The sequence below is a fragment of the Natrialba chahannaoensis JCM 10990 genome (genome assembly GCF_000337135.1).
Classification (GTDB): Archaea; Halobacteriota; Halobacteria; order Halobacteriales; family Natrialbaceae; genus Natrialba; species Natrialba chahannaoensis.
Genome location: NZ_AOIN01000077.1, coordinates 1 through 48313, shown reverse-complemented (window position 1 = coordinate 48313; position 48313 = coordinate 1). Strand labels below are relative to the sequence as shown.

The 48313-nt window shown below is 60.9% G+C and carries 42 protein-coding genes and 1 pseudogene; 17 read left to right on the top strand and 26 right to left on the bottom strand.

What is annotated here, in order from left to right:
• Positions 1-703, top strand: a 703-nt coding sequence (locus C482_RS13885) for a hypothetical protein (protein WP_206537134.1), incomplete at its 5' end; no start/stop codon positions are given.
• Between the two features lie 239 nt (positions 704-942).
• On the opposite strand, the gene C482_RS13880 is transcribed toward C482_RS13885, so the two are convergent.
• The 7 genes from C482_RS13880 to C482_RS13850 form a co-directional block, all read right to left on the bottom strand.
• Entirely contained in the window at positions 943-1995 is a 1053-nt protein-coding gene (locus C482_RS13880) for a tyrosine-type recombinase/integrase (RefSeq protein WP_006168317.1), read from the bottom strand.
• Entirely contained in the window at positions 1985-2377 is a 393-nt protein-coding gene (locus tag C482_RS13875; RefSeq protein WP_006168316.1) for a DUF5805 domain-containing protein, read from the bottom strand. Before C482_RS13875 ends, C482_RS13880 begins: the two co-directional genes overlap by 11 nt.
• 1940 nt (positions 2378-4317) lie before the next feature.
• Positions 4318-4551 (bottom strand): hypothetical protein, encoded by a 234-nt coding sequence (locus C482_RS13870; protein WP_006168315.1) that lies wholly within the window; start codon positions 4549-4551, stop codon positions 4318-4320.
• 246 nt (positions 4552-4797) lie between these two features.
• A complete protein-coding gene (locus C482_RS13865) occupies positions 4798-6240 on the bottom strand; it encodes a class II fumarate hydratase (RefSeq protein WP_006168314.1) in 1443 nt (480 codons plus the stop codon).
• Positions 6241-6260: 20 nt separating this feature from the next.
• Positions 6261-8180 carry a PH domain-containing protein gene (locus tag C482_RS13860; RefSeq protein WP_006168313.1) on the bottom strand — a complete coding sequence of 640 codons (1920 nt, stop codon included), beginning with the start codon at positions 8178-8180 and terminating at the stop codon, positions 6261-6263.
• Between the two features lie 5 nt (positions 8181-8185).
• Entirely contained in the window at positions 8186-8647 is a 462-nt protein-coding gene (locus C482_RS13855) for a PH domain-containing protein (RefSeq protein ID WP_006168312.1), read from the bottom strand.
• A 76-nt stretch (positions 8648-8723) separates the two neighbouring features.
• A complete protein-coding gene (locus tag C482_RS13850) occupies positions 8724-8990 on the bottom strand; it encodes a BolA/IbaG family iron-sulfur metabolism protein (RefSeq protein ID WP_006168311.1) in 267 nt (88 codons plus the stop codon).
• 136 nt (positions 8991-9126) lie between these two features.
• Here C482_RS13850 and C482_RS13845 point away from each other — a divergent pair, with 136 nt between their 5' ends.
• The 3 genes from C482_RS13845 (at position 9127) to C482_RS13835 (ending at position 12170) form a co-directional block, all read left to right on the top strand.
• A complete protein-coding gene (locus tag C482_RS13845) occupies positions 9127-9675 on the top strand; it encodes a DUF7523 family protein (protein WP_006168310.1) in 549 nt (182 codons plus the stop codon).
• Positions 9676-9868: 193 nt separating this feature from the next.
• Complete coding sequence (cysS, locus tag C482_RS13840; protein ID WP_006168309.1) at positions 9869-11365, top strand: cysteine--tRNA ligase; 1497 nt, start codon at positions 9869-9871, stop codon at positions 11363-11365.
• Positions 11366-11468: 103 nt separating this feature from the next.
• A complete protein-coding gene (locus C482_RS13835) occupies positions 11469-12170 on the top strand; it encodes a DUF6517 family protein (protein WP_006168308.1) in 702 nt (233 codons plus the stop codon).
• Positions 12171-12226: 56 nt separating this feature from the next.
• On the opposite strand, the gene C482_RS13830 is transcribed toward C482_RS13835, so the two are convergent.
• The 4 genes from C482_RS13830 to C482_RS13815 form a co-directional block, all read right to left on the bottom strand.
• Entirely contained in the window at positions 12227-13264 is a 1038-nt protein-coding gene (locus C482_RS13830) for a presenilin family intramembrane aspartyl protease PSH (protein ID WP_006168307.1), read from the bottom strand.
• Positions 13265-13371: 107 nt separating this feature from the next.
• A complete protein-coding gene (locus C482_RS13825) occupies positions 13372-13620 on the bottom strand; it encodes an H/ACA ribonucleoprotein complex subunit GAR1 (RefSeq protein WP_006168306.1) in 249 nt (82 codons plus the stop codon).
• 37 nt (positions 13621-13657) lie between these two features.
• Complete coding sequence (gene srp19 / locus C482_RS13820; RefSeq protein ID WP_006168305.1) at positions 13658-13939, bottom strand: signal recognition particle subunit SRP19; 282 nt, start codon at positions 13937-13939, stop codon at positions 13658-13660.
• Between the two features lie 138 nt (positions 13940-14077).
• A complete protein-coding gene (locus tag C482_RS13815; RefSeq protein WP_006168304.1) occupies positions 14078-15274 on the bottom strand; it encodes a PGF-CTERM-anchored ABC transporter substrate-binding protein in 1197 nt (398 codons plus the stop codon).
• A 60-nt stretch (positions 15275-15334) separates the two neighbouring features.
• On the opposite strand from C482_RS13815, the gene btuC reads away from it, so the two are divergent.
• The 3 genes from btuC to gatE all read left to right on the top strand — a co-directional run bounded on the left by btuC (position 15335) and on the right by gatE (position 20079).
• A complete protein-coding gene (gene btuC, locus C482_RS13810) occupies positions 15335-16438 on the top strand; it encodes a vitamin B12 ABC transporter permease BtuC (RefSeq protein WP_006168303.1) in 1104 nt (367 codons plus the stop codon).
• Entirely contained in the window at positions 16435-18021 is a 1587-nt protein-coding gene (locus C482_RS13805; RefSeq protein ID WP_006168302.1) for an ATP-binding cassette domain-containing protein, read from the top strand. Before btuC ends, C482_RS13805 begins: the two co-directional genes overlap by 4 nt.
• A gap of 153 nt (positions 18022-18174) precedes the next feature.
• Entirely contained in the window at positions 18175-20079 is a 1905-nt protein-coding gene (gene gatE, locus C482_RS13800) for a Glu-tRNA(Gln) amidotransferase subunit GatE (protein WP_006168301.1), read from the top strand.
• A gap of 58 nt (positions 20080-20137) precedes the next feature.
• On the opposite strand, the gene C482_RS13795 is transcribed toward gatE, so the two are convergent.
• The gene (locus C482_RS13795) at positions 20138-20929 is read right to left on the bottom strand and encodes an RNA methyltransferase (RefSeq protein WP_006168300.1); all 792 of its coding nucleotides are present in this window, start codon (positions 20927-20929) and stop codon (positions 20138-20140) included.
• A gap of 810 nt (positions 20930-21739) precedes the next feature.
• On the opposite strand from C482_RS13795, the gene C482_RS13790 reads away from it, so the two are divergent.
• The 3 genes from C482_RS13790 (at position 21740) to C482_RS13780 (ending at position 25991) form a co-directional block, all read left to right on the top strand.
• Complete coding sequence (locus tag C482_RS13790) at positions 21740-23218, top strand: Cdc6/Cdc18 family protein (RefSeq protein WP_006168299.1); 1479 nt, start codon at positions 21740-21742, stop codon at positions 23216-23218.
• A 387-nt stretch (positions 23219-23605) separates the two neighbouring features.
• Positions 23606-24889 (top strand): dihydropteroate synthase, encoded by a 1284-nt coding sequence (gene folP, locus C482_RS13785; RefSeq protein WP_006168298.1) that lies wholly within the window; start codon positions 23606-23608, stop codon positions 24887-24889.
• Positions 24890-25280: 391 nt separating this feature from the next.
• Positions 25281-25991, top strand: a complete 711-nt coding sequence (locus C482_RS13780; protein WP_006168297.1) for a 6-hydroxymethylpterin diphosphokinase MptE-like protein — start codon at positions 25281-25283, stop codon at positions 25989-25991.
• 663 nt (positions 25992-26654) lie between these two features.
• Here C482_RS13780 and C482_RS13775 read toward each other — a convergent pair.
• Complete coding sequence (locus C482_RS13775) at positions 26655-27839, bottom strand: tubulin/FtsZ family protein (RefSeq protein ID WP_006168295.1); 1185 nt, start codon at positions 27837-27839, stop codon at positions 26655-26657.
• Positions 27840-28173: 334 nt separating this feature from the next.
• On the opposite strand from C482_RS13775, the gene C482_RS13770 reads away from it, so the two are divergent.
• From C482_RS13770 to C482_RS13760, 3 genes are all read left to right on the top strand, one after another.
• Positions 28174-29961: an ABC transporter substrate-binding protein gene (locus C482_RS13770; protein ID WP_006168294.1), complete on the top strand. Its 1788-nt coding sequence runs from the start codon at positions 28174-28176 to the stop codon at positions 29959-29961.
• Between the two features lie 114 nt (positions 29962-30075).
• Entirely contained in the window at positions 30076-30951 is an 876-nt protein-coding gene (locus C482_RS13765) for a phosphatase PAP2 family protein (protein WP_006168293.1), read from the top strand.
• 141 nt (positions 30952-31092) lie between these two features.
• Positions 31093-31545, top strand: a complete 453-nt coding sequence (locus tag C482_RS13760; protein WP_006168292.1) for a HalOD1 output domain-containing protein — start codon at positions 31093-31095, stop codon at positions 31543-31545.
• Between the two features lie 74 nt (positions 31546-31619).
• On the opposite strand, the gene C482_RS13755 is transcribed toward C482_RS13760, so the two are convergent.
• The 7 genes and pseudogenes from C482_RS13755 to trmB all read right to left on the bottom strand — a co-directional run bounded on the left by C482_RS13755 (position 31620) and on the right by trmB (position 40276).
• On the bottom strand, positions 31620-32588 hold the full coding sequence (locus C482_RS13755) for a sugar phosphate isomerase/epimerase family protein (protein WP_006168286.1): 969 nt from the start codon (positions 32586-32588) through the stop codon (positions 31620-31622).
• Positions 32589-32712: 124 nt separating this feature from the next.
• Positions 32713-33803, bottom strand: a pseudogene (locus tag C482_RS13750) (Gfo/Idh/MocA family protein).
• A gap of 96 nt (positions 33804-33899) precedes the next feature.
• Positions 33900-35087: an ABC transporter ATP-binding protein gene (locus C482_RS13745; protein ID WP_006168284.1), complete on the bottom strand. Its 1188-nt coding sequence runs from the start codon at positions 35085-35087 to the stop codon at positions 33900-33902.
• A gap of 20 nt (positions 35088-35107) precedes the next feature.
• Entirely contained in the window at positions 35108-36295 is a 1188-nt protein-coding gene (locus tag C482_RS13740; protein ID WP_006168283.1) for a carbohydrate ABC transporter permease, read from the bottom strand.
• The gene (locus tag C482_RS13735; protein ID WP_006168282.1) at positions 36295-37359 is read right to left on the bottom strand and encodes a carbohydrate ABC transporter permease; all 1065 of its coding nucleotides are present in this window, start codon (positions 37357-37359) and stop codon (positions 36295-36297) included. Before C482_RS13735 ends, C482_RS13740 begins: the two co-directional genes overlap by 1 nt.
• On the bottom strand, positions 37349-38878 hold the full coding sequence (locus C482_RS13730; protein ID WP_241431930.1) for an extracellular solute-binding protein: 1530 nt from the start codon (positions 38876-38878) through the stop codon (positions 37349-37351). The genes C482_RS13735 and C482_RS13730 overlap by 11 nt, the downstream gene beginning before the upstream one ends.
• 333 nt (positions 38879-39211) lie before the next feature.
• Positions 39212-40276, bottom strand: a complete 1065-nt coding sequence (trmB, locus tag C482_RS13725) for an HTH-type sugar sensing transcriptional regulator TrmB (protein ID WP_006168278.1) — start codon at positions 40274-40276, stop codon at positions 39212-39214.
• A 253-nt stretch (positions 40277-40529) separates the two neighbouring features.
• Here trmB and C482_RS13720 point away from each other — a divergent pair, with 253 nt between their 5' ends.
• Positions 40530-41546 (top strand): mechanosensitive ion channel family protein, encoded by a 1017-nt coding sequence (locus C482_RS13720; protein WP_049896746.1) that lies wholly within the window; start codon positions 40530-40532, stop codon positions 41544-41546.
• Between the two features lie 60 nt (positions 41547-41606).
• On the opposite strand, the gene C482_RS13715 is transcribed toward C482_RS13720, so the two are convergent.
• Positions 41607-42017: a universal stress protein gene (locus C482_RS13715; RefSeq protein WP_006168274.1), complete on the bottom strand. Its 411-nt coding sequence runs from the start codon at positions 42015-42017 to the stop codon at positions 41607-41609.
• Between the two features lie 149 nt (positions 42018-42166).
• Between C482_RS13715 and C482_RS13710 the strand changes: the two genes are divergently transcribed.
• Together C482_RS13710 and C482_RS13705 are read left to right on the top strand one after the other, a co-directional pair.
• Positions 42167-42406 carry a DUF5816 domain-containing protein gene (locus tag C482_RS13710; RefSeq protein ID WP_006168271.1) on the top strand — a complete coding sequence of 80 codons (240 nt, stop codon included), beginning with the start codon at positions 42167-42169 and terminating at the stop codon, positions 42404-42406.
• A 223-nt stretch (positions 42407-42629) separates the two neighbouring features.
• Positions 42630-42938 carry a DUF7116 family protein gene (locus C482_RS13705; RefSeq protein WP_006168269.1) on the top strand — a complete coding sequence of 103 codons (309 nt, stop codon included), beginning with the start codon at positions 42630-42632 and terminating at the stop codon, positions 42936-42938.
• Between the two features lie 313 nt (positions 42939-43251).
• On the opposite strand, the gene C482_RS13700 is transcribed toward C482_RS13705, so the two are convergent.
• Positions 43252-44466, bottom strand: a complete 1215-nt coding sequence (locus tag C482_RS13700) for a pyridoxal-phosphate-dependent aminotransferase family protein (protein ID WP_006168268.1) — start codon at positions 44464-44466, stop codon at positions 43252-43254.
• A gap of 152 nt (positions 44467-44618) precedes the next feature.
• On the opposite strand from C482_RS13700, the gene C482_RS13695 reads away from it, so the two are divergent.
• Entirely contained in the window at positions 44619-44819 is a 201-nt protein-coding gene (locus tag C482_RS13695; protein WP_006168267.1) for a dodecin, read from the top strand.
• Between the two features lie 273 nt (positions 44820-45092).
• Here the strand turns inward: C482_RS13695 and C482_RS13690 are convergent, their stop codons facing one another.
• The 4 genes from C482_RS13690 to C482_RS13675 form a co-directional block, all read right to left on the bottom strand.
• A complete protein-coding gene (locus tag C482_RS13690) occupies positions 45093-45467 on the bottom strand; it encodes a HesB/IscA family protein (RefSeq protein WP_006168266.1) in 375 nt (124 codons plus the stop codon).
• Between the two features lie 162 nt (positions 45468-45629).
• Positions 45630-45848, bottom strand: a complete 219-nt coding sequence (locus C482_RS13685) for a hypothetical protein (protein ID WP_049896748.1) — start codon at positions 45846-45848, stop codon at positions 45630-45632.
• A 229-nt stretch (positions 45849-46077) separates the two neighbouring features.
• Positions 46078-47385, bottom strand: coding sequence for a histidinol dehydrogenase (gene hisD / locus C482_RS13680; protein ID WP_006168262.1), 1308 nt, complete (start codon positions 47383-47385; stop codon positions 46078-46080).
• Positions 47386-47448: 63 nt separating this feature from the next.
• The gene (locus tag C482_RS13675) at positions 47449-47682 is read right to left on the bottom strand and encodes a hypothetical protein (RefSeq protein WP_006168260.1); all 234 of its coding nucleotides are present in this window, start codon (positions 47680-47682) and stop codon (positions 47449-47451) included.
• Positions 47683-48313 lie beyond the last annotated feature (631 nt).

Sequence of the window (48313 nt, the reverse complement as noted above, 5' to 3'; positions counted from 1 at the left end):
GACGCAAGCTACTGCGGAAACCAGGGAGAGAAGCGCTCAAACACGCTATCAAAGCCACACTGTGAAATCAACAAAGTGCTACACAAGAGCGATGAGATACAAACTAACGACAATCGCGATTGCTGCATTGCTTATAATCAGTGTAGGAACCGCCCTGGCAGCGGCAACAACGACGACTTCAGCAGATGAGTCGCTTCAAAACGAAGTGATACCGGAAAATCATGACGTTTCGGTCGTTGACCCGCATGAGGCACTAACTGCAGCGGACGTTAACGCAGCCGTTGAAACGGCTTGGAGCAGTGATGAAATGATGAACTACTTCGATGACGATGAGGCAATTCACTTCGAAGTGTGGGCACCACAGTCAGATGAACAGCGGGCTATTGTCTCGCTTGCACCGGCCGAGGAATCTGACCAAACTCAGGTCCTCGCAAACGTCCATTTTGAGTCAGAGCATATCATTGATATCAAAGAACCACACACACTGAACGAATCAACTATGCAGTCAATCGAACAAACGGACGACGATCACACCACGGACGGCGGACCCCAACACGAACAAATTGAAAGTCAGCAAGGAACGTTGTCTGAATCAACAGATCACAACACGACTGCTATCAAAATAGAAACAGAGACTGTGGACACCCCAGAGATAGCACTTCAGGAGGATGATCAAAAGCAAATTGTTGCCACAGACAATTGAGAGGTCCTAATATATACTTGCATTTATGTCCGTAAAGATGGTGGATGAGAAATTCGAAGGGCCGGTAGGGTAGTGAATTCTCGTAAAAAAGAGCGTACTTCTTTTTTGTGGTGTAACCAGACTCACTGAGAGAGAATTTGCACACCCGTATTCGATATAGCCATATTCAGTTCATCAGACGAATCTAAGACATACAAAATAGCCATAGTTATATAATTTCCAAGAAGTGGGAGAGGTATCTATTCTAGCAGTGATATTGAGTAAATATGGTCCAGATACGTCTCTCGAACCCGATCTCCCCAGTTGTGAGTGTACGTATCGATCACGTCACCTGCGACGTCACCCCGGAGGTACTGTACAGTCCCCCGATCACCCGTTCGGTCCCGGAGATGAGTGGTGAAGAAGTGCCGGAAGTAGTGTGGTGTGACGTTCTCGGTCGTCCCCCCACCAGTCCGGTACCAGCCGTGCTCACGGGCGTGTTTTTCGACGATATAACGAACGTCTGAGGGCGTAAGGCGTTCACCCCACGAGTCTCTGGTGTCGAGAAACAACGGCTCTGCGGGCGAAACTGCATCCGGCCGAATCGCGAGCCAGGACTCGAGTTCCGTTCGCAACTCGTCGTCAACGGGAATCACCGTCTCACGCTTTCGCTTGTTCGACGCCGTCCGCACCTCCCCGTTCGTGACCGCGCCGCGGGAGGGTTCATCGGAGACGTACACCGACGAGGGTCGGCGGTCGAGTTCGACGCGCGGCGTCCACTCGAGTGCAACGGCCTCAACGTCAGCGTTGAGATCCCGCAAGTCGAGATTACAGAGCTCACCGACACGCATCCCGGTCTTTAGCAGTGTGACGACGACAGCGCGCTCTAGCGGGTGGGAGATCGAGGCGACGAACGACCGCATTTCGTCGATAGAGAGCTCTCGTCTGGTCGGGTTTGTGTCGATGGATTCGGACAGTTCCTCCATGACGAGCGCCATCGGGTTCTCCTCGAACGCGCCGACGCGGTTCATATAGTCGTAGAATCGGTTGAGATAGGAGGCGTAGGTAGCAATCGTGCTCGATTCGAACTCGCCGCGCAGGGAGTGAATCCAGGCCATGCAGGCCCGTCGATCCGCGTCGGAAATCGCCTCCACGGAGCCAAACTCCTGGCCGAGGAAGGCCTCAAACTGTCGAAGAACTCGCTCGTAGGCTTCGAGCGTCCGTTCGCTCTTGCCGTGATAGCGCTGGTCGTCGAGAAAGTAGGCGATCGGGTCGTCGATGTCCTCGACCTGTCCGGTCGCGTCAGTTGCCATCGCTATCACCAGTCGTCGTGTATCCGCCATGGCGACCACTGTATCGAATTCGGTTGTCAGACTGAAGCTGCTCGAGTGTGTCATCAAGTCGCGATTCTATATCTTCGCTGACCGCGTCCAGGAGCTCGTCCCACGAATACGTGTCAGACGAGAGTAAATTAAGGACCTGTGTTTCGAGGGCGTTACCCCCAGGGTCTGACCCCTGAGAAGTGGGTTCCTCTGAGATGGGTTCGAACCCCTTTCGGCCGGCTTGTACCATCGTCCGAACAAACTCGCTCTGGCTCATGTCGAGTTCGTCGGCGTGTGATTGCCATTCTGCTTTCTGATACGCCGGGACGTACGCTTTGACAGACTTCCGAGAGGTGTCCGCAGAGTCGCTCATACAGCACCCCTCAATCGCCGTGATATTCAAGGTTCCCATTAGTAGAGCTAAGTGAGTTTATCTCCATCTCTGTCACCCATAATGCGGCGGTTACAGAGACATTAGTTGAGATAAGCGTCCCCAAACACCTACAAATTGAGATACAGTATGTCCCAATGTGGGTCCGTCAGTTCACATATCTGTTCAGAAATAAAGCGGAGTATAGCAGGTTACCGGGGCCTGAAGAATACGCGCTTTCTGATAGATATGCGGAAAACTCACCCGAGTACGGGAGCCAAACGCAGCGAGAGTCGGCACGAATTCGCGGCTGTACTCGAGTTCAATCTGGCACCCATTCCTCGTGCATTCATACTGCCGGACAGAACTATTCGAAGATTGGGCGCGCTACTGCGGCCGTCACCTTCGGGAACGGCCGCGACTTTTCGACCGACTTCTCACTGACTTCTGTCCGACAGTATCAGATGCGAAGTGATCACGACGGAGGCGACCTCGATCGCGCTGACTGAGTGGATTGCGGGTAGTGGAGGCTGGGTATCGAAGGGTGAACTCGAGTACGTCCCCAAGTAAGCAGTCGAGTGATCGTCACGGCTGGCGTTGGGGGTGGGGTGGGTGGTGGGGAATGGGACGGACAGCCCATTGTCTGAGCGAGCACCAGCAATCGATCAAACAGGACAGAAGGGAGTCTGAACGCCAGACCCGTCCGTCGAACGGGTGGCGGGTGGGACGAAAGTCACACAGCAACGGTGTGAAACACCAGTGAGCAGCTCCCGGCGGCGACTAGAGTAGCCACTGAAAGCCAGGACACACCTGGTCGCAAGACAGCTACGTGATCAGTGTGTGAATCGTTTCAGTTGTTCCTATAGCGGGTCCAGTACCGAGAGACACAGACAAATCAGCACCCAGTAGCCCAGGACGGCGAAGAAATGTGCGGAGACAGCGGACACCGTGAGTTTATCGACCGCTGGCACAGCAAAACGGTGTTGACAGATGACAGCAGTAGCGGGGTGGCCTTAACAGACGGACCGCCATCGGAGAGATCGTGAGGGAGGGGCCGCCACACTCGCGCCTCAAGAGGATCTTCGGACCAGTCTCAGACGGTACGTTGCGTAGAATGGAGCTCTTCCTTCGGTAGTCAGTAGGGGCGTGTCAGAACGCTCTGAGAGTGGCGCAGAGCGGGTTTCGATGGTGTGGCGTTTCCCGGGCCAGGTGATTCATTCAACCGCTCTGAAACCATTTCTCGAGTGGAATTGGGGAACGATGTGCGGTTATTGGCGGTGATGTCGCAAGCAGCCGTTCGTGGATTCGGCAACTGTGTCTCGCGAGACTGTTTGGTCGTGGTGTACTCGAGTACACTGCCAGGGAGAGGGTCAGCTGCTGAAGCGAGAGGGCCAGTGCAGACTCGGTGTGTCTGTGTTACCGAGGGGGGGCTGTGGAAGCGATTCGTCGACGGTACAGAGTGCGAAGAGGCTGAGTGGTGGCACTCAAGGGGCTCCACTCTCAGTCTCGGAGTGATAGTACCAACTGAAACGGAACATACTGATCGAAGCGTCCACGGTTCTCACTCGCCGTTCTCGCTCCGAACCGCGCTTCCCACGTGCGATCTGGTACGTACTGACCGTCAGCGGCTACGATGGAGCGACCGCGATAGTTCTGGTTCCGACCCCGAACGGCAGGGCTGCAGGACTGATTGTGGCGGAGTAGATAAATCGGGAGTGGCGGCGATACAGGGGTTGAATATAATGTTATTAGACAACATGCAACATCATATGGCGACATATTCCAGTCAAATAAATCTCATAGTGCTATACCTAATTCCGAGTGCACTGGCTGCGGTGACGAGAACTCGAAAAACAGGCCCTTAGTCGTGACAGGCCCCGAAACCAGTTGAATGCGGCTAGTAGTTAGGCGTCAACCAAATCGAAAATCGCCTGCAAACCCAGTCAGTGTGTCGCCGTTCGAACGTCGTCGACGTGATAGAGATCCTGTTGAATCCCTTCACCGTCGCACTCCTCGCTCGGACATTCGTAGTGCCATCCATCCTGTGTCGCAGCCGCTTCACGGAAGCGGTCGCCACAGACTTGACAGAACAGTTGTCCCTTCTGACAAGTGTCTCGGTGAAGTTCGAGCGCGAGTTCGGTCTGGAACGACTGGTTGCAGTCTCGACAGGTGTGCATATTATGTCTGACGCGAGCATTCCCCAAAACTGCTTGGGTATTTTTATTCCGCCCATATCGGACGTGATACGGCACCATGGCGTCGATTTGGTCGTGAACACTGCGGAAGAAAAACAGACGCAGAACGGAGAACTCCTGATTTCGATGGCATTGTTCGCTGTCAAGATGTGTGCTGACAGCAACCGAAAACAGCCGACGGGGAAAGCAGTCAACGGAGTGGTAAACAGAAACTCGGAACGGAGTAGTTTAGTCGTCCTGACCGAGGATGCCGCGCTGAGTCATCGCAGCAGGGTCGAGCACTTCGTCGGCTTCTTCCTCTGAGAGGTAGCCCTTCTCGAGTACGACCTCGCGAACGGTCTTCCCCTCTTTGAGCGCAGTCTTTGCGACCTCGCTGGCCTTGTCGTAGCCGATGTGGACGTTGAGCGACGTTGCCATCGCCATCGACTGTTCGACCTGGTTTTCACAGAATTCCTCGTTGGCCTCAAGTGGGTCGATAAACCGGGTGGCGAAGACCTGACTCGCGTTCGAGATGAGTTCGGCGGACTCGAGGAAGTTGTGCGCGAGGACGGGCTTGTAGAGGTTGAGGTCGATCTGGCCCTCGGCAGCGCCGGCGGAAACGGCGGCGTCGTTGCCGACAACCTGCTTGTGGACCTGGTTGACTGCCTCGGCGACAACCGGGTTGATCTTACCGGGCATGATCGAGGAGCCGGGCTGGTTCTTGGGCTGCTCGAGTTCGCCGAGGCTGTTACGTGGGCCGGAAGCGAGCAGGCGAAGGTCGTTTGCGATCTTGTTCAGCGAGCCGGCGACGACGCGGAGTGCGCCGTGAGCTTCAGACATTGCGTCGTGGGCCGCCTGTGCCTCGAAGTGGTTGTCCGCTTCGCGGAACTGAACCCCGGTCTCCTTCGTGATGTACTCGGCGGCGCGGCCGGGGAACTCCTCGTGTGTGTTGAGCCCAGTGCCGGTCGCGGTGCCGCCGAGTGCGAGTTCTGCGAGGTGCTCACGGGCCTTGTCGACGCGGGAGAGTCCCTTCTCGACCTGCGTGCGGTAACCGCCAAACTCCTGGCCGAGCGTGACGGGTGTCGCGTCCTGCAGGTGGGTTCGGCCCGTTTTGATGACGTCGTCGAACTCTTCTTCCTTCGCTTCGAGCGACTCACGGAGTGTATCGAGCGCGGGGATGATGTCCTTCTCGACGGCTTCGAGGCTTGCGACGTGCATCGCGGTCGGGATGACATCGTTACTCGACTGACCGTAGTTGACGTGGTCGTTCGGATGGACGACCCGGTCGCCGATCTCCGCACCCATAATCTCGGCGGCGCGGTTGGCAATGACCTCATTTACGTTCATGTTCGAGGACGTGCCGGAGCCGGTCTGGAAGACATCGACCGGGAATTGGTCGTCGTGTTCGCCGGCGGTGACCTCGTCTGCGGCCTCAATGATCGCTTCTGCAACGTCGTCTTCGACCAGTCCGAGGTCACGGTTTGCCTGCGCGGCGGCCTTCTTGACGACGCCGAGTCCGCGGATGAATCGGCGACTGAAGGAAATTCCCGAGATTGGGAAGTTCTGGATCGCGCGCTGGGTCTGTGCGCCCCAGTAGGCGTCGGCCGGAACCTCCATCTCGCCGAGGCTGTCCTCCTCGATTCGGAACTCGCCGCCGTCACTGCTGTCGTCGGTACCGTCAGGTAATCCCATACGCTGAGCCTTGCGTCCGGTCAGGTAAAATCCACCGAAACGCCGAGGTCGTCGGACTCCGCCCGCTTACGGAGTGCCGTCTGGAGCCGCTCACGACACTCGCCGTGGACATCTCGGGCATCCCCGAGTTCCTCGTCGTAAATCGTCGGCGTGCCGCGAACCATCGTCCGCGAACTCGCCGTGTCGATCACGAGCGAAGCGAGACCGAGTCGACGCTGGAAGATCGACCGGCGCGTCGACACCGTCTGAATTCGGTAGTACGGGATCACGGTTGTCTGTCGCTTCCAGAAGCCGCGCCGAACCACGAGATGGTCCTCACCGACGTAGTAGCCGAGGTTGACGTACCGCAGGTGTGCCGCCGGCGGCACCGCGGCGAAGACGATGGCCGCGAGATACCAGCGCTCGAGGACGGTCACCTGCGTGATCCCGAACGCGATGGCGACGATGACGCCAGCGATGATGGAGTATCGCGCGAGATAGCGCCGGCGTGCGAGCTTGGGGAGTTGTTCGAACTTCGGCGTCTCGACGCCGGTCAGGTTCTCGGTGAACGTGTAGACGCGCGCTTTCTCGGCCAGCGGGACGGCAGACTGACTGCCGCCGTTGCTCTCGGGGCCGTAGCCGGCGGTCTCGACCCAGAGACCGGCGTAGCCGATCAAGCGCTGGAGTGGGTTGTCCGTGACCGTCACGGACTGGACCTTCTCTGCCGGGATCGAGCCGCTGTAGCGCTGGAGCAGCCCGCGCTCGTAGACGAAGTCCTCGTCGACGCGACCGAGGCGGAAGTCGTAGTACGTCGCGAACGTGTAGGCCACGCTCAAGACGTAGGTGATGACAATACCGTTGAGCAACGAGACAATCGTCAGGATGCCGTAATTCGTCGGTGTCCCGGTTCCGAGGTCCTCCGGCCCACCGACCGGTTGTGCGACCGTCAGCAGGTAGTCGAAGACCAGATCGGTTCCCAGGAAGAAGACGAAAAGCACACCCGCAACCGCCGCTGCTCGGATCGACGTGAACGAGTAGAGCAGCAACTCGCGGGCCTGCAGGTCGAACAGCGGCTGTTTCTGCGGGTGGCCGAATTCATCGAACTCGTTGCGGTCGTCGCGGTCAGCATGCTCGTCAAATCCGTCACCGTCGTCGAATTCATCGAACGTATCGTACTCATCGTCATCGACTGCATCGACTGGTTGCGGCCCGAGCCGGTCGTGATCGGTCTCTAGTCCAGCTTCGGCCGCTGGCTCTGCATCCGGCTCATCAGCTGGATCCGGACCGGACTCGAGTGGATGATCCCAGAGGTCGTGTTGGTCACGGCGCTCACGCGAGTCTGGCTGTCGAGAGGCGTCGGTTGGTGCTGAAGAGGTGTCTGCGTCGGCATCGCTCGCAGCGTCATCGACCTCGTTCTCGGTCTCGGTCTCGGTCTCGGTCTCAGCCTCAGTGTCAGTGTCGACCCCACCCGTCGTACCCTTTTTCTCCGCTCTACGGCGCTCGCGCGCAGCAGCCGTTCGCCGACGGATCTCGCGCTGGAGGCGGGTTGCTTCGGCTTCGCTGACGAAGTTCAGTGTCGCTTCGCTAGCGCCACCGCCGGCGGTCTCGATCGAGACGATTGCGAGATTGAGCAGCCGCTGGAGGACGCCCTGTCTGATGTCGACGTTCTGGATGCGGCCGTAGGGAATCTCACGGGAGCGGCGGGCAAACACGCCCGACGAGACGTCGACGGTGTCAGATGTGATCTCGTAGCCAAAGCGGTAGTAGTAGGCGATCCCGTAGGCGACGCCCGCAAGAAAACCAAACGGCGCGGCGAACGGCACCCAGGCACCGCTGATCGGGTCGAACGCCCCTGCGAGCACGAGCAGGAGGACGACCGGAATCCAGAGCCAGAGAAAGCCATACTGGAGGGCATATGTGACCGCACTAAGCGGATGGAGTCGATTCATAGTCGGAGCCATAGCGATCAGACCGCGTCGTCGGCCTCGCTCTCGACGGCGAGGTCGCGGAGGGTATCCTGTAGCTCACGCGCTCGATCCGGCGTCAACCCCGGAATCCGAACGTCGGCGTTGCGCGACCCTGCCGTGTAGACGACGACACTCGAGAGGCCGAGTGCGCGCTCGATCGGGCCAAACTGGGTGTCGACGTGCTGGACGCGCACGAACGGGACGGCGGTTTCGACGAACGTGATGACGCCACGTTCTAAGTAGAGCGCGTCGGGCTGGAGTTCAAACTGCCAGACCTGGTAGAGCCGAACGGCGTAGGCGAGCCCGAGGGCGATTCCGACAATGACGACGCCAACCTGGGCGACGGTCGGAATCTCGAGGAGCCACGGGTCGATGGCGGCGAGAACGATCCCGAGGATGATTGCCAGAATCGCAGCTTGGGCGATCCAGAGCAGTCTGATCCGGGGGTGTAGTGATTCCATAGCAGTATCCTATCAGGCGAGCAGGAGAATCCTACGGTTCTGTTTCGATCGGTGAGTGTTCACTCGGGAGGAAATTTTACTCGTCCTCCTCTCCACCGTGTTCCTCGTACTCCTCCGGCGTGTACGTCGAGAGCTCGAGCGCGTGAATGTCCGTCGTCATGTGGCCATCGAGGGCGTCGTAGACCTGCTGGTGTTGCTGGACCAGCGATTGGCCCTCGAAGGCCGGCGAGATGACCGTCGCCGCGAGATGGTCCTCGTCGTGTTTGTCCCGGGCAGGTCGCACCGTTGCGTCGGCGTCCTCGAGTTCCGATTCGATCAGGTCCGCGACGTCTGCTGGGTTCATAGGTGACAGATTGGGCGCTCGCGGCAAAAGCGCCCCGGTCGGCACTGCGTCTGGAAGCGACTCGCGGCCACCACTATTGACTCGCGGGCACCAGTCGGCGACTTTATGCTGTCCGCGTGCCAGCACTGTGACGAACATGTCACTGGCAGCCGAGACGCGCCGCGCGGTCGAGGCCCACCCGTTCCTCGTGACGGCGCTTCGCGCGGGCATCGTGAACTACACTGCCGCCGCTCGGTTTCTCTCGGGCGACGAGCGGGAGACAGCGACTGGCGAGAGCAGCGACGAAATCGGTGAAATCAACGGCGACATCGACGCCATCGCCACCGCGCTCCGACGCTACGCCGAGGAACTCCCCGCCGCAACCCACGACGCTCGCGACGTCAGCGTTCGCATGGAGAGCAGCATCGGCACCGTCGACGACCCCGGCTCAGCGCTCGTCACCGTCGGCGGCACCGCCTTCGGCTCCAACGGCGGCGACCTGACTGCAATCTACGCCACCGGCGCGGTCGACGCTGCCGCGCTGGCGACCACACTCGAGTCCCTCGCCGTTAGGGAGATCGAACCGGTTGCGGCCGCCGTTGGAAACGAGACGCTGATTGTGATCGTCGAGCGCCGGGAGGGGGCGAACGCGGTGCGAACGGTGGAGGGGGCGCTGGAGCGGGTTCCCAGCGATTCGGATCAGTGACAGCAAGTGTATGATCGGTGATTTGTGATGTGCTGAGTACTGTGCTCATTCCGTGTGCTCGAGCAACGCCATTGGTGGGTTCAAAGGAGTGAAACCGCTATAGTAATCACAATGGGCCTCACGAAGCAACAAAAACCGCTATTGCGTAGCTATTGATAAGCGCTTAACTACGGCCCACGGGTATACCTTCGCAATGACCCTGCACGTGACGAACACGTTGACGGGCGAAAAGGAGCCGTTCGAGCCACAGGACCCCGAGAACGTCTTGCTCTACTACTGTGGCCTGACGGTCTCCGACCCGCCCCACCTGGGCCACGCGCGGTCGTGGGTCCACGTCGACGTCATGCACCGCTGGCTCGAGTACCGCGGCTACGACGTGCGCCACGTCGAGAACTTCACCGATATCAACGAGAAAATCGTCGCCCGCGTCGGCGAGGACAACCTCGGAGAGGGCGAAGCCGCTGTCGCGGAAACGTACATCGAGCGCACCCTCGCGGACATGCGCTCGCTGAACCTCCTCCGGGCGGAGGTCTACCCGCGCGTTTCCGAGCACATTCCCGAAATCATCGACCTCGTCGAGACGCTCGTCGAGAAGGGCTACGCCTACGAATCTAACGGCTCGGTCTACTTCGACGTAACCAGCTTCGAAGAGTACGGCAAACTCTCGAACCAGGAGCTCGACGAGATCGAATCCCAGGGCGACCCCGACGAACGCTCGGAGAAGCGCAACTCTGCTGACTTCGCGCTTTGGAAGGCCGACGGCGTCGAACCCGGAGATATAGAGGAACACCGCCACGAGGGCGCTGCACCCGCCGAACACGCCTGCGAGACCGCTCTCACGTGGGATTCACCGTGGGGCGAGGGTCGCCCCGGCTGGCACATCGAGTGCTCCGCGATGAGCACGACCCACCTGGGCGAGACGCTCGACATCCACGTCGGCGGCCGCGACCTCGTCTTCCCACACCACGAAAACGAAGTCGCACAGTCCGAAGCCGCGACTGACCAGCAGTTCGCGAACTACTGGCTCCACTGCGAACTGTTCCAGATGGCCGACGAGAAGATGTCCTCAAGTCTGGGCAACTTCGTCACCGTCGACGAGGCGGTCGACCAGTGGGGAACGAACGTCATGCGAACGTTCCTGACGGCCGGTTCGTACAACAGCCAGCAGCTCTACTCGGACGACACCATCGCCGAGGCCGAGGAGCGCTGGGAGCAACTCGAGCGGGCCCACGAGAGAGCCGTCGAGGCTGTCGACTCGCCGGCGGCACGAACGAAAGTCGAGGACGAAGACCTTCGAACGGCCGTCGACGACGCCCACGAAGAGTTTGCCGCGGCGATGGACGACGACTTCAACACGCGTGAAGCACAGTCCGCGCTGCTGTCAGTCGCCTCGGCGATCAACGCCCATCTCGAGGGACGAACGGAGTACGACTACCGCGGCCTCCGCCGCACCGTCGACACACTCGAGGAGCTCGGGGACGTGCTGGGCCTCTCCTTTACCGGCGACACCACCGGCAGCGCCGCTCTCGCGGGCGATGTCGTCGATCTCGTTCTCGACGTACGCGAGCAGGAACGAACGGACGGTAACTACGAACGCGCCGACGATCTGCGCGACGAACTCGAGTCGCTCGGCGTCGAAGTGCAGGATACGGACGAGGGGCCGACGTACCGATTACCGTCGGGCGAGTAGTTGGCCTTCGGACAGCGACACCAAACCGGCGGACGGCGATTTCGCGGGCCGGCCACGGGATGGCAAGGTCTGCTCTTTTGCGACTGGTCGTGGTCGAGTTCGTATGAACAGACGCGAGTTCGTCGCCGCAGGGGCAGTCTGCGGGCTCGGCCTTATGGCTGGCTGTCTCGACGACGCGCTCGCAGACATCACCTCGTTTTCCGCCACACCCGTGGTCGTCTCAGCGGCTGCACTCGAGGAGACCGGCTACGCCTATCAGGGGACCGAGAAGGTCGTGGAGACGCGGACGGTTGCCCGCCAGACCGTCGAGGCGACGAACTACGCGAGTGAGTACACACGGACGATGGGGATGCTGTCGGCCGTGCTGGGCGACGGGCCAGCGGAGGCGGACGCGGGGCTGTTCGGCGTCGCGACGACGCCACAGGTGGAGATGCTCGGCGAGGAGTGCAACCCGGTCGCCGACATGTCGACCGCCGAAATCGCACAGCGGGTGCAAGAACAGTTCGACGAGATTTCGCTCGACAACGAGATGGTCGTCGACGAACGAAGTGTCGAATCGCTCGGCGAGACAGTCGTACTTGAGACGTTTGAGGGCGAGGCGTCGATGTACGGTGCGGACGGGATTCCGGTTCGTGCCGATATCTCGACGTTTACCCACGACAGCGATCTCTTCATCGTCGTCGGTGCGTATCCGGACGCAGCGGAGGTGGAGCAGTTTCAAGACGAACCGGAGACGGAACGGGTCGACGCGCTCGTGGGTGGACTCGAGTACGGCTCGGATGCGACTGTGGAGATGGTTGAGTGAGGAGGGTGAGTGAGAACAGGGTGTCTGAGGGAGTACAAGGGGCAGCTAGAGTCCGGCTACAGCCCGAGTGCTGTCGCAATCGAGAGCCCGCTTGCGAGTGCGCCGAGGAGGTAACCACCGATTGCACCGCCGTTGAGCAGCGGGAGCCCGGCGTGTGCGCGTCCGCGAACGACCATCGCCATGAGCACGACGAGGCCGACGATCGTGCCGACGATCGCACCCAGTGCGGGGAGGTTGAGCGCGAGTCCAGGGACGTCGAGCGTGCCCGCGTCGAGGAAGTAGGCCGCGCTGACGACGAGGATGGTTGGGATCACGGCGTCGCCGAGGCCGATGAACAGCGCGTCGCGCTGTGGTTCTGGCGTGGGTTCGTCGGTTGGGTCCGTATTCTCAGTTACCTCGGTTGCAGCAGACTCGGACGACTCGACGGCGTCGACGGAGTCGGCAGAGTCGTTGGATGTAGCAGGCTGTCCAGACTCGTCAGGCGAGGACAGGTAGGAGTACGACAGCGTCAGGGGAATCACGAGTACGACTGGGATTTTGAGATCCATGACGCCCTCCGCGAGATCGAGCATGTGTTCGGTGCCGTAGACACTGATGGCGTCGTAGATGGCAAGCACCGCGAGCAAGAGCAGGGCAGGGAGGAGCCCGAAGCTAATCCCGAAGAGCGCGGCCGCGCCAGCGCCCATCAGGACGCCGGCAGTGTCGATGACGTACCACTCCGGATGAAATAGGAGCGCAGCACCAACACCGAAGGCGGCGAGCACCGCGAGGACGTTGACACCTGCATCGCCGACTGTGACGACTGGTGGGACGAGTTCAGCGAAGACGAACCAGGCAATCATCACGCTCACGCCGATGATCAGCGCGCGGATGAGTCCCTGCAGGTCGTACTTGAAGGCGGCGAGCATGAGGGCAGTTGCGACGAGGATGATGGCAACGTAGACGACGCTGTTAGTGGGGTCTTCCGGGTTCTCGACGGCCTGGTGGCCGGACTCGTAGAACGGCTCGGTGAGCGCCAGCGCGCCGAGCTGGACGCCGAGAAACAGCAAGACCGTCACTCCGACGGCGGCGAAGACCCGAATCCGGTCGTTCATGGCGCGGGGTTTGGCGCGCGCTCGTATGGGTGTTTTCTTCTCTGTTTCTTGGTTCCCTACCTGCTACCTTTCGGGCCTCTCGAGTCGAGTGGTATCTCCGCCGCTCGTCAGCGCGCGTACAGCGTCGATCCCACGAGCGCCGGCAGGTGGACACCAGCGTCCGGCGTCACCGCCAGATAGGGCTGATCGACCGGTCCAAAGACATCGACGACGCGTCCCACTTCGTCGAGCGAGTCGTCCAGCACGATCGTCCCGATTTCGTTGCTATGTGCGTCGGTTGCATCCTCGTCGGTAGCGTCCGCTCGCAACACCGCGAGTCCCTGTGCCGTTCGGACGACTGTTCCAATTCGTTTCATTGGCAGTGTGGTTGGTTGTCAGCAGCGCAGCGCCCCATCACTCGCGTATCGCCACGACATACGCCGCGACGGCTTGTACGAGATCGTTCTTCGTCGAGTCCTCCGCACCGCGGACGACGACTCGGCCGCGCTGGGCCCAGGGCTCTCGCGAGTAGGCCTTATCGCGCTCGATCGTCGCGTCGTAGCCGATCTGCTGGACGGCCTTCGCGATTTCGTCGACTGATGGCTCATCGACTGCCAACTCCTCCGACACACGCCGTCCGTCGGCCCGCGAGAGCGAGGCATCGAGATAGGCGGGCCAGATAACGTTCTCGACCATGCTCATTCCTGAGCGGGGAGGTGAGTAAACCTTTTTCAACTTCGTTCGTCGTCGGCTCACAGAATCAAACGGAACCAGCTGGGAAAACAGTAGTCGGCAGAACCGTAGATACTACTACTGAGACAGTCACTGAGATCGTCAGCGCAGTCGCGCGCCAATACCGAGTGTCGCGAGTACAGCAGCAAGGGCCCCAGCAACGCCGAAGCCAGGGATCGAGTCGTCGCCGGCATCTCCGTCATCAGTTGTCGGCTCGCCGTCCTCATCGTCGCCCGCACCATCGTCATCGCTCGCCGTCGATCCTTCGAGTTCGGCGCTCGCCTCGTCGTAGGCTTCAGGGTGGATCTCCTCGACGATCGACGTGACCGCCAGCACGACCTGCGGTGCCGGCTGGTTCAGTTGGTTCGCGTCGACGGCAATCACGTTATCCTCCTCGACGGCCGTGATCTCGGTCGCTGCGTCGGGAATCGGTGGTTGCTCTCTGTCATCCGAGTAGACGACCCACTCCGGGTCCGCGTCGACGACCGTCTCGGCGTTGATCGGCTCATACCCCGTAATGCCCGCTTCCCCGGCGACGTTCTCGAGTCCGGCCGTGGACAGAATCTCGTCGATGAACGTCTCCGTGCCCGCGGTCATGCCGTCCTCACCCATCGTGTAGTAGACGAGCGGGCGGTCGGCGTCCTCGAGTGTAGTCTCGACGATCTCGAGTTGGTCGTCCATCCAGTCGATCGTCTCCTCAGCGCCGGCGCACTCGTCGACGAGCGCACCGGTCGTTTGGACGTTCTCGCGCACGTCATCGATCGACTCGGCCTCCGAGAAGTGGTAGACGGTGAAGCCAGCCTCGTCGCGCAGCGTCTCGATGTCCGCGGCATCTGTTATGTTTGCCGCCAGCACGAGGTCGGGATCGGTCGCGATGACCTGTTCGTGGTTGACCTCCCAACCATCACTGATATCCGCGCGGTCACCGCGGTCGAGTCCGCTCGTCGCATCGGTGTAGGGCATGCCGTCGAGGCGGTCCTCAGCACCGATCTCGTACATCGTCTGGGCGTCACTCGCCTGCAGCGCGACGACAGAGTCAGGTGCCTCCTCGAGCGTGATCGTCTCGCCCGTCGCGTCGGTCAACTCGAGTGGGTATTCACAGGAGACGGCCTCCTGTGTGAGTATGGAATGGATAGCTGGGTGCTGTGCTGCCTGTGTCTCGTCTGGGCCGACCGACTGTGCGGCGTCGGCGGGACTGCCGGCCGCGATGCCGCCGGCGGCCGCGATCGGTGCCGTTGCTGACGCGGCGACGACGGCCGTGAGAACCACGAGTAGCGCGATCGGACGTTTGGGTCGCATCGACCGTATATGGGACGCACTCCAACAAATATTTGGCTAAAGCAATCGTGGTTTCAGAGTATGTACCGGCCGGGCCGAACCATCTCATGGTCGGCGGGACTTCTCCTCCTGCTCGTCGTTGTCGTCCTCGTCAGCGCCGCCCTCGGCCCGGTGCGAATCGATCCGGTGACGGTCGCGATGGCCGCGTTAAACGCCGTCGTTGTTCCGACTAGTGTCTCGATGAACACCACAACCATCACTGTTCTCGGGTTCGCGATTCCGCTGCTGGTTCCGGCGTTCGAGTACACGGCCGTCTTTTCGTTCGATGTCGCCGGCTCACACCAGTTGATCGTCGAAACGATCCGAATGCCGCGGATCGCGCTCGCCGCGACGGTCGGCTTCTCGCTTGCTGCCGCAGGAACCGTCATGCAGGGGTTCTTCCGGAACCCACTCGCTGACCCGTCGATCATCGGCGTCTCCTCGGGTGCTGCAGCGGGTGCGGTGGCTGCTATCGCCTTTCCTGCGATCGTGCCGTTCGGGAGTATCCACCTCTCAGCGTTCGTCGGCGCGCTTGTCACGGCGTTTCTCGTCTACGCCATTGCGACCGAGGGTGGACGCACGCCAGTCGCGACCCTGCTGCTCGCCGGCGTCGCGATCCAGGCCTTCTTGGGTGCGCTGATCTCGTACATGTTGGTCCACAGCGGCGACGACCTCAGACAGGCCGTCGTCTGGATGATGGGCCACCTCAACAACACGACCTGGAGCGACGTGGGCTTCGCCCTGCCGGTCGCGCTGCTCGGCGTCGGCGTCCTCGGCGCGTACGTGCGCGAACTGAACGTCCTCCTGCTCGGCGAGGAGGATGCCCACCACCTCGGTGTCGATGTAGAACGGACCAAGCTCCTCCTGCTCGCACTCGCGAGCATCGTCACGGCAGCGGGTGTCGCGGTCGCCGGCGTCATCGGATTCGTCGGCCTCGTCGTCCCGCACATCATGCGACTGATCGTCGGCCCGGACCACCGAATTTTGCTCCCGACGAGCGCGCTGGCCGGCGCGTCCTTCCTCGTCGCGACGGACACCATCGCCCGCGCCGGGCCGGCCGAAGTGCCGGTCGGCATCGTCACCGCCTTCGTCGGTGTGCCCTTCTTCCTGTTCTTGCTCGTTCGTCGGGAGGTGCATTCGTTGTGAGCGACCAGACAGATCACGACTGCACAGACTCCGATCAAACCGACGGCAGCCAGACGGAACGGCACGACACCGGGGACAGCGAAACGCATGAGGAGACCACGCGCCACCTCGAGCCGGCACCGATCACCGTCACCGACCTCTCGCTGTCCTTCGGCGACCTGTGCGTGCTCGAAGACGCTTCGCTCTCGATCGAACCCGGCGAATTCGTCGGCTTCGTCGGCCCAAACGGTGCCGGGAAGACCACCCTGCTGCGCGCCATTAGCGGCGCGATCACACCGGATTCGGGAACCGTAACGATCGACGACACCGACGTTCACGCCGTTTCCTCGCGCGCGTCGAGCCGTCTCGTCGCCGTCGTCCCGCAGGACACCTCGCTGTCGTTCTCGTTCCCCGTCCGCGACGTCGTCGAGATGGGCCGCCACCCCCACCGCTCGCGGTTTGCCGCGCCGACACACGAGGACCGCGACGCCGTCGAGCGGGCACTCGAGCGGACCCGGACAACAGATCTTGCAGAGCGGCCGATCGACGAGGTCAGCGGCGGCCAACGCCAGCGGGTCGTGCTCGCGCGCGCAGTCGCCCAGGAGACGCCCGCGCTGTTGCTCGACGAGCCAACGGCCAGTCTCGACGTGAACCACCAGATCGAAACGCTCGAACTCGTGCGCGAACTGGTCGATTCGGGCCGGACGGCGGTGGCAGCGATCCACGACCTGGATCTGGCGGCGCGCTACTGCGACCGGCTCGTGGTGCTCGCCGACGGCGCAGTCCACGATGTCGGCACACCAAACGAAGTGCTCACGGCCGACGCGCTCGCCGAAGCGTTCGACGCGAACGCGACGGTGACTACGAACCCAGTGACCGGGACAGAGACGGTGACGGCGCTCCCGGACGCCGCAGCAGTATCGGATACTGGGGGCGAGCAGTCAGGAGACAGCGCCGCCCGCGTCCACGTTCTCGGCACTGGCACGACGGCCGCGAGCGCGCTCGTACGGCTCGCCACCGCCGGCTACGAGGTTTCGGTCGGTCCAGTCACCTCCGGCGACGCGGCTGCGGAGACAGCAGCCCGACTTGCAGAGGGTGCGGCCTCCGTCTCCGCCGGTGATGACAACAGCCGAGCCGTCGAAACCGTTACAGTCGAACCTTTCGCCCCACTCTCGGCCAACGATCGCGCCGAGCTTGAGACGCACATCAGACAGGCAGATGCGACCGTCCTCGCGGACCTGACGCTCACTGCCGGCAACCAGCTCGTGCTCGACCCACTCGAGTCCGTCGAGAAACCGATCCTCATCGAAACGACGCCACTCGCAGAACGCAACGGTGTGGGTGCGGCGGCGCGGGAGCGCTACGAGGCGTGTCGCGAGCGTGGTGTCGAAGCCGGTCTACCCGACCTGCTTGATGGTGTTGAGGGGGTACTGTCGGGTTCTGGGGAGGGGACAGTGGAGGTGGACTCGAGTAGCCCTGCGGTTGAGGCGGACGGTGCGGGCAAGGCTGACGAGGCCGACGGGGCGGTCGAGGCGAACGAAGCGGACGACCGAGATGATGCAGTACAAGAGTCCGCGGTGTCGCGGGAAGCGTCCGACGACTGAGCGGTTACTGCGGAGTCTGGGAGCTCGCTTCGCTTGTTGTGACGTGAGTGAAGTAGTAGGGTGAAGTAGTGGATACTGGTGGACTGAGACCCAGGTACCATACAGCAGCGCAACTGGACGGTTTTTTACCCCTCCGTCACCGACTACCGCGCAATGAGTACACGCGAGACCACATCCGGCTCCGAGGCCGAGTCCGACCTCGACTACGACGACCTCGGACTCGTCGCCGGGCTGGAGATCCACCAGCAACTCGATACGGCGACGAAACTGTTCTGCCAGTGTCCGACTGAGATTCGTGAACCCGAAGAGGCAACGCGCACGTTCGCGCGCTACCTCCACCCCACGCGGAGCGAACTCGGCGAGATCGACGAGGCCGCCCTGGAAGAGAGTCGCGTCGAGCGCGAGTTCGAGTACCTCGCCTACGACTCGACCTGTCTCGTCGAGGAAGACGACGAACCGCCACACGAACTCGACGCGGAGGCACTCGAGACGGTCCTCGAGATTGCTCAGCTGATGGGTATGTCGCCGGTCGATCAGGCCCACGTCATGCGCAAGATCGTCGTCGACGGCTCGAACACCTCGGGCTTTCAGCGCTCGACGCTGATTGCGACTGACGGCGACATCGAGACCAGCGAGGGCGCGGTCGGTATCGAGGACCTCATGCTCGAAGAGGAGAGCGCCCAGCGCGTCGAGGAAACCGACGGCGGCGTCCGCTACAGCCTCGATCGACTCGGCATTCCGCTGGTCGAGATCGGCACGAAGCCAGACATCTCGACGCCGGAGCAGGCACTCGAAGCCGCCGAGCGGATCGGGATGCTCCTGCGCTCGACGGGGAAGGTCAAGCGTGGACTCGGAACGATTCGCCAGGATGTCAACGTCTCCATCGCGGACGGTGCACGCGTCGAGATCAAGGGTGTCCAGAGCCTGGATGATATCGACGACATCGTCCGCACCGAGGCCGCCCGGCAGCGTGAACTCGTCGAGATTCGAGAGGAACTCATCGAACGCGACGCGTCCGTGGGTGACGTACAGGACGTGACGAACGTCTTCGAGGACACCGAGAGTGGTGTTATTGGTGGCGCACTCAACTCCGGCGGCTCCGTGATGGGCGTCCTACTCTCCGGCTTCGACGGCATCGTCGGCCGCGAGATCGCGCCTGACCGACGACTCGGAACCGAACTCTCCGATCATGCGAAGCGCCACGGTGCGGGCGGCATCTTCCACACCGACGAACTCCCCGCCTACGGCGTGACCGAGGACGAAGTCGCGGCACTGCGCGAGGCGGTCGGTGCCGGTCCGGACGACGCCGTCGCCATCGTCGCCGCCGACACCGACGTCGCCGAGGCCGCGATCGAAGCCGCCGCCGAGCGCGCCGAAACCGCGCTAGAGGGCGTCCCCGAAGAGACGCGCGGCGCGAACGACGACGGCACGACCCGCTACCTGCGCCCACTCCCCGGTGCGGCGCGGATGTACCCCGAGACCGACGTGCCACCCGTCGAACCCGACCCGAGTGAGGTCCCAGAACCCGAACTGCTCACCGAGAAGGTCGAGCGCTACCAGGACGAGTTCGACCTCGGGGAGGGCCTCGCAGAACAGGTCGCCTACGGCAAGCACATGCCGCTGTTTGAGGATGTAGTGGCGGACGGCATCGATCCGACGCTCGCCGCGACGACACTCGAGTCCACCCTGACCGAACTTCGGCGGGACGACGTTCCAATCGAGGCGCTGACCGAGACGCATATCGCGTCGGTACTCGAGTTGGTCGAAGCTGGTGAGTTGCCGAACGAAGGCGTCCCGGATCTGCTCACTGTGCTGGCCGAAGAGCCAGATCAGACTGCCGAGGAGGCGGCCGAAGATGCGGGACTTGGCGGTGCCGACGAGGAAGAGGTCCGAGAGGCTGTCGTCGGTGTCGTCGAGCGAAACGAGGAGCAGGTCACAGAGGAAGGGATGCAGGCGTTCTCCGGACTCATGGGCGAGTGTATGGGTGCGCTTCGCGGGAAGGCGGACGGCGACCTGGTGAGTCAGTTGCTGCGCGAGGAGATTCAGAAGCGGGCCTAAGCACGGGTGGGGAGTGAGCGGTGTTCCGTCGGGTGTTCAGTCCCGTTTTGCCAGGTTTTCAGTCGCGTTCCGCCGGCCGCTCCGTCGCCCGCCGAAGGAGTCCGAGGAACGTGTTCGCCTCGCCTTCAGTGAGGTCGGCGCGGCCGTAGACGCGCCGGAGCATTCGCATCGTCTTTTCGCGCTTTTCCGTCGGGTGGTTGAGTTCTTCTAAGAGGTCGGCCCACTGGTCGTAAAGTCGATCGACGGTTGCTTCGTCCGCGCGGACGCGCTCGATATCTGGAAGCTGTGTTTCGTCCTCGTCGAGCGCGAGTGAGCGAAGTTCGTAGAGCGTGATCGTCGCGGCCTGGCCCAGGTTGAGAACGGGATACTCCTTGCTCGCGGGAATCGCACAGATCTCGTCGATACGGGCGAGTTCCTCGTTCGTCAGGCCGACGCGTTCGCGCCCGAAGATGAGTGCAGTCGGGGCCTCGACGGTCGGCAACCGTTCGGCGAGATCGGCAGGCGTAGAGAAGGGAAAGCGCATGTGGCTACGGTCGTCCTCGTTGGTGACGGCGGTACAGCCGATCGTGTGATAGCCTGAGACGAGTTCATCGAAAGAAATTTCGGTCGCGTTCGGAAGGATATCGTCGCGTGCGTGGCCGGCGAAGCCGTAGGCCTCGCCGTCGGGATCGAGTTCCGGCGGGTCGACGAGAAGGAGGTCACTGAAGCCGAAGTTCTTCATCGCTCTGGCGATCGTACCGACGTTGCCGGGGAACTGTGCGTCGACGACGGCGACTGCTGGTGGCGTCCGTTGGGACGGGAGGTCGTCAACTGTTGAGTCCTGTTGTGGATGGTCGTTCGCGTCAGTCATGGAACTCGGGAGTCACATACTGAGTATCGAACGGGAGGGCAAAAGTGACCTGTTCGCTGTGTGTGTGAGTTGGTGGGGGTGTGTGGGGTGAGTTGACTGTAGTACTCTATCTAGTACAACTTCTAGTATTACTAGTCACTTATTCTTCTCTAGTTCTAGAACACACATGTTGAATACAACGAATACAATGTGTGTTTGGATGGTAGACCACTTGAGGCGGATGTTTCGCTGCGGAGAGAACGTGTCGTCCTCTTGTTGAGGGGGGACACACCACCATCGCGTTTGTAACGCTGTTTTGCTAGGGGGGTTCTGTTCTACAACACACCTGTGTCGCGGGTGAAAAATCCGCCGGGTTACCGGTCACATTCGCCGAAATATGGGGATCAGTCAGACCCACCCCCTCCCTCTCGCCGTTACATCCGCGACGGGGGTGTGTGTCCCAAACGGCTCGTCGCTCGTCTGGCGCGTCAGACATCGGTGCTAGTTTTGTCGCTCATTCGCCGTGGATTCTGCATCGCTTTCCGCTCACGGACTGGTACCAGAACCGGATTCGAAACGGCCGTTCTCGGCCCTCGATCAAACTCCTGTCTTGCGGTTTTACATACGCGACGGGGGTGTCAGTGCCGACGCCACATCCGCCGCTCACCGGTGTGTTCTCCACAACAGTTAGAAGCGCGAGGGCGGCGTTTTCCCGGATTGGAACCGAATTGCCACTGTATGCGAATCTCAGACGCGAACGACCCTTATTTACATCCGCGATCGATCTCCATACCTTTATTTCAGTCCAGTTGGAAGACACCCGGTACTGCAATGTCCGCCAACGACGATCGCGACCCACTCTTTCGGTACGACGATCCGGTCTTTGCCGACGAGCGATTGCTCGAAATTACGCATCTGCCCGGCCCGGACCGCATCGTCGGCCGGGACGAACAGATGCAACGGGTAGCGGACGCCCTGAATCCAGCCATCTTCGGGAGCGAACCCAACCACCTGTTCATCTTCGGCAAGACCGGGACCGGCAAGTCGCTGATCTCACGCTCTGTGACCAAGCGCGTGATTAGTGAAGCGCGCCGGGACGACGTGACGGTAAAGTACGCCTTCATCGACTGCGGCGAACAGAACACCGAAGCCTCGATCATCAAGACGATCGCCCAACTCGTCAACGACTCGAGTGAGAGCGGGATCACGATTCCCGATCGCGGCCTCGGCACCGGCGACTATTATAAGCGTCTCTGGCAGGCCGTCGACCGCTGTACCGACGTGACAATCGTCATCCTGGACGAGATCGACATGCTCGAGGACGACGAAGTCCTCCGGAAGCTCTCACGCGCGGGCGAGAACCGTCGCATTTCGGACTCGAGTATCGGGATTATCGGCATCTCGAACAAGATCGACTTCCCGGACCATCTCTCCGAGCGCGTCAAGTCGAGTCTCTCGCGGGACGAACTCGTCTTTTCGCCGTACGACGCCAACCAGCTCGTAGAAATCCTCGAGAAACGCCGCGACGCGTTCCACGACGGCGTGCTCTCGGGTGACGTGATCCCGCTCACAGCCGCACTCGCCGCACAAGAACACGGGGATGCCCGCAAGGCAATCGACATCCTCCGGAACGCGGGCCGGATTGCGAAGAAGCAGAACGCAACACGCGTGACGGCAGATCACGTCCGCGACGCCAAGGAGAAGACTGAGGCAGACCGGTTCAACGAACTCATCGAGGGGTCGCCACAGCAGGCGAAGGCGATTCTGTACTCGCTGACGCTGCTCACCGAGAACAGTTCGGAGAAGGAGTTCCCGACGAAGATTATCTACAACCAGTACAAGGAGGTCGCGAACCGACTCGACTTCGACGTGCTCTCCGAGCGCCGAGTGCAGGAGATCCTCCAGGAACAGAACTTCCTCAACGTCATCCAGTCCGAACGCGAGGGCCGCGGACGCGGGCGCGGCGCACACGCAAAACACCGTCTTCTCGAGAACCCCTCGATAGTCAAGAAGGTGCTGCTGCGCGATTCACGACTCGCGCCACTCGAGGAAGGTGCCGGTGATACGGATAACACGGCGTCGACCGGTAGTCGATCCAAACGGGGAGATACGGCCGATGGTCGCAGCGAGCGCGGAGATTCGGGTTCGGATTCGGGTTCGGGCGCGGGTTCGAGTCCAAATCCGGATTCAAATTCAGACGGCTCTGACCGCGATGACGCGTCAGTCGACGAAGACAAGAACAGGGGCCCCTTGGCTGACGGCGAACAAGCAGCAAGTGACGAACAGTCGAGTGTCGGTCACTGGTCCTGACGACAGTTTCTCGACGCAAATTGGCGTCTGGCGTCTCGCTGTTCAGGCGTGATGGTGTGTTCAATGGCTGTGATGTCGTGTCCCACTCGACTGTGCTGTCTGTTCTCACTTGGCTGTGATGTCGTGTTCAACTCAGGTGTGACGCTGTCACTGTGTTCAACCCGTCTGCAACACGATGTTCACTCGCCTGTGACACTGTGTCCAATCCATCCTGTATTCCACTATCGCGGTGCTGTCTTGTTCCCTCGTTGTCGCTGGCAGCAGGGACCTGCATACCGCCTCACTGTCTGGTCGGGAGCAGTCGTCGTAGCGGGTGTGGCTGCGTCAAGTCACTGCGTCACTCACCGCAACCGCGTCGATTTTCAGTCTCCGTTCCTCATTCCGGGTATGAACAGTGTCGACGCGGCCGGGCTCGGAATCGGCGACGAGCACCCGCCGCGGATCATGGGCGTGTTGAACGTCAGCGAGGAATCCCCCTACGATCCGAGCGTCTACGACGATCCCGGTGAGGCCGCCCAGTACGTCGACGACGAACTGATCGACGAGGGGGCGGACATCGTCGACATCGGGCTCGAGTCCGCGAACAAACGTTTCGACGTGCTTTCGGCCGAAGAAGAGCTCAAGCGTCTCCACGTTGCACTCGAGACCATCGAGAGCGTCTCCGGCGACGCCGTTTTTTCGATCGAAACGCGCTACCACGAGGTCGCCGAGGAGGCGCTCTCCAAGGGCTTCGACATGGTCAACGACATCGCGGGCTTTGCTGACCCCGAGATGCCTGCCGTCTGTGCGGAGTACGACGCCGCCGTCGCGAAGATGGCGAGCCCGCCGGATCTCGAGCGCCCTGGTGCGGTCGAGGAAACTGACTGGGCTGCCCGAAAATCACCCGAGTGGGCCGCGGAGGCTGACTACGTCGATCAGGTCTACGAAGCGCTCAAACAGAACGGTCTCACCGAGAAGACGATCATCGACCCCGCTTTTGGTGGCTGGAGCGAGGTCCAGACACTCGAGGACGACCAAGAGACGTTCCGCCGGCTTCGAGAGTTCCGCGCACTCGGTCAGCCGATACTGGTCTCGATTAACCGGAAGAACTTCCTCGGTACGATTGCGGACCGCGAGACCGAGGACCGACTCCCCGTCAGCCTCGCGGCGACATCAATGGCAGTCGAACGCGGCGCACACGTTATCCGAACCCACGACGTGGCCGAGACGTGTGACGCAGCGCTTATCGGCTCGGCGTTTTCGGAACGTGCGAGCGTCTCTGCTGGAACAATCACTGTCTCTCGCCTCGACACCCACACGTCGCGAACGTTCGAACGCCAGCTCCGAGAACGCGGCGTCGACCCCGAAATTGTCGACTCGACACAGCCACAGGTACTCGAGTTTACTGGGCTCTCACGGACTCAGTTTGACGAGCTTGTGTCGACAGTCGAGGAGGTTCGTGAGGGGACCACAGTCACTGGTCGGCGTGATGACAGTGGTAGTGATAATAGCACGGACGGCGTCGGTATCGCGAGCGGTGTTGGAGCGGACATTTCGATTCAGCGAACAGTTAACGAAGGGACCTTGCTAGTCGGATCTCATCACGCGATTACTTCCGTTTCAGTGCTTCTAGAGGCATTAGATGGCGAAATATCGACGATTGGGTCAGAACTCGACAACGTACTGCAGTAAGAGAAAGCTTATACCGAAGGCTTCGAAATGGAAGAGTGGACGCCGGGCGGCCTCCCGGGTAGGGGTACTTTGGAGGCGACTCCCCGGCCCACAACTCGGAATTATTGGGACACTATGTTGTATAGTGGTGACACTGTGGTGTGCTGTTCTCTGTGGTGTCTGAAACGCAGTATCGAAACGGCAGTTGCCGACTTGAGACGCGAGTGGGTTGTGTCGAGCGGTGCCGAGTAGTGCTGGGATTGTTGAGCGGTGCCGAGTGATGTTGGGTGGCATCGAGTGGTGTCACTACAGACCGCTACTACTGACCCGCTACGACAGGTCGATTACTCCTCTCCATCCCACACCACCGCAACCGAACAGCACAAACCACCGGCCCACCACTCACCGACACATGGAGTTCGAGACCTGGGAGCCGGTCTACGAGACCATCTGTCGAGACTTCGGCTATCCCCGTGCCGGCGACGAGAAAGCTCGCGACGTGCTCGCCTCGCTGACCACACCGTTCGACCTCGCACATCTCGCCGCGATCGACGGTGCAACTGTCGCCATCGCCGGTGCCGGCCCCTCACTCGAAACGGACGGTGCACTCGAGTCCGCTCGCGATGCGGATTTCGTTATCGCGGCGTCGACGGCGGCCGACGTGCTCGCTGCACACGATATTCCGGTCGACTGTATGGTGACTGATCTGGATAAGAATCCGGAGACGGTACAGCGACTCACGGCAACCGGTGTTCCGGTGGCAGTTCACGCCCACGGCGACAATATTTCCGACATTCGGCGCGTCGTCCCTGATTGTGAGGACGAGTTCGTTCTCCCGACGACGCAGGCTGCGCCGAGCGGACCGGTACGAAATTTTGGCGGCTTTACGGACGGCGACCGAGCCGCGTTTCTCGCGGATCACATCGGCGCAGCCCACCTCGTCTTCGTTGGGTGGGACTTCGACGACGAATCTGTGGCTGCGGTGAAGGCGGACAAACTCGCGTGGGCCGAGCGACTGCTGTACTGGCTCGAACAGTGCCGGGGGGAGCGGTTTGCAGTGCTCGATGGTCGACGGTCAGAGATTGATACGGGTATGTTGGGAGCGGAACTCGAGTTCGAGTGATTGTCCCTGGACAGCCTCCACTGGGCTTCCGTTTGCCCCACGGACGATAAACCCCTCTCGCGACCTTGGCTCCCGGGAAGTGAATCTACTGGTGGTTTGTACACCACATTCGACAGAGAGCCCGTTCGAGCCACTCCTCACTCGATACGATACGTCACGACGTCCATACAGCCACAGGTTGGGCACTCGGCGTCCGGCGACTCAGTCGTGTGGCCGCACCGACGACACTCTTCAATCGTCGTGGGTCCATCAGATCCGAGGAGGACGGATTTGACCGCTGCTCGCACTGATCTGCCTGCACTTGACCCCGCGTTCGATCCCCGCTGGTGCTGTCTCGGCATACTCGTAGATCAGTTATATCATAGTTCGTTATTGTCTAACTAGACTGACTGACACGGATAGAAACCAGTCGTCAACGCCGGAAATCGATACGGCGACGAATTCGGATGTATTGAATGGCACCATATAACACGAAATCTCTGCAGGTAGCTGTCGCGTATGGAGCGCATACCGCCGAACGGGGGTCAAACAGTCGTTTCACGGTTGCGCGGTACGTCTGTCAGGCTCACCGTACAAACTGTGATCGGGTGGCAGAAATCGAGAGCGCGAATCGAAATCAGTCGCGAAGCAACGAGGAATCGTCACCGTCTGGTCGTAGTTGGTTCAGAAGAGCGCATCGAGTTCGCCGCCGGTGTCGACTAGCGAGGCGAAGTCGTCCTGTGCCCGTGCGCGGACGTTCTCCGTGGTTTCCTGTGCCTCGATGGCAACCTGCTGGAGCTGGTCGATTCGCGGCACGTCGGTGACGCCCGAGAGGAGGACGATCGCACCGACCTCGTCCTCACCGGGGAGTGGGTAGTCACCGCCGCGGATCTCCATGCTCCCGGTTTCATCTTCGAGCCACTGCCGGCCGCGTTCGACGCCCTTTCGGTTCAGGTGCTCCGGCGGGCCAGTTGCGACGACGAGTCCGCGGTCGGCGCTCGCGGCGTCTGCTGGCAGGGTGAGTCGCCCAAGAGTGGACTTACGGACGAGGCTCGTCATGCGATTCGTCGCGGTCCCTTCGTCGAACTCGGTCTCGGATCGGAACGACGAGAGGAGGCCGTCCGATTCGGACTCGACGGTTTCGCTGGCGTAGCCGATCGTCGAGACGCCGTTTCCGTTCCCGTTCCCGTTCCCGTTTCCGAGCGTGTTGATGATCTCTGAGGAGTCGACGACGCTCTCGGCAACGTGGTCGCCGTGGCCGACCTCGCCGGCAGCAAACAGTAAGCCGAACCGTTCGACGATTTCGCGGTTGATCCGGTCGTAGCCGCTGCCGACCGATTCGCCGGCGCTACGCCAGGCGTCGTTGTCGAAGACGAGTAGATTATCGACTTCGTGGACGAAGGTTTTGAACGACCGCGCGGCGTTGAGGGTGTAGATACCACCCTCGTCCGTCCCCGGAAGAACGCCGAGCCCGTAGACGGGTTCGGTGTAGATCCGATTCAGGTGTCGCGCAAGCACGGGTGCACCGCCCGAACCGGTGCCACCGCCCATGCCGGCGACGATCAGGAACGCGTCGATCTCGTGGACCGGAATGCGATCGATTGCACCCTGAATTTCGTCGATGTCCGCTTCGGTGACTTCCGCACCGAGTTCGTTGTCCGCCCCAACGCCGTGACCTTTCACGCGCGCCTGGCCGATGAGAACGCGATTCTTCTGTGGAACGTGATCGAGTCCCTGCAGGTCCGTCGTCGCGGAGTTAACCGCGATTGCCGCCTCGACGAAGCTGGTATCGATGGCGCTGTCGTACGCCAGGAACTCGTCGACGATCTTTCCGCCTGCTTGCCCAAAGCCGATGAGTGCGAGCTTCATGGTTGTCTCTCGTGGCCGTTCTCCGCTCACGGAGGCTGCAGTTGCGGTTTGGCTCCCCCGCGAGTGAGAGCGGGTGCCACAGAACGACAGTGACCAGATTCGGCTATTGTTATGGCTGCCATACGAATGGAGGAAAGAGATTCATTGACTGGATATACTCATGAGTCCGTGATAGTCGTCGATTAACGTCCATCTGATCCGGCGAAACTCACGGTGACTCGGGTCGGGTGTCCGCTGCGGTCCCCGATTTGATGGGTGGCCGGGCGCTCACGTGACACTGAACTGTCGTTGTGAAGGTAAGTCCTATACATCGTGGTTGCGTATCTGTCTTGATATGAAACGGGTCGCTCCGTCGGTGACACGACGGTCCCTCCTCGCCGGCGCAAGCGGTGTTGGGTTGAGCGCACTCGCCGGTTGTTCGGAGCGATTCTGGTCGCGAGCGGAGAACGCTAGCCCTGAGCAGGTCGAACTCACGATCAAAACGGTCCCGGCCGACGACGATGCGATTGCGGCGATGATCATGAGTCAACTCCGCGAGAACCTGCAGGCTGCCGGTATCGCCGCGACGCACGAGCCGATCACCGAGGCGGAACTGTACCGTGACGTGCTCATCGACGGCGACTACGACGTATTCGTCGTCAAACACCCTGGTATCGACGAGTACGACGCGCTCCACGGGTTGCTTCACTCGCAGTTCGTCGCAGAACGCGGCTGGCAGAATCCATTTCACTTCTCCGATGTCGGCGCTGACGAGTTGCTCGAACGGCAACGAACGGCCGACGGGGAAGAACGTGAGGAGACCCTGACGGAACTGTTCGATTATCTGCTCGAAACGGCACCGTTTACGACTGTCGCCTACCCCGATCGTATCGGCGGCGCTCGGGAGAATCTCTCGCTCTCGCGTCCGCCTCGTCAGGCAATCGAGTTCGTCGATATCCTGTCCCAGGAGTTCGACAACGGGCCGTTCGACCGCCCACTCGAAATCGGCGTCTACGGCGAGACACTGGCTGACCGACTGAACCCAATCGTCGTCGATCGCAATCGCGTTCAGGGGTTGCTTGGACTGCTGTACGATCCACTCGCACGCCGTCCCACTGTCGATATCCACGGATCGGGGGAGACAGCGACGTACGAACCGTGGCTAGCGGAGCAAATCGAATGGGACGATGACAGTGGCCTCACTGCGACGGTGACGCTTCGATCCGGGTTGCGCTGGCACGACGGCGAACGCCTCGACGCCGACGATGTTGACTTCACGTTCCGGTTCCTCGAGGACACTTCGCTCGGTGATGTCGAAGGAACGGTCCCCGCTCCACGATACCGAGACAGACAGACACTTATCGAGAACACCAACCGAATCGAGGTCATCGACGACCGGACGCTCGAGTTGCCGTTCGGGTCGACCGCACGCCCTGCGGCCGTGCGTGCGCTTTCGGTGCCGATTTTACCCGAGCATATCTGGGAGCCACGATCCGAAGTCATCGCCGAACGCCAGACCCGTGCGCTCGTTGCAGACAACGACGAACCGACTGGCTCCGGCCTGTTCGAGTTCGGTGAGACATCGATGGACGAACTCGTCCTCGAGCCGTTCGAGGACCACGTGCTCCGTTCGACTGACGTACCGAACAGACCGAACGCACTCCAGAACTTCTCTCAGTTCGAGGGTATCAGATACCAGATCGCGCCGAACGTGGGTGCTATGCTTGACGCGCTCGCCGATGGTACCATCGACGTGACAGCCAATGCAGTCCCACCCGACGAAGTCACAACGATCACCGACGCGAGCGGTGTCTCGATGACGACCACTTCGACGACATCGTTCTACATGGTCGGCTACAACATCCACCACCCGGAACTGGGCAATCCGAACGTTCGACAGATTCTCTCACAACTGATCGACCGCGAGTACGTCGTCTCCGAGTTCTTCAACGGGTTCGCCGAGGAGCCGACGCAGAGCAACGCATTGTTTGGTTCGCAGGGGCAGGCTCGCCTCGACGGCACGGAGTCGACGACACCACTCTCGGTGTTCCCGGGATCGGACGGTGAAATTGACCCCGAACGCGTCCGACAGTTGTTCGTCGAGGTGGGCTACCAGTACGACGACGGAGCGCTTCTCAAGTGACTGGCGACGCTACTCCTTCCCGTTTCGCCTACGACAGTTTTACCTCCGGCTAGTCGAGGAGTCGCTCAGGACCGGACGGTATTAATGCTCGGCAGCCGTAGTTTATGTTCCCAGATGACTCTCGTCAGCGTCGTATTTGACCTTGCCCTCGTGGTCGCGACGATGCTCGTGACGGCGACGCTTGTCATTGTCGGTCCACGGCGGATTGCGGCCGCAGTTCGCGACGCTCGCTGGCGACTCGAGGTTTGTCTGCTCCCGCTTGCAGTGCTGGCGTTCGTGTTGCTCGTACGCTGGTCGACGGTCGACGTCGTCATCAGGCTCGAACGGCGAGTAGTCGGCAACAACATCACGCCCCAGCTGTTCGAACTCGAACAGCTAGTTTTCCCACAGAATCCTGTGACCGTCCTGCAGACGTTCGCATCGCCAGCGCTCACCGAGTTCTTCGTCTTCATCTACATTTACGGCTACGCGTTCTTGCTCCTGTTCCCGTTCGTCGCGTATTTCGCACTCTCGAAGATGGACGACCTCTCGACGCTGATCCTTGCGTTCACCGCGAACTACGCGATTGGACTCGTCTGCTACGTTCTGTTCATCGCCTACGGCCCTCGAAACTTCGACCCACTCCTGTTCGAACCGCTGCTCTACGATGTCTTCCCGCAGTCTCAGTCTCTGACGAATCAGGTCAACCAGAACACCAACGTCTTCCCGTCACTGCATACGTCACTGTCGATGACAGTGTTCTTTTTGGCGTGGCTAACGCGGGAGAAGTACCCGCTGTGGGTTCCGATCTCGGGCGTGCTGGCTATCAGTGTCGTCATCTCGACGATGTATCTCGGTATCCACTGGTTCTCGGATGTCGTCGCCGGCACGATACTCGCCTTGATCAGCGTCTACATCGGTCGAAACTACACGATCCGGGGCATCCACCGATCGATTCGCAGCTATCTCGATTCACGATTTGGCGACCGCAGGTCGGTAGAACAGCAATAATGCACTGGTGACTGGAAGCGTTTCGCCCCCTTCGATAATCAACCCGATTACCTGCAAGCCGGGCGGGAGAGACACGCTTAGTACTGTCTCGGACTGGTGACTGCCAGTATCCTTATCCCTTGGAGCCACCTAGCCTCCGATATGTCCTCTCCCGACGATACGTCGCCGCCCGGAACCGGAATCGAGAGAGCGGTATCACCGAGCCAGGCAATTATCGAAGCTGTTGCCGCTCGCGAGGGGGTTGACCCAACCGATATCGAGCCGCCCGCATACGAGCCGCTGTACTCTGTTGTCAACCCAGAAGCGCTCGACTCGCTCTTCAGAGACGCCGTTGAAGGTTCCAACTCAAACCCTAACTCCAACCCCCAGTCTCACTCCCACTCTCAGGAGACACAGGCCGATGCCCCCGCTGAGTCACCGTCGGAATCCGAAACTGGAACTCGAACTCGAACTGGCACTGGCACTGGCACTGGAACACTCGGCCACGTCGAACTCGAGTACGAGGGCTATCTGATCACCGTCTACAGTGACGGTCAGATCGAACTCGAGGACTCGGCGACACCAGACGGGTCGGTCGACACCGTCGACGAGTGAGGTTCTAACTATGGCTGTTGGTAGTGGACTGCTCTCGTTTTCGTCGCTGGGTATGTGTCCGTCGCTCGTTGGAACTATTCGGCCCAGTACGCTTCTCCGGGTTCGGTCTCGAAGAGCGTCCGCTGGAGGAGATCGATCGCCTTCTCGAGTCCCTCACGAGAACTCGTGAGCGAGTCTTCGTGTTCGATGCTGAGGGTGCCGTCGTAGCCGACCATCCGCAGGGTCGAGACAATATCTTTCCAGTGAGCTTCGCCGTGGCCGTAGCCGACCGAACGGAATAGCCACGAGCGGTTCGGTTCGTCGTCGTAGGTTGTCGTATCGAGGACACCCTTCTCGCGGGCCTGTGCGTCGTATATTTTGGTGTCTTTCGCGTGGACGTGGTGGATCGCATCGCGCTTCCCAAGATAACGGATTGCATCGGTGATCGTGATTCCCTGCCAGTAGAGGTGCGAGGGGTCGAAGTTCGTCCCGATCCGCTCGCCGGTTTCCTTGCGCAGGCGGGCCATTCCGTGGGGTTCGTAGACCAGCATGTTGGGGTGCATTTCGATGGCGACGTCGACATCGTGTTCGTCGGCGTAGTCGGCGAGATCCGCCCAGTAGTCGACGGCCACGTCCCACTGGTAGGACAGCGCCTCGTCGTGTTCGGGCGGCCATGGCGCTGTAATCCAGTTTGGCACCTCGTCGTCCGGTCCGCCGGCCGGCAGCCCCGAAAAGCAGGTGACGGCCCCGACACCGAGCTGATCGGCTAGCTCGATCGCTTCACGGAGTTCAGTATCGGCTTTAGCCGACCGCGCTTCGTCTGGATGGAGCGGATTGTTGTGCGTCGCCAGCGCACTGATTTCGAGTCCGTACTCGTCGAGCAGCCCCTGCAATTCCTCCTGTGTGTCCTCGTTATCCAGGTACTCCGCGCGGGGAAGGTGGTCCTGTCCGGGATGACCGCCGACGCCGGGCTCGAGTGCATCGACGCCTTGCTCGTCGAGATACGACAGCGCGCCCTCGAGTGACTCATCAGCCAGCGGTGGAGTGTGAACGCCGAGTTGCATACGCAACGACGAACGAGAGACGCCGAGATAAAACGGGGGTACGGTTGTCGGCTGTGCGGCGACTCGTCAACGGTTGTACGGCTACTTGAGCACGATTGTACAGCGGTTCGTCCAAGTTATCCAGCTACTCGCCGAACGAAACCGTCGCCTCTGCATCGCTTGAACGGTAGATGGCGTCGATGACATCCTGTACCAACAGCGCCTGCTCGACGCTTTCACTTCTGTCGTCGCCGCTCCCGTCGGTCCCGCTCGCTTCCCTGAGAATTCGATCGAAAAACGCCCGCTGCTCGGCCGTGTGTGTATCGTTCTGACGAACATCGATCGACGTATTTTCCAGGTGCGGTGAACCACCAGTACTTGCGGAGTGAATCGTCAACCCTCCTTCGAGCAGGTCAAACTGCGCCGCAGCTTCGGAGCCGCGGACGACAAACTCGTGGTTCGACGGCCGGTTCGTCGCCCAGGCGACCTCCAGACTAATCGTTCGCCCCTCGGCACAGCGAACGAACGCACTCGCCGAGTCATCCACGTCGAACCCCCGCGGACCGGCGTCTTCCCCCCACATCTCCAGATAGGCGTACTCCTCACGCGAGCCGAACTCGCTTCGCGCGATACCCGAGACTTCTGTGACACGTGGGTACTCGAGTAGGTAGAGTGCGAGGTCGACAGCGTGGACGCCGAGGTCGATGAGTGCACCGCCGCCGGCGATCTGCCGGCGGGTGAACCACGAGCCACGGCCGGGGATGCCGCGTCGACGGACGTAGTTGGCTTCGACGTGGGTGATGTCACCGAGTTCACCGCTATCGATGCGGTCTTTGAGGACCTGGACGGTGTTCGCAAAGCGGTTGTTGAATCCAACCATGCAGAGGCTGTCGGTCTCTTGTGCGGCCGTTGCGATTCGTGAAGCACTCTCGTAATCGTGGGCGAGAGGCTTCTCGAGGAGGACGTGGATTCCCTGCTCGAAGGCGTCGACGGCGTACTCTTCGTGGTATTTGTTTGGTGTCGTGATGATTACGGCGTCGACCGTTTCGTACAGCTCCTGGTGATCCTCGTAGACGTCGACGTTGTACCGCCTGCCGAAGCGTCGTCTTGCTTCTGCGGCGACATCCATGCCGCCGACGAGCGGGACCTCTAGCTCGCGGAGACGCTCGGCGTGGTACTGTCCGATGTTACCGAGACCACAATTCCGGTGTCGATGTCGGAGTGGTTGTCTGTCATAGCAGGAGTCTGGGACCAATTTCGAGCAAATATATCGTATATTGCTATACTAAATATTGGGGCCGAATCACCTTTTGTCCGTTGGTGGTCGTGAACTTAGGTATCGGCTTCCGTTGCCGCTGGGCCGGCACCGCCGTCTGAGTGCTCTGTCAGGTCATGTCGGAGTGCGTCGCCCGTCGCCGTCTCGAAGAGGTGGATCTTCGACCGGTCGAGGACGACGGCCACCTCTTTCCCCTCGTGAATGTCCGTATCCGGTGTCACACTCATCAGCAACTGATTCGGCGCGGTCGCAGGCTCTTGCTCCATTGACCGGTCCGCCTCTTCCGAGAGGAGCAGGTAGACGAACACCTCATCGCCCATCGGTTCCAGCACGTCGGCCGTCGCGTGTAGTTCCGCCGTCGGCTCGGTTACGCCGTCGGCCGTCGCCACGAGGTGTACGTCCTCCGGTCGAATACCGAGCGTGAGTGTGTCGCCACTCGTGACGGACGGAACCAGTTCCGGTTCGAACGCCACATCGACGTTGTCCGACTCGAACCCCGTCGCCGTGAGCTCTCCCTCCACGAAGTTCATCGACGGCGACCCGATGAACCCCGCGACGAACAGATTCGCCGGTTCGTTGTAGCACTCGAGTGGCGGCGCGAGTTGCTGGAGTGTGCCCTCGTTGAGGACGGCGATCCGGTTCGACATGGTCATTGCCTCGGCCTGGTCGTGGGTGACGTAGATGATAGTCGTCTCCAGTTCGCGGTGGAGGCGCTGGAGTTCGGTTCGCATGTGGACGCGCAGCTTGGCGTCTAAGTTAGCAAGCGGCTCGTCCATGAGGAAGACATCGGGGTTGCGGACGATGGCTCGGGCGATGGCGACGCGCTGGCGCTGGCCGCCGGACATCTCGTCGGGCATCCGATCGAGCATGCCCTCGAGTTGGACGATGTCAGCCGCCTGCTCAACGCGGTGTCTGACCTCTTCGTCGTCGTACTTTCGCAGTCGGAGACCGAAGGAGATGTTTTCGAAGACATCCATGTGCGGGAACAGCGCGATGTTCTGGAAGACCATCGCGACGCCGCGGTCTTTCGGGGCCAGTCTCGTCACCTCGCGATCGCCGATGTAGACTTTTCCGTCGGTCGGTTTCGTGAGTCCCGCGACGGTCTCCATGGTCGTGGACTTGCCACAGCCCGAGGGGCCGACGAACGTGACGAATTCGCCATCTTCGATCTCCATCGAGACGTCGTCGACGGCGGTGACGTCTTCGTAGCGCTTCGTGATGTGGTCGAGTTGAACGCGTGCCATAGTGTGGTTTCCTCCGTTTCTCACTCCTTGAGCGCGCCTGCGGTCAGGCCGCTAACGATCTTCTCCTGCGCGATGATGACGAGAATCGCGACGGGGATCACCCCGATAATGCTCGACGCCGCCATCAGGTGGTACATCACCTCGTACTGGCCCTGGTAGCCGAGGATGCCCTCGAGTATGGGGGCCCAGTTCTCCGGCTGGCCGTCGGTCATCAGGAACGAGAAGAAGAACTCGTTGTAGACGGCGATGAACGTCAACACGCCGGCGGTCGCGACACCAGGGGCTGACAGGGGGATGATGACCCGAAACAGCGCGCCGAGTCGTGTGGTTCCCTCGACGCGCGCTGCATCTTCCAGGCCGTCAGGAATCTGCGAGTAGAACGTCGTGAGGATGAAGATGGCGAGGGGCATGAAGATTGCCGACAGGGGCAACACCATCGCGCCGGGCGTGTTGTAGAGACTGCCGTCGCCGGTAATCGGCTCGAGTGCGACGAACTGCGTGTTGAACAGGTCGTTCAGCGGGATGAAGAACGCCGCTGGTGGGAAGAAGGAGATCACCAGCACGAGCAGCATCAGCGGGATCTTTCCGGGAAACTGGAGTCGGCCGAAGGCGTATCCCGCGAGGCTAGCGATGACCAGGACGACGATGGTCGAGGCCGTCGCGATTACGAAGCTGTTGAAGACGTACCAGTGGAACGGCAGCACCTGGAAGACCTCGACGAACGCAGCGGGGTTGAAGCCGTTCGGCGTGAGGATGATGTCCTGTTGCTGTCCTTCCGGCGTCAGCGCGACCATGAGCAGCCAGTAGAATGGGAACAGCGTCGTAAACAGGAAGAAGATCGTCGCCGTGTAGAACATTGCTCGGTAAGCGCGGTCCGGGTTGGAGATCGAACTCGCAACCCAGCGCTGGAACGGGCCGCGGTCGAGTTCGGCGTCTTCGCCCTCCACGAGGACGTTGCTTTGCTGTTGGCTCGCTTCGGCTGATTGGCCGCCGTCCGTTGCCGTCACACCGCCGTCCGTCGCTGTCGCAGCCTGTTCGCGGGCGTACGCCCAGTGTTTGGGGACACCGTCGTCATCGGTGCTTGCTGGGGCGTCGGCTTCGGTGTCGTTTGGCGTTTCGTCGGTTTCTGTGCCGGTCGACGTCTCATCGGCTTTGGTGTCGGTCGTCGTCTCGTCAGTTTCGGTCTCATCCGTCCTCTCGTCTGTCATCAGTAGAGCCCTCCCTCGGTGTCGCGGAAGAAGAACACGTACACCGAGATGATCAGTCCGATCACGAGCGCGGTCGTGAACGCCACGGCAGCAGCGGTCGCGAAGATACGCGTCCCGCCGAACATGGCCTCGACGACGAGACACGTGAGCGACGGGACGGTCGTACAACCCGCAGTCGACTCGATTAGTCCGTAGACGCGCATCGCGTCCATGGTCCGGAACAACATTGCGACGAGCAGGGCCGGCAGCACGAGCGGCAGCGTGATCAGCTTGAACCGCTGCCACGGCGAGGCACCCGCGACCCGCGCCACATCGTACAGACTCCGGTCGACACTCTGGAGGCCTGCCAGGATCAACAGCGCCATGAACGCCGCCGATTTCCAGATGTCCGCGATGAGGATGATGATGAACGAGTCGCGACTATCTGCTAGTGGATCGGCACCGAAGACGCCAAGCCACTGCATGAGGTCGCTGCCGAAGCCGACCTCGGGCTGGAACAGCAGGAAGAAGATCATCCCCTGAATCACGATCGGGACTGCCCACGGGAGGATGATCGCGACACGGACCCAGCGTCGGCCGCGGAAGTCCTGATCGAGCACGTATGCCTGCCCGAACCCGATAACCGTCTCGAAGAAGACGCTGATCACCGCAAACGCGAGCGTGACGAACAGCGCCTGCTGCAAGAACGGGACGCCGAGTTCGACGAACGGGAACGAGGAGGTGACGCCGACGTCGAGGAACTGCCTGGCAAGTCGCGCGTTCCCCGTCAGAATGTCGACGTAGTTCTCGATGCCGACGAACTCGCCGAGCGGTTCCGCCCCGCGCGTCTCGTCCCCCCGCAGAGACATGATGAACGTCATGATGAGCGGGTAGAACGCGATCAGGGTGAGCAGGGCGAAGGCCGGAATCAGGAGGAGGTAGGCGTAGGCCGCCTCGCTCAGATTTTCCATCCAGTTGACGACGGGGTTGCCGGTCCGGTCCTGTTTGGTGTCGAGGTCGGTCTGCGTGCCGATCCCACCCTCGATATCCCCGGTTTCGGTGCCGCCGTCTGGTTTACTCCCCATGTTGGGCTGCCACCTCCGCTTCGCTGCGCTCGAGACGCCCGGCCAGGTCCTCCATAGCCTCACTCGGCGACTTCGCGCCGCGGTAGGCCGCGTTCACCTCCTGGAAGATGAGTGCGGACTGCTCTGGCCAGACGTCGGTCACAGGACGTGGTACCGCGTTCTCTCCCGCTAACTGGATCTGGTCGACGTAGCGCGCGATCGGACCAATCTCGTCGGGATCGGCCTCCTCGACCAGGTCGATGTTCGGCGGGAGAAAGCCCTGCAACTCGAAGATGGTGAGCATGACCTCGTCGTGGGTAAACGCCTCGAGTACCTGCAACACCTCGTCGATCCGGTCGGTGTACGGACTGACGGTGAGGTTCCAGCCCCCGAGCGCGGCGGCCGTGCCGCCGACGCCCTCGAACTCGGTATCGTCTTCGGGGACCGCGTACGGCTGTGTGATGACGCCAAGATCCTCGCCGAAGGCATCGTCTGCTCCCGTCGCGGCGATCGCGAACGGCCAGTTCCGATTCGCGACCGCATCACCGCCCTCGAACGGGTTGAGTGACTCCTCTTCGGTCCACTGGACGATCGCCGACGGACAAATCTGTGGGTAGCCCTCGAGTGCGTGCTCGTCGTCGTCACCGTGGATGAACGCCCGCATCATGCGGATTGCATCGAGGACGGCGTCGTCGGTGACGGTGATCGGGCGGTCGCCGGCGGTGAACAGGTCCCCCGTGCCGCCGAAGTAGCCGCCACCCCAGGTCGACATGACCTCGTTGAACGTACAGCAGGAGAGCCCCTCGAACGCGGCCGCCTGCGTTGTAAGCCCGTAGCTGACGCCGGCCTCGGCCTGTGCGTCGGCGACTGCCTGCGAGAACATCTCCCAACTCGGCGGTTCGGTCGCCCAGTTGCTCGTGTCGTGTCCGGCGTCCTCGACGAGGTCCTGACGGTACAGCATCATCCCGAAGTCGGGAAACAGCGGAAGACCGTGGATGTCGCCCGTCTCCGGATGGCGGGCCGTCTCAAGTACCTCGTCGAGATAGACGTCATCGATCCGGTCGACCACGTCGTCGGGGAGTTCTTCGGTGAGGTTCGTCGTCTGCTCGCGCAGGATAAAGGGGATCGTCCACCCGGTGTCCATCATATGGATGTCCGGCGGCGCGCGTCCAGCCTGCAGGGTCGACTGGGCTTCCTGCATCCGTTGTGCGGAGTCGCTGACGACCGTCTGGACCTCGACCCTGATATCCTCGTCGAGCCCGGCGTCCCACAGCGCCTGCTGGACGTCGGGTTCGTCATCGTCGGTGTGTAGAATCCCCTCGAAGTCCGTCGCCCCGGTCATGATCACCGTATTCGGGCCGTGCCCGCGACCGAGACAGCCGGCGATAGCCGTCGCACCGACTACCGTGGTTGCCGAGGCTGCGGCCACGAACGAGCGACGGGAGACACGCGTCCCCTGTGACCCCCGCGACCGAGACTGGGGTTGGGACTGGTGCCGGTCGACATCATTCGCGGAACCAGCAGTGGGCCTCGGCTCCATCGAACATAACGTCACACCGTATACCGCTTTAGTGGTTGGCTTGCATACGAGACCTTACTTTGAACAGTCACGACCCACAACCAGTATAATCGGTGATTACGGACGTCTCGATTCAGAGATACAACGATTCTCCGTGCCCCACGGTTGGCGTCACTCGATCACCGTGGCGTGATCGGCGTGGACTCGAGTACGAGAAACAGCGCACAATACACGACACACGAGATGGTGATCGGGGTTGTTGTACACAAACTGCAAAGAACGTCCGTAGCACCAGCCGTCTGCCTGAATCGACCCGTTCGTCCGGTTCGCTGCGGACCGTCCGAGATAGCCCGTCTAGTCGTCGATCGACGGGGGCTTGTTGCGCCCGATGTGGATCTCGTGGCCTTCGATGTCCTCGAGTGCGGCGACGCGGCCGCCGACGGTGACTTCCTCACCCTCCTCGGTCTCGACGGTGAGACTCGCAACTTCCTCGCTGACCTCGAAGGAGATATCGAGGACGCGCCCGCGAACGATTCGAGTGCCGCCGATCTCAACATCGCGGCCCTCGATGGTGGCGTAGAACTCGCCACCCTCCTCGATGAGGTCTTTCACGCAGCGCCGGATCGAGGCGTACTTGCGGGGGTAGGAGCGCTTCGAGCCGTCCTCGCTCAGCGTCTCTTCGGCGGTCGTCCAGAGGACCGTTCCGAAGAAGCCGGAGACGAGGAAGCCGAGCGAGGAGCGGTTGAAGATGACGCCGTAGCGATCCTGGTCGTCACGCAAGGCGTCCTGGGTCGCGTAGACGGAGTAATTCCCGTCCGCGACGGCGATGACCGGCGTCGTGATACCGCGGCGGGCGCGGACTGTCGTCGCGACGTCTTGATAGTCGAACTCGTCCGGGTCCAGCGCGTCGGATGCGGGCGTGACGATCAGATCCACACTGACGCCGTCGTCGACCGCGTTGCGGAGTTCGTCCTCGAACCGGGTCAACAGCCCGGGTGTCAGCGACAGCGAGAGCTCGTATTCCGCAGCGTCGATGACCTCCTCTAGGTACCGGAGGATCGTCGATCGGGACTTGACCAGCGAAACCGCTTCGGTGTCGCGGGCGGGCGCGGTGTAACGTGCCTCGAGTTCGTCGATCATCTGCTCGAGCGAACTCTGGACGTCGTCGAAGGCCTCACCGGGGTCGATCGCGACGACCTTCATCGGACGCGATTCGCGCAGTTCGACCAATCCGCGGTCGCTAAGGCTGCGGACGGTGTCGTAGACGCGGGGCTGGGGAATATCGGTTCGATCAGCGATCTCACTTGCTGTGAGTTGGCCGTGTTCTAGGACGGTGAGATAGGCGTCGATCTCGTACTCGCCAAGGTTGAACCGATCCCCGACGCGCTCGACGGTCGAGCGCAGTTCGTCTGATGCCATACCCCACCCTACGGTCCCGATGGATAAATGATTTATTATGTATCGAGTAGCACCTCTTTTCGAAATCAGGTTATTTTGAGGCCACCGCAGGGAACGGACACCGCCCACACTCACTCCTGAACTCAACCACCCTTCCCAGATCACCTCGGCCACCCTTGAATCACCACCCAGTCAGGTCTGGACTGCCGTCGTACTCGAGTGTCACAACCCTGCGGACAGAACCCTTAACCACTGCCGCCGTGAGTGTGCTCCCATGCTAGAGGAGTCTCTGAGGGGAACACGCTCACCCGTGGAGGTGCTACAAGACAACGTTCCCTTCGGTGTCAGCGAGATTATCGTTGCGCTCGTCGTCGTGGTGATCGGCTGGTACCTCTCGAACGTCGTCGTTCGCCTCACCGGCCGGACCGTCGCTCGCCGAATCGAGCGGCCGAGCGTCACCCGGACGGTTCTCCGTGGGGTTCGCATCTCCGTGCTCGTCATGGCGTTCGCGGTCGCGGCCGGCGTACTCGGGGTCGGTGATACGGAACTGCTCCTCTCGGTTACCGTCATTTCCGCCGTCATCGCGGTCGTCCTCGCACCGCTGGTCAGTAGTTTCGTTACTGGGATCTTTGTGCTCGCAGACCGGCCCTACGAGATCGGCGACATGATCGAAATTACCGACGAGGGCCACACCGGCTTCGTCGAAGACATCACGATCCGCTACACGAAAATTTTCACACTCGAGAACACCTTCATCGTCATTCCCAATTCGGAGATTTACACGCGCGACGTGATCAACTACTCCGCAGAGGACGAGCGGACACGAATTTCGGTCGAGTTCGAGGTGACCTACGAGAGCGATATCGAGGCCGCTCGGCGGCACGCAGAGCGGGCGGCGCGAAGCGTCGACATGGTTATCGGCGGCGGTCCGGATATCCGGATCGGGAGCGCCCGGTACGCGGCTGCGCCGGTCTGTACGATCGACTCCTACGCGGACAACGGAATCCTGCTCACGCTGGCGTTCTGGGTTCAACACCCCTACAAACAACGGATCGCTCGCTCCCAGGTGCAGTCGGCGGTCCGGTCGCGCTTTGCAGATCTCGATATCGAGTTCGCGTACCCACACCGCCACCACGTCTTTGACGAAACGACAGGTGTTGCCCGTGTCGCGGTCGGTGATGGAGACGATGATAGTCCCGCACCCGGCTACGAGCACAGAAACGCACACGATGCCGACCGTGACGGGGAAGCGATGCAGATAGACTCCGATCCGGAGTTAGGGGATTCCTGACAGGAGCAGGCCAGAAGACGAACGAATCAGTGAACAGTTTGCCGCCAGACGTATCGCCGGTTACGCGCGAGCACTCTCGACCGTAATAACCTCGCAGTCGAGGTGCGTCCGCAGATAGCGGTCGATATCCGGATTGTCCGTCAGTCGACGGAAGAGACGACGCAGTCGACTCGCCTGTTGACTGCCGATAACGACGATGTCGGCGTTCTCGGCTGCAACCTCGTCAAGAATACTCTCTTCGACGAGGAACCCGGTTCGGACGACGTAGCGGGCGTTCTCGACCGGTCCGACTGCGCGTTCGACTGCACTTTTCAGATCAATTCTCGTTACTTTCTTCCCGTTCTGATAGAGGTCAACATGGAGAACCGTCAGTGCCGCATCACGCTCGTGGGCGATCTCAACCGCCTCCTCGAGCGTCCGCCGCGAATGTTTCGTCAGCGGATATCGAACGGGAACCACGACAAGCGCCATTACACCATCGAACGATTTCCGCGCGGGTAAAGGTTTCAGTTAGTGCCACTCTCCTATGGGTAAGACCATCATACTCACACGCGACCACTCGCCCGTCCAGTGTTGCTGAGACAGACAGTCATTTACCGGGCGCGTGAGTATTCCTCGACATGCGATCGATCGTTACCGAAGACGGCGATACCGTCTTCGTCTCGCAAGCCGACGGCGATACGGGATCGAAGGGGCCCTTTCTCGTCGTCTACGAAACGAGCGACGCCGACACCCGATACGGGTGGTTCTGTACGAACTGTGAGGGTGTCGATAACGCGATGGACTCCATGGGCCGGATCAAGTGCAACCGGTGTGGTAACTTCCGAAAGCCGACGGAGTGGGACGCGGCACACGAATAGTTGATCCCACTACTCACCTCGTTCTTTTCCATTCTCCGTGATCGGCCGATGACCGCCCACCGCTAATTGACTATTACCGGTTCGTGATTCTGTGGGCGGAGACTGTTTGTCAACAAAACCCTGTCTTGTACTGGTATTTGTCTGGGAGCATCCCTTGTCTGGCGTTCGTACCAACATTTATGCTACTGGGTGACGTATCTCGATTCGAATGGGTCCTGTTAACATGCGACTCGTCGAGCAGGCCAGGTCGATCTTCGCCGAGCTTGGATACACCGTCGAAGGGTCCGGCCCCGCGTTTCGGGCCGAACGCGCGTGGAAAGTCGTCCACGTAAACACCGTCTTCGAGAACGCTGAACTTCCGTCCTCGTCGACAGAACAGTTCCACTGTTTCGTCGCACAGCCCGAGGACGCAGCCGATCTCGAAAACCAGCTTCGCAGCACAAACCCCAGCTACGAGTGGGCAATCATCGTCGTCGACGGAGAGGACTATCAGGTCGAACGCGCCCCACCAGGACCGCGAGCCTCCGCCTGACTCGTTGTCCTTCAGCTACAATCTGCCCGCGCTGCAACCACACTCCGGCCTATTTTCCCATTTCTTCAGCCTCGAGCCGTCGGTCCCTCGCAGTTCAGTGACGATAGAGAGTAGTGGCCGAGGTGTTCACCGACTGTGTTGCCACACGCTGCTTGCAGCACCGCGCGCTGACAACACCCCCACTGACAGCACTCTCGCTTACAACACGCCCGCTGACAGCACTTCCGCTGACAACACCTCTCCGCCTACGGGACCCCTTCCGCTCACAGCAGCACCCTCCCACAATCCACTCAGCACCTACTTCGCATCCTACTTACTCAGACAGTGCTCGTCGCACCGCCGACACACCCGAACCAGGGTCCACCGACGCACCGAGGGACTCGAGTACGTCGCCGAGTGCTGTTACGACGTAGATCACGTTCTCGGGTCGGGCAGAGTACCCCATACAACCGATCCGGAATATTTCCCCATCGAGGTCGCCGAGCCCGCTTGCGATTTCGAGATCGTAGCGCTCGATAAGTTCGGCACAGACCACGCCGTCGTCGATCCCGTCGGGAACGCGGACGGCGTTGAGACTCGGTAGCCAGAACTCATCCGGTGCATTCATCTCGAGACCCATCCCCTCAACGCCAGCCTTCAACGCGCCCGCGAGTCGCTCGTGGCGCGCCCAGCGTTCTTCGATGCCTTCCTCGGCGACGAGTCGCAGCGCCTCCCGGATGGCGTAGACGTTCGTGATCGGTGCGGTGTGGTGATAGGCGCGTTCGTCGCCCCAGTACCCCTCGAGCAGGGAGAGGTCGAGGTACCACGAGCGCGGGTCCTTCTCGCGCGAGAGAACCTTCTCCATCGCCTTGTCCGAGAGCGTGAGCGGACTCGCACCCGGCGGACAGGAGAGACACTTCTGGGGCCCCGCGTAGGCGATGTCGATATCCCACTCGTCGACGCGGAGTTCGACACCACCGATCGAGGTGACGGTGTCGGCGACGACGAGCGCATTGTGGTCGTGCGCCGTTGCAGTGAGTTCTGGAACGTTCGGCTGGCGGACGCCAGTGCTCGTCTCCGCGTGGACGAACCCGAACACGTCGGGATCGTGTTCGGCCATCGCGTCGGACACGTCAGCAGGGTCGAGCGGTTCTCCCCATGGTGCATCGACTTCGACAACGTCACCGCCAGCGCGGCGAGCCATCGACGCCATCCGTCCGCCGAAGTAGCCGTTTGTCGGGACGAGCATGGTATCTCCCGGTTCGACGACGTTGCCGATCGCGGCCTCCATCGCGGCCGAACCAGTCCCCGAGACTGGAATCGTCCACTGATTGTCCGTCCGGAAGGTGTAGCGAAGCAGTTCCTGCACCTCGTTCATGATCTCGACGAACGACGGGTCGAGATGGCCGACCAGTGGTGTACTCATCGACTGTAGCACGCGTGGATGCACATCACTCGGACCGGGGCCCATCAGCGTCCGATTCGGCGGCGTCAGTTCGTCAATCTTCGACACGTCGATCGCCCCCTTCGTTTCGTCATCAATTGGCATGGGTAGACGTGGTATCGGCGTCCTCAAAAACGTTCACGCCTCGTGACCTCCGTTCTCGAGATCTCTCGTTACTCTCCTGACGCTGAAACAGTGTTAAAACCGTTCACTGACGGGGTATCTTTATACCGCCATGTCAGGTAGTGACTGCCGCGATGGTTTTCAAGAAGATCACCCTCATCGGCACCAGCACGGAAAGCTTCGACGACGCAGCGGACAACGCAATCGACCGGGCAGAAGAGACCCTCCAGAACGTCCAGTGGGCGGAGGTCGATGAACTCGGCGTCGAAGTCGCGACAGCAGACGACCGCGAGTACCAGGCAGAGGTCACCGTTGCGTTCCAACTCGAGGAGTAGTCCAAGAACGATCACCGAGCGCTGGCCACCAACCGGCAGCCAGTCGCTCCTCGCGAAGTCGCCACTGAGACGTTATAACCGGTATATAGCAAGTCGACAGTCGCGAATGGCGACTGGCGAGCAACGGTGGCAAGTAGCGAATACAACGAACAGAGCAAATACAACGAATACGGATCCAGCTAGTGCGGACGTCGCGCGCAATCGACTCGGGACAGTCAGGACAGTCAGGACAGTCAAGACAACAGGTACAGCGTTGTCTCGGTCCCCACCGGTCTACGTTCGGAACGACTCACCACAGCCGCACTCGCTGACAACGTTCGGGTTTTCGACGTGGAACCCTTCGGCCTGCAGTCCGTTCTCGTAGTCGAGCACGCTCCCTTCGATATACTTCAAACTCGCCGGATCGACAAACACGCGCAGATCGTGGTGATTGTAAATCGTGTCGTCCTCGTCCGGCGCATCGTCGAAGCGCATTCCGTAGGACAGTCCCGCACAGCCGCCCTGCTGGACGAACAGCCGCAGTCCTGCCTCACTGGGGTCCATCCCTTCGCCGTCGAGCAGCGAAAGTGCCTGCTCTGCTGCAGTCTCACTCACTTCAATCTCGGGGCGCGTCTCTGCCTGTCCGCCGTCGACGCTGTCCGTGCTCATACTACTTCATTCCTGCCCAACGATGTTAACCTTGACGCCCTCGGAAGTCGATCATCGGAGATCGTCCCTGCGGCTCTATTTCCGACTCGGAGAGTGGACACGAATCCTGACGTATTCGCCCTCCCGGTCACAGAACGTCCGAGTACTCACTCTCCGACACGCTCACCTCGCTCCCAACTCTCTCCGCACAGACCGGTAGTACGATCCAAACTCCAACCGATCATTTCGCGACAGCTCAACCTCGTGTTCCGCCAGCAACTCGAGTACCCGTTCGACATCACACTCGTACCACATCGCGAGGAGTCGAACGTTTCGCTGTGCGTAATCGTAGTTCCGCTCGAGAACCCGCCCGTCGGTCGGATCGACCTCACGCGGTTGCATCACGACCATCTCCGTGATGCAGTGACGTAAAACCAGGCTGTGGAGTATCCGGGTCCAAGACGGGCTGTACGGGGTTGTTATACGTCCTTGTCTGTGAGTCGTCGTCGACGCTGACAGCAGGCGGTAGCCTCTGCGGTCTGGCAAATCGTTCGCGTGCACCCACCTGTTGTCTTCCTGTTACTGCTCTCTGGCTTCTGCCTCTTAGCTTTGCTCTCCGCTCACTCTGCTGCTACTCCTGCTCCTGTTCGGCTCCTCGGCTCCGATCAAGCCGAATACGAACACTCTCCGCGTGCGCATCGAGACCTTCGGCTTCGGCAAGCGTCGTAATCGTCTCACCGAGGTCCGCTAACCCGTCGGACGAGAGCCGCTGCACCGTCGTCGACCGGACGAACGTTTCGACCGACAGGCCCCCTGTAACCTGCGCACCACCGTTCGTCGGCAACACGTGGTTCGTTCCACTAGCGTAATCTCCCGCTGCAACCGGCGTTTCAGGCCCGAGGAAAACACTCCCGGCACTGTCGATCCGATCCAGCAGTGCCTCGTCGTCTGCTGCGAGAATCGACAGGTGCTCCGGCGCATACTCCTCGGTAAAGAGGATCGCCTCGCTCATCGACCGCGCCAAGAGGACGCCACTGGCATCGGACTCGAGGACCGAACGAATCACGTCTTCACGCGCGCGCGAACTAGCCTGCTCGTCTGTGGCAGCTGCGATGGCTGTTGCCGTCTCCTCGTTATCGGTCACTGCCAGGACCGACGCGTTCGGATCGTGTTCTGCCTGTGCGACGAGTTCGGACGCAACGAGTTCCGGATCGGCAGTGTCGTCTGCGACCACGACGACTTCGCTCGGACCTGCCAGAAAGTCAATTTCGACATCGCCGCGAACCTCGGCTTTGGCAGCGGTGACCCACTTGTTCCCGGGCCCGACGATCTTCTGTACACGCGTGATGCTCTCTGTTCCGTAGGCGAGCGCTGCGACAGCCTGTGCGCCGCCAACACTGTAGACCGCGTCCGCACCCGCGACGTGGATCGCCGCAAGCGTTACCGGGTTCAGCTTCTCAGCAGGTGGCGTTACTACTGAGACGTGTTCGACGCCCGCGACGACTGCCGGGATGATTCCCATGAGTGCACTCGAGGGATAGGCTGCGTCTCCACCGGGGACATAGACGCCGACGCGGTCGATCGGTCGAAATCTACGTCCCAGTTCGCGGCCGTCGCTGAACTCGCGTCGCCAATCTTCCGGTACTTGCGCCTCGTGGAACTCTTCGACGTTCGCCGCTGCAGATTCGATCGCTTCGCGAAGTCCCTGTTCGAGCTCGTCGTACGCGCGCTCACACTCGTCTGTAATCTCGAGATTGCCGACTTCGACGCCGTCGAACTCACTGGTGAACTCTCGCACTGCGACATCACCCTCTTCGCGGACGCGATTGACGATCTCACGTACATCTCCACGAACACCCTCTATTCCAGCGTCTCGGTCGAAAAATGCGACGCGGTCGTCCGGCCCGAGGTCCGCAATTTCGCGAACGTCGATTGTCATGGCTCCAGATTCGTTCGGGAAGCGAAAAACCGTTTCCTTCCGTCCCCTTGCTTTTTGCCCGTTCTATGCGTCTTTCTCCGAATCAGGATTCTTGACTGCCCAGAGACCGGTCGCATCGAGTGTCGCGCGTACGAACAGGTAGACGAGTAGTGCGAACCCGATGATTGCGAACGGTGCTTGCAACATTTCTGCAATGTCCCGCCCCAGGGCAAGCTGACTGAACCCGCGCACGAAGAAGCTCAGGATGACGAGACCGAACGCGATGAGCGAGAGTTTGACAAATCCTGATCGGTCCATACGTACAGCTACGGTCCTGGTTGCTAAATCGTGTCGGTCACGTTTTTCGTCCGACATACGTGATAGTCGACACCCCACTCCGTAAACACGGCTAATATCGCCCCTAAATCCCGATTAGGCGACTATTACGGCAAACGTGACTCTCACTATCGCGAGAATGAACAACGTGGATCAGACGCCGACCGAGACGACGGCCTTATGTATGCACCTCTCCTCGTCACTAATGCGAACGACGTGGCGCACGCCGCCACGTTCCCTCTGGCCGGTTCCCGGCACGGAGGCAGGCACTGTATCCATCTCTCGTCCCGACTACCGTTCTGGTGGTTGATTGGGGGTACCGTCTCTTCGGCTGCCGATCACTCGGCATCACGAGACGACGCCCTTAAGTACATACGAGGATTCGGATACGATTGCAAAGAACGCGTGATTGGCGAAGTGTTCATTCACTTTGTCGTCGGACGGTTCTGGTCCGAAGGGGTTAAGTACCCCAGACGACCTATGAATACGTCCGAAGGAAATGAGGATCCTACCCCTGCGGTCCGCCGTACAGATGGGATCTGATGTTAGCCTTGGTAGTTCGGTGACGCCCGATCGGTTCACGATCGTGGATGGTCACCGAACGTGGACCCAT

Coding starts and splice junctions, on each gene's coding strand:
- C482_RS13880 (WP_006168317.1), bottom strand. CDS start 1,995: ATGGCAACTGACGCGACCGGACAGGTCGAGGACATCGACGACCCGATC.
- C482_RS13875 (WP_006168316.1), bottom strand. CDS start 2,377: ATGAGCGACTCTGCGGACACCTCTCGGAAGTCTGTCAAAGCGTACGTC.
- C482_RS13870 (WP_006168315.1), bottom strand. CDS start 4,551: ATGCACACCTGTCGAGACTGCAACCAGTCGTTCCAGACCGAACTCGCG.
- C482_RS13865 (WP_006168314.1), bottom strand. CDS start 6,240: ATGGGATTACCTGACGGTACCGACGACAGCAGTGACGGCGGCGAGTTC.
- C482_RS13860 (WP_006168313.1), bottom strand. CDS start 8,180: ATGGCTCCGACTATGAATCGACTCCATCCGCTTAGTGCGGTCACATAT.
- C482_RS13855 (WP_006168312.1), bottom strand. CDS start 8,647: ATGGAATCACTACACCCCCGGATCAGACTGCTCTGGATCGCCCAAGCT.
- C482_RS13850 (WP_006168311.1), bottom strand. CDS start 8,990: ATGAACCCAGCAGACGTCGCGGACCTGATCGAATCGGAACTCGAGGAC.
- C482_RS13845 (WP_006168310.1), top strand. CDS start 9,127: ATGTCACTGGCAGCCGAGACGCGCCGCGCGGTCGAGGCCCACCCGTTC.
- cysS (WP_006168309.1), top strand. CDS start 9,869: ATGACCCTGCACGTGACGAACACGTTGACGGGCGAAAAGGAGCCGTTC.
- C482_RS13835 (WP_006168308.1), top strand. CDS start 11,469: ATGAACAGACGCGAGTTCGTCGCCGCAGGGGCAGTCTGCGGGCTCGGC.
- C482_RS13830 (WP_006168307.1), bottom strand. CDS start 13,264: ATGAACGACCGGATTCGGGTCTTCGCCGCCGTCGGAGTGACGGTCTTG.
- C482_RS13825 (WP_006168306.1), bottom strand. CDS start 13,620: ATGAAACGAATTGGAACAGTCGTCCGAACGGCACAGGGACTCGCGGTG.
- srp19 (WP_006168305.1), bottom strand. CDS start 13,939: ATGGTCGAGAACGTTATCTGGCCCGCCTATCTCGATGCCTCGCTCTCG.
- C482_RS13815 (WP_006168304.1), bottom strand. CDS start 15,274: ATGCGACCCAAACGTCCGATCGCGCTACTCGTGGTTCTCACGGCCGTC.
- btuC (WP_006168303.1), top strand. CDS start 15,335: ATGTACCGGCCGGGCCGAACCATCTCATGGTCGGCGGGACTTCTCCTC.
- gatE (WP_006168301.1), top strand. CDS start 18,175: ATGAGTACACGCGAGACCACATCCGGCTCCGAGGCCGAGTCCGACCTC.
- C482_RS13795 (WP_006168300.1), bottom strand. CDS start 20,929: ATGACTGACGCGAACGACCATCCACAACAGGACTCAACAGTTGACGAC.
- C482_RS13790 (WP_006168299.1), top strand. CDS start 21,740: ATGTCCGCCAACGACGATCGCGACCCACTCTTTCGGTACGACGATCCG.
- folP (WP_006168298.1), top strand. CDS start 23,606: ATGAACAGTGTCGACGCGGCCGGGCTCGGAATCGGCGACGAGCACCCG.
- C482_RS13780 (WP_006168297.1), top strand. CDS start 25,281: ATGGAGTTCGAGACCTGGGAGCCGGTCTACGAGACCATCTGTCGAGAC.
- C482_RS13775 (WP_006168295.1), bottom strand. CDS start 27,839: ATGAAGCTCGCACTCATCGGCTTTGGGCAAGCAGGCGGAAAGATCGTC.
- C482_RS13770 (WP_006168294.1), top strand. CDS start 28,174: ATGAAACGGGTCGCTCCGTCGGTGACACGACGGTCCCTCCTCGCCGGC.
- C482_RS13765 (WP_006168293.1), top strand. CDS start 30,076: ATGACTCTCGTCAGCGTCGTATTTGACCTTGCCCTCGTGGTCGCGACG.
- C482_RS13760 (WP_006168292.1), top strand. CDS start 31,093: ATGTCCTCTCCCGACGATACGTCGCCGCCCGGAACCGGAATCGAGAGA.
- C482_RS13755 (WP_006168286.1), bottom strand. CDS start 32,588: ATGCAACTCGGCGTTCACACTCCACCGCTGGCTGATGAGTCACTCGAG.
- C482_RS13745 (WP_006168284.1), bottom strand. CDS start 35,087: ATGGCACGCGTTCAACTCGACCACATCACGAAGCGCTACGAAGACGTC.
- C482_RS13740 (WP_006168283.1), bottom strand. CDS start 36,295: ATGACAGACGAGAGGACGGATGAGACCGAAACTGACGAGACGACGACC.
- C482_RS13735 (WP_006168282.1), bottom strand. CDS start 37,359: ATGGGGAGTAAACCAGACGGCGGCACCGAAACCGGGGATATCGAGGGT.
- C482_RS13730 (WP_241431930.1), bottom strand. CDS start 38,878: ATGGAGCCGAGGCCCACTGCTGGTTCCGCGAATGATGTCGACCGGCAC.
- trmB (WP_006168278.1), bottom strand. CDS start 40,276: ATGGCATCAGACGAACTGCGCTCGACCGTCGAGCGCGTCGGGGATCGG.
- C482_RS13720 (WP_049896746.1), top strand. CDS start 40,530: ATGCTAGAGGAGTCTCTGAGGGGAACACGCTCACCCGTGGAGGTGCTA.
- C482_RS13715 (WP_006168274.1), bottom strand. CDS start 42,017: ATGGCGCTTGTCGTGGTTCCCGTTCGATATCCGCTGACGAAACATTCG.
- C482_RS13710 (WP_006168271.1), top strand. CDS start 42,167: ATGCGATCGATCGTTACCGAAGACGGCGATACCGTCTTCGTCTCGCAA.
- C482_RS13705 (WP_006168269.1), top strand. CDS start 42,630: ATGCGACTCGTCGAGCAGGCCAGGTCGATCTTCGCCGAGCTTGGATAC.
- C482_RS13700 (WP_006168268.1), bottom strand. CDS start 44,466: ATGCCAATTGATGACGAAACGAAGGGGGCGATCGACGTGTCGAAGATT.
- C482_RS13695 (WP_006168267.1), top strand. CDS start 44,619: ATGGTTTTCAAGAAGATCACCCTCATCGGCACCAGCACGGAAAGCTTC.
- C482_RS13690 (WP_006168266.1), bottom strand. CDS start 45,467: ATGAGCACGGACAGCGTCGACGGCGGACAGGCAGAGACGCGCCCCGAG.
- C482_RS13685 (WP_049896748.1), bottom strand. CDS start 45,848: ATGCAACCGCGTGAGGTCGATCCGACCGACGGGCGGGTTCTCGAGCGG.
- hisD (WP_006168262.1), bottom strand. CDS start 47,385: ATGACAATCGACGTTCGCGAAATTGCGGACCTCGGGCCGGACGACCGC.
- C482_RS13675 (WP_006168260.1), bottom strand. CDS start 47,682: ATGGACCGATCAGGATTTGTCAAACTCTCGCTCATCGCGTTCGGTCTC.